Below are 45,760 nucleotides of genomic sequence, written 5' to 3' on the forward strand. Positions count from 1 at the left end.
CGACGAGGCGGCGCGGGCCGAGGCGGCGCCGGCGGCGGCCGCGCTGTGCAGGGCCCCGACCAGCTCCGGCTCGGCCTGCACGATCCGCAGCGCGGCCAGCGCCGCGCCGGCCGCCGCGGGGGCCAGCCCGGTGTCGAAGATGAAGGGGCGCGCGGTGTCGACGAGGTGCTCCACCACCGCCCGCGAGCCCAGGACCACCCCGCCCTGGCTGCCCAGCGACTTCGACAGCGTCGTGGTCAGGACGACGTCGGGCGCGCCGGCGAGGCCGTGCTCGGCGAGCGTCCCCGCTCCGCCCGGACCGCGGACCCCGAGCCCGTGGGCGTCGTCGACGAGCAGGACGGCGTCCCGGGCCCGGCAGACCGCGTGCAGCGCGGCGAGCGGGGCGAGGGCACCGTCGACGCTGTCGACGCCGTCGACCACCACCAGCGCCCGCGGCTCCTCGCGGGCCGCCAGCACGGCGTCGACCGCCGCCGGGTCCGCGCACCGCGCGACCGCCACCCGGGCCCGCGACAGGCGGGCGGCGTCGACGAGCGAGGCGTGGGCGGCGACGTCGGAGACGACCAGCGCGCCGCGGCCCGACAGCGCGGTGACCGCCCCGAGGTTGGCGGTGTAGCCCGAGGAGAAGACGAGGGCGGCCTCCCGGCCGGTGAACGCGGCGAGGGCCTCCTCGAGCTCGGCGTGCAGCCGCGTCGAGCCCGTGACCAGCCGCGACCCCGTGGACCCGGCGCCCCACGCCCGCAGCGCCGCGACCCCGGCCTCGACGACCCGCGGGTCGCGGGCGAGGCCGAGGTAGTCGTTGGACGCGAGGTCGACCACGGGCTCGGCCTCGGCGCGCGGGCGCAGCGTCCGCCGGAGCCCGGCCTCCGCGCGCGCGGCCGCCGTCTCCTCCAGCCACGGACCCAGCCAGCTCACGGCGGACACCCTACGGTCGCCGGGGTGCGCCTCGAGACGCTGCTGCCGCTGGGCAAGGTCGACCCCGGCCTCCGGACGCCGGACACGCCGCTGGACATCCGGACGGTCGCCGAGCAGGCGGCGTTCCTCGAGGAGATCGGGTACGGCGGGCTCGTCGTCGAGGAGACCAAGGACGACCCGTTCGCGGTCCTGACCCTCGCCGCGAGCGCCACGCGCACGCTGCGCCTGGGCACGGCGGTGACGATCGCCTTCCCCCGCAGCCCGACGGTGATGGCGCTGCAGGCCTGGACGCTGCAGAAGCTCTCGGGCGGGCGGTTCACGCTCGGGCTGGGCACGCAGGTGCGCGGGCACATCCGGCGGCGCTACGGCGTGCCGTGGTCGGCCCCGGCGCCGTGGATGCGCGAGTACGTGCAGGCCGTCCGCGCCGTGTGGCACACGTGGCAGACCGGCGCCCCGCTGGACCACCACGGCGAGCACTACGACCTCGACCTCATGGTCCCGCTGTTCGACGCGGGCCCGATCGAGCACCCCGACGTCCCGATCCACCTCGCCGCGGTCAACACCAACATGTGCGCCGTCGCCGGCGAGGTGGCCGACGGCCTGCGCCCGCACCCCGTGTGCACGCCGTCGTACATCGCCGAGGTGATGCTGCCTGCGGTCCGCCGGGGCGCCGCCCGCAGCGGGCGCGCGCTCGACGGGTTCCGGGTGGCGATGAAGCCGCTGGTGGCCTCGGCGCGCACGCCCGAGGAGCTGGCGGGCAAGGTCCGCGACGCCCGGGCCCGGATCGCCTTCTACGCCTCCACGCCGGGCTACCGGGCGGCGTTCGACCACCTCGGCCTCGGCGACCTCGCCGACGAGGCGAAGCAGCTGTCGAAGGCCCAGCGCTGGGAGGAGCTGCCGGCGATGATCGACGACGCGGTCCTCGACCGGTTCGCCGTCATCGGCACCCACGACGAGATCGGGGCGAAGCTGCTCGAGCGCTTCGCCGGCGTCGTCACGGACGTCGAGTTCTCGATCGCCGTCCGCGACGACACCGACCGCGCCCGCCTGCGCGACCTCGCCGTCACCGTCCAGGCCGCCGACGACACCCCGGCCCGGGCCACGATCACCGGTACGTGAGCAGTTGCGGCCCCTATAGGGGCCGCAACTGCTCACGTGGGGATCGGGAAGGCTGTGGTCGCGGGGTCGCCGGGGGTGGCGGCGGCGCCGGCGCCGAGGCGGTCGCGCGACGCCGGGACGAAGCGGTCGCCCTCGAGCACCGACATCCGCGCGGTCGCGATGTCGAAGTAGAGCCCGACCAGCCGCACCCGGCCCTCGTCCAGCGCGCGGGCGACGGCGGGGTGCCGGGCGAGCCGGTCGAGCTGGACCGCGACGTTGACCATCGCGAGCTGGTCGACGTCCGAGCCGCCGCGGGCGGCCGCGACCGTGGCCACCGGGTGGCCCGCCCGCCAGCGGGCGACGCTCTCCCCGGCGCCGTCGAGCCAGCGCCCGAGCGCGCCGTCGCCGCCGGTGCCGCGCAGCGCCGCCGTCATCGCCCCGCAGCCCGAGTGGCCGCAGACCACGAGCGTCGGCACCTCGAGGACGTCGAGCGCGTACTCCACCGACGCCCCGACCGACGAGTCGGCGTCGGTGCCCAGCGGCGCCAGGTTGCCGACGTTACGGACCGTGAAGAGGTCGCCCGGCCCGCTCGAGGTGAGCACGTTGGGCACGACGCGCGAGTCCGAGCACGTCAGGAACAGCGCGTAGGGCGACTGCCGCTCGGCCAGGTCGGACAGGTACGGCGCCACGAGCCCGGCCGCGCGACGGTGGTACTCGCGCAGCCCCGTCAGGATCGGGTCGTCGGCCGGCTCCGTCTCGCGCTGCGCGGCGGCCTGCCACGCCGACCACGGGGACAGGAACCGCGGCACCGGACCCGGCCGCCGGTCGCCCGGCCCGCCGCCCGACGCCGTCCGCCGGTCGAGCAGGCCCATCGACCCGACCTCGTCGACGCGGACCGTCCCGCCGCCGCGCCCGTGGCGCTCGACCCACTCCTGGAGGTGGTCGAACGCGGCGTGGTCGAGGTAGTCGGTGACCAGGTCGACGACCACGGGTGCCCCCGCGGGCACCTGCCCCAGGCGGCGGGCCAGTCGCGGGATCGACGGGAAGCACAGCGCGCCCTCGACGACCACGTGCCAGGGACCGTCCCCCGCGGGCTCCTGGACCTCGATCGACGCCCACACCACGCGGCGCAGCACCAGCAGCAGCGCGAGGACGAGCCCCGCCACGACGCCGGTGAGCAGGTCGGTGAGCACGACCCCGAGGATCGTGACGACGTACACCGGCAGCTCACCGTGGCGGTGCAGCTCGCGCATGTGGGCGAGCTTCACCAGTCGCGCGCCGATGACGACGAGCAGCCCGGCCAGCACCGCCATCGGGATCTGCTGCACGAGCCCGAGCAGGGCCACCGAGAACACCACGATCCACACGCCGTGCAGCACGGCCGAGGCACGGCTGCGGGCGCCGGCCGCGACGTTGGTCGAGCTGCGGACGATGACCCCGGTGATCGGCAGGCCGCCGAGCAGCCCGGAGAGCGTGTTGCCCGCCCCCTGGCCGATGAGCTCGCGGTCGAGGTCGGACCGCTGCTCGCCGTGCATCCGGTCGACGGCGACGGCCGAGAGCAGGCTCTCGACGCTGGCGATGATCGCGATGGTCAGGACGCCGACCGCGAACGCGGCCCACTGCCCGTCGGGCAGCACGGGCGGGGTGATCGCTTCGAGCACCGACCCGCCGATCTCGACCCGCTCGACGGGCAGGGCGAGCGCCACCGCGGCGACCGTCGCGAGGACGACGGCCAGCAGCGGGGCGGGGATGCCGCGCACCCAGCCGGGCACGCCCCGCGGCAACCGCGGCCAGAGCAGCAGGAGCGCGACGACCGCGAGTCCGAGCAGGGTCGCCGGACCGTGCAGCGCCAGGAGCTGGTGGGGCAGGGCGAGCACGTTGGCGATCGCGTCGTCCTGCTGCTCGCCGCCGAGGACGACGTGCAGCTGGCCCAGCACGATCGTCAGGCCGATGCCGGCGAGCATCCCGTGCACGACCGCCGGCGAGATCGCGAGCGCCGCCCGGCCGGTGCGGGTCAGGCCGAAGACGACCTGGAGCACGCCGGCCGCGACGGTGATCGCGCACGTGACGCCCCAGCCGAAGCGGCCGACGAGGTCGGCGACCACGACGGTGAGTCCGGCCGCGGGCCCGCTGACCTGCAACGGGGAGCCGCCCAGGGCGCCCGCGACGATGCCGCCGACCGCGGCGGCGATGAGGCCCGCGGTCAGCGGCGCGTCCGAGGCCACCGCGATGCCCAGCGAGAGCGGGACGGCGACGAGGAAGACGACGAGGGAGGCGGGGACGTCGGCACGCAGGCGCTCGCGCCAGGTCGGTGGGGTGGGCCCGTCCCGCTCGGGGACGGGCAGGGCGGTCGCTCCGGTGGTCATGGGTCCTCCGTCGGGGGCCGTGGACCGGCCCGGCGGGGGTGATCGGGGGCGATCACCGGCGGCTGCTGGGGCGCCTGCGCGCGCCGGGCGACCACCGCGGAGATCGGTCACCCGGCGTCACCGCACCGGCGTCGTCGCCGCGTGCCGGAGGCGCTGCGATCACTGTGCCCTACCGCCGGGGCACTCCGACCCGACCGACGAGTTGATCGTGACTCTCGGTTCCGATCGGACCGGGTCGAGCGGTCCCCGCCGTCCCTCGTCCGAGTGTGACGTGGCCTGGAGCAGGGCGTGTCCGGCGTGGTGAGTCCACCCGGCCCGCAGGGTCGTTCCCCCGTGCTGCTCCGCGCGGGTGAACCTCGATCATTCCGGCGAAACGGACGGACACGCCGAACCGGACGTTCGCGGCCTCATCGCTGCCTCACACGGTCGTCACGCAGTGTTCACCTCAGGGGTCAGCCGGCGGCGGCCGCGGCGACCATCGCCGCCCCGATCCGCAGGACGTCCTCGGCGGGCGTGACGTACGGCGGCATGGCGTAGACGAGGTCCCGGAACGGCCGCAGCCACACGCCGTGCGCCTCGGCCGCGGCCTGCGCGGCGGGCACGTCGACGGGGTGGTCGAGCTGCACCACCCCGATGCCGCCGAGCACGCGGACGTCCTGCACGCCGGCCACGTCGCGGGCCGGCGCGAGCCCCTCACGCAGCCCGTCCCCGAGCGCCGCGACCTCGGCCGCCCAGTCGCGGCGCAGCAGCTCGTCGATGCTGGCGGCGGCGACGGTCGCGGCCAGCGGGTTGGCCATGAACGTCGGGCCGTGCATCAGCCCGCCGGCCTCGCCCTCGCTGATCGCCGTGGCGACGGCGGGGGTGCACAGCGCGGCCGCCATCGTCAGGTAGCCGCCGGTCAGCGCCTTGCCCAGGCACATCACGTCCGGCGAGACCCCGGCCTGCTCGGCGGCGACGAGCGTGCCGGTGCGCCCGAAGCCGGTGGCGATCTCGTCGAACACGAGCACGAGGTCGTGCTCGTCGGCGATCGCGCGCAGGGTCCGCAGGTGGCGGGGGTCGTGGAAGCGCATGCCCCCGGCGCCCTGGACCACGGGCTCGACGATGATCCCGGCGATCTCGCCGGCGTGCGCGGCGGCCACCGACCGCAGGTGCTCGTCGTAGGCGGGGTCGAAGGCGCTCGGGGGCCGGTCGGCGAAGACCTGCTCGGGCAGGAACCCGGCCCACGCCGCGTGCATCCCGCCCTCGGGGTCGCAGACGCTCATCGCGCCGAAGGTGTCGCCGTGGTAGCCGCCCCGCCAGGTCATTATCCGCGTGCGGCCGGCCCGCCCGCGGGCCCGCTGGTACTGCAGGCACATCTTCAGCGCGACCTCGATCGACACCGACCCGGAGTCGGCGAGGAACACGTGCTGCAGCGGCTCCGGGGTCAGCGCCACCAGCCGCTCGGCCAGCGCCACCGCGGGGTCGTGGGTCAGGCCGCCGAACATCACGTGGCTCATGGCCCCGGTCGCGCGCACCACGGCCTCGTCGAGCGCGGGGTGCCGGTAGCCGTGCACCGCCGCCCACCACGACGACATCCCGTCGACGAGCTCGCGCCCGTCGTCCAGCGTGAGCCGCACGCCCTGCGCCGAGCGCACCACCAGCGGGTCGGTGCGCCCGGGCATCGGGCCGTAGGGGTGCCAGACGTGGGCGCGGTCGAGGTCGCGCAGCGCGGCACCCGGCGATCCCTGCGTCGTCACCCACGCACCCTAGAGTCCGGGACCCGGCCGCGCCCGGCCCCGAGGGCGCGTCTGCCGCCCGACGGACACTCGCGACAGTCTCGTAAGATCGACCTGGAGAGCACCTGCGCGTGCTCCCCGCGCCGCGACGCCCCGAACCGACGGCCCGCACCTGCGGCCGGGGACCTCTCCATCACGATCTCCCGGGAGTGTCACCAGGGCCGCCGGGCAGTCCGCCCGGTCGGCCGGGGAGCCGGGGCGCGGGTGGGCCCTAGGATCACGGGCGATGACCAGCGCCGACGAGCCGACCGCCGACGCGCGGCCGGACCCGTTCTCGCGACGGCGCGAGGTCGCGGCCACCAGCGCGCGCTCGCTGCTGGTGACGGTGCTCGGCGAGATCGTGCTGCCCCGGGGGACGCCGGTGTGGACCCAGACCGTCGTCGACGTCCTCGGCCTGGTCGGGGTGGAGGAGAAGTCGGCGCGCCAGGCGCTGGCCCGCACGGCCGCCGACGGCATGCTCGTCTCCGAACGCGTCGGGCGCCGGGTGCGCTGGGACCTGACGGCGTGGGGGCACGGCCTGCTCACCGAGGGCGCGGCGCGCATCTATGCCCACGGGCGCGCGCGGGAGGCGTGGGACGGGCGGTGGCTCGTCGTCGTCGCGAGCGTCCCCGAGCAGCAGCGGGCGCAGCGCCACCGGCTGCGCACCCGCCTGGCGTGGGCGGGCCTGGGCTCCCCCGCGACCGGCATGTGGGTCTCCCCCGACACCGCCCGCCTCGACGAGGTCCGCGACGTGCTCGGCGAGGTCGGCCCCGCCGACGCGCACGTCCTCACCGGCGAGTACCACGGCGGGCTCAGCGCCGAGGAGCTGGCGACCCGCGCGTGGGACCTCGCCGACCTCGCCGCGCGCTACGCGGGGTTCGTCGAGCGCTTCGCCGACCTCGCCCCCGCCGACGACGCCGCCACGCTCGCCGCGCAGATCCGCCTCGTCGACGCCTGGCGCCGCTTCCCGTTCCTCGACCCCGGCCTGCCCGACGCGCTGCTGCCCGGGGCGTGGGTGGGCCACCGCGCCGCCGAGGTGTTCCACGGCCGGCACGACGCGTGGGCCGCCGGCAGCCTGCGGGCCGCCGGCGACCTCGGCCTCTAACCCTTCGGCAGCCAGACCTCCCAGGCGATGCCGTCCGGGTCGCCGAAGGACACGAACTCCGCGTAGCCCGCGTCCCGCACGGGCGAGTGCTCCACCCCGTGCGCGTCGAGCCGCGCCGACCAGGCGTCGAGCTCCTCGCGCGAGGAGACCGTGACCGCGACGTGGTCGAGGCCGGTGCGCTGGGGGCTGAACAGGTCGTTCGAGCGCTCGTGGGGCTCGTGGATGCCGAGCACCACCCCGCTGGCGGGGTGGCGCATCAGCCGGCGCGGGTGACCCGCCTCGGGCGGGCCCTCCCGGACATCGCCCACCCGCTCGAACCCGAGCACCTGCTCGTAGAACGTCACGCTGGCGGTCATGTCGCGCACGACCAGCGCGAGGTGGGCGACGCCGGTGAAGGACGGTGGCGTGCTCACTCGGGGCTCATTCAGGGCTCACTCGGAGGTCGGCGTCTCGGCCGCCGCGCCGGCCTGCACCCAGATCGTCTTGGCGTTGACGAACGACTGCGGCCCGAAGCTCGCGAGCTCCCGGCCGTAGCCGGAGTTCTTCGCCCCGCCGAACGGCACCTCGGGCGTCGACTCGGTGATCTTGTTGATGTAGACCATGCCCGACTCGACCTCGTTCGCGAAGCGCCACATCTCGGCCTCGTCGGTCGTCCAGGCGCTGCCGCCCAGACCGAAGTCGGAGTCGTTGGCGATGCGGATCGCGTCGTCGACGTCGCGGGCGCAGAAGACGAGCGCCACCGGCCCGAACAGCTCCTCGCGGTAGGCGCGGGAGTCCTCGGGGATGTCGGTGAGCACCGTCGGCGGGTACCAGTTGCCCGGCCGGTCGATCCGCTCGCCGCCGGTGAGCAGGCGGGCGCCGGCCTTGATCGAGTCCTGGACCTGCTCGTCGAGGTCGTCGACGCCGTTGCCCTGCGACATCGGCCCGAGGTCGGTGTTCTCGTCCATGGGGTCGCCGACCGTCAGCGACTCCATCCGCTCGACCAGCTTCTGCGTGAAGTCGTCCGCGATCTGCTCGTGGACGATGAAGCGCTTGGCGTTGATGCAGGACTGGCCGTTGTTGAGCATGCGGCTCGACACCGCGGCGGTGACCGCGGCCTCGAGGTCCACCGACGGCATGACGATGAACGGGTCGCTGCCGCCCAGCTCGAGGACGCTGGTCTTGACGTTCTGCCCGGCGCGGGCGCCGACCTCGCGGCCCGCGGGCTCGCTGCCGGTGAGCGTGACGGCGCGGACGCGGTCGTCGTCGATGATCCCCTCGATCACCGAGGAGCCGACGAGCAGCGTCTGGAACGCGCCCTCGGGGAAGCCGGCCCGGGTGAGGACGTCCTCGATCGCCAGCGCGACCTGCGGCACGTTCGACGCGTGCTTGAGCAGCCCGACGTTGCCGGCCATCAGCGCGGGCGCGGCGAAGCGCAGCACCTGCCAGTAGGGGAAGTTCCAGGGCATGATCGCGAGGACTGGGCCGAGCGGCTGGTACCGCGTGAGGATCCGCGCGTCCTCCGGGGCGTTGGCCGGCTTCGGCCACTCGACGTCGGCGAGGTCCTCCGCGGCGTGGTCGGCGTACCAGCGGCAGCCGAGCGCGCACTTGGTGACCTCGGCCCTCGCCGCCACGAGGGTCTTGCCCATCTCCAGGGTGGCGAGCTCGGCCAGGCGCTCGTTCTCGGCGTCGAAGATGTCCGCCGCCGCGCGCAGCGACCCGGCGCGCTGCTCGAACGTGGTGTCCCGGTAGCTCTGGAAGGCGTCCCAGGCCCGCTGGAGCTTCTCCTCCAGCTGCGCCTCGGTGAGGGAGTCGAACTCCTGCACGGTCTCCCCGGTCGCGGGGTTCGTCGTCGCGATGGCCATGGTCTCCTTCTACCCGGCCCGCCCCGCCGGTGAATCCGCCACCGGCTCGGCGACGGTCGCCCGGTGTGCCGGTCGTGCCGGTCGCCGCTCCGCCCGGGCGAGCCCGACCGCGAGGACCGCGGCGACCACCCCGGCCGCCGCGAGCATCACCCAGCCGCCGCGCAGCAGCCCGAGCTCGTCGGGCCGGCCCGTGGTGTGGGTGCCGATCACCGAGACCAGCAGCGCGACCCCGAGCACCGACCCGACCTGCCGCGCCGTCGTGATCACCGACGAGCCCGTGCCCCACCGGTGCGCGGGCAGCGCGCTCCCCACCACCGACGAGAGCCCGGGCAGCACGAGACCGACGCCGAGCCCGGTCAGGAGCTGGCCGGGCAGCATGCCCGCGGCGTAGTCGGGCGCGGCGCCGAGGTGCAGCGCCCACCAGGTCGGGCCGGACGCGAACAGCAGCGCCCCGACCGCGACGACCGGGCCGATGCCGAATCGCCCGGTGAGGTGACCCGAGAGCCGCGAGACGCCCACGACGACGAGCGGGCCGACCGCCAGGGCGATCCCCGCGAGCGGCGGCGACCAGCCCCACGTGCCGGTCAGGTAGAGGACGTTCACCACGAGCATGCCGGCGAACCCGGTGGTGAACGCGACCATCGCCAGCGCCGCCAGCCCCACGACCGGGGTGCCGACGACGGCGAGGTCCAGCGCGGGGACCGGGTGGCGGCGCGCGCGCAGCACGACGCCGGCGACGCCCAGCACGGCGACGGCGAGCCCGGCCAGCACCGGTCCCGACGCCCACCCCAGGTCCGGCGCCCGGACCAGCGCGAAGGCCAGGGCCCCGACCCCGGCGACGAGGGCGACCGCGCCGAGCAGGTCGGGGCGGCCCGAGCCCTGCCCGGCGGTGCGCGGCAGCACCCGCAGGCCCGCCACCAGCGCGATGACGCCGACGGGCACGTTGACCAGGAACACCCAGTGCCACGACGCCTCGACCAGCAGCCCGCCCAGCGGGGGCCCGAGGGCCGCGGCCACGGCGCCGATCGAGGCCCAGGCGCCCACGGCGTGCGCGCGACGCTCGGCCGGGAACGCGGCGAGCAGCAGCGCCAGCGACGTCGGCGTCACCAGCGCGGCCCCGAGGGCCTGGACCGCGCGGGCGGCGACGAGCAGCCCGACCGACGGGGCCGCCGCGCACGCCGCCGAGGCGAGCGTGAACACCGCGAGCCCGACGAGGAACACCCGGCGGTGCCCGTAGCGGTCGCCCAGTCGTCCGGCCAGGGCGAGGAACGCGGCGAAGACCACCGTGTAGCCGTTGAGGACCCACGAGATCTGGCCGAGGTCGGTGCCCGGGAAGTCGGCGCGGATGTCGGGGAAGGCCAGGTTGACGATGAACAGGTCGAGGCTGGAGAGGAACGCGGCGGCCGAGGTGACGAGCAGGACGGCGCGGGGGCTCACGCCGCCGTCCCCGTCCGGGTGTCGACGAGCGTCCGGGCCAGCTCGACGGCCGTGTCGGCGGCGACGTCGCGGTCCGTGCGGTCGCGGTAGGCGGCCTGGAGGTAGAGCCCGTCGACCACGAGCACCAGCTCCTCGAGCAGGCGCTCGGGGTCGGCGACACCGAGGTCGGCGACCAGGCCGGCCAGCTCGTCGTGGGTCGCGCCCAAAAAGTCGCGCGCCACCCCGGCCGGTGTCGGCGGGCCGTCGGCGTCGCCGAGGTCGGCGTCGTCGGGGAACTCCGCGAGGTAGTTGCGGAAGGCGCAGCCCCGGAAGCGGGGGTGCGCGGTGGTGCGCGCGACCTCCTCGACCAGGGCGAGCAGCTGCTCGCGCGGGGTGTCGCCCGCCGCCTCCCGAGCGCGGCTCGTGGCCGCGGTCCGGATCTCGCGGGCCCGCTCGAGATAGGCCGCGACCAGGTCGGTCTTCGTCGGGAAGTGCGAGTAGAGCAGGTTCTTGCCGGTGCCGGCCTCGCTGATCACCTGGTTCATGCCGACGGCGCGCACGCCGTGCTCGTAGAACAGGCGCGACGCGGTGGTCAGGATGCGCTCCCGCGTTCCGGGGGCGGGCGTGCGAGCCACTCCGGGCTCCCTCCGTCTCGACGGACCAGGCGGTCCCGGACCGATCGGTCCCACAGGCACGCTACGCCTTCGGAGTCCCCGCCGCGAGCATCAGACGCGGGACGGCGGCTCGGCGAGGCCGGGGTAGACGCGCAGGGCGTTCCCGCCGAGCAGGGCGGCGGTGAGCTCGTCACCGAGGTCGAGGGCGCGGACCGCGGCGATGTTGCGGGCGGGGTCGGCGGACGGGGCGTCGGTGCCGAACACCGACTTCGCCGCGACCCGCGCGATGCCGAACCGCTCGTAGTAGGTGGGCAGCTTGTGCGGCGGGAGGCCGGCCAGGTCGAGCCAGACGTTCTCGCGCGTCAGCGCCATCGACGCCGCGGCCTCGTAGCTCCAGCCGCGGCCGCCGTGGGCGAGCACGAGCGTCAGCCCCGGGAAGTCGCGCAGGACGTCGTCGAGCAGGACGGGGTCGCCCTGCCGACCACTGGCGCCGGGGAACACCGACGGGCCGGTGTGCACGATGACCGGGACCCCGCGCTCGACGCAGCGGGCGTAGGCCGGGTAGAGCTCGCGGTCGTTGGGCGCGATGCCGGCGTGCACCGGATGGACCTTCAGCGCGACGGCCCCGAGGTCGAGCTGCCGGTCGAGCTCGGTGACCACCGGGTGGTGGACGTGCGGGTTGACGTTGGCCACGATCCGGAACCGGTCCGCGTCGGCGTCCACCAACGGCAGCATGTCCTCGATCGTCTGCCACCCGGTGGCCTTCGGCGAGTACTCGCAGAACAGCAACACCCGGTCGACCCCGGCGCCCGCGAACAGCGCCGAGACCCGCTCCGGGATCGCCGCGCCCTCGCCGTCGTAGCAGGCCGCCCACGCGTCGGCGGTGCCCGCGGGACCGATCCACTGGTCCCACGGCACCTTGAGCCGCGCGAGGTGGGCGACGTGGACGTGGGCGTCGACGATCACCCGGTCACTGTGGCATGCCTAATCGAAGAGGTCCGGATCGGTCCGGACGATCTCGTCCCACAGCGGCTGGAAGGCGAACCAGCCCATGTAAGGCGTGCCGGTCTGGTCGGCGGTGAACTTGGCGTTGGCGTGGTCGATCTGCGTCACGGTGCCGGCGGCCTCGGCCAGCAGCTGGGCCTGGCAGTTGCGCTCGGTGTTGACGAACCACCACGCGGCCTCGGCGACGGTGTCGCCGACGGTGAAGATCCCGTGGTTCTGGTGGAAGACCATCTTGCGGCCGGTCAGCCCGGTGGCCAGCGCGCGCCCCACCTCGGGGTCGAGCACGACGGCGCCGCGGCCCTCGGTGACCACCCCGTGGTTCTCGTAGAGCGTGCAGGCGTCCTGGGTGATCGGGTCGAGCGGGCGGCCCAGCGCCGACCACGCCTTGCCGTACACCGAGTGCGCGTGCGCCGCGGCGGTGACCTCGGGGTGCGCATGGTGCACCGCGGAGTGGATGACGAACCCGGCCTGGTTGACCGGCTTGTTGCCGTGCACCACCTCGCCGTCGTGGCTGACGGCGATGAGGTCGGAGACCCGGATGTGCCGGAAGCTCATGCCGAACGGGTTGACCCAGAACAGGTGCGGGTCCTCCGGGTCGCGCACCGTGATGTGGCCCGCGATCCCCTCGCCGAACCCGAACTTGCCGAAGATGCGGAACGCGCCGGCGAGCTGCTGCTTGCGGTGCAGCCGCTCCTCCGCGCTCGTCGCGAACGTCGGCGGCTGCGGCATCCGGATGCCCTCCTGGGTGGGGCGGAAGCCGGACGTCTCGTCCTGGGTGCTGCGGGTGTCCTGCGTGGGGGCGGCCATCCCTCGACCGTGCGCTGCGTCATCGGCCGGGGTCAAGGGGTGACGTCCTTGTCGGGAGGATGTCCGCGGAGCAGGCTCGGGACGGTGCGGGGCTCGGTCTACGACGCTGTCGGCGGCGACGAGGCGTTCCTCGCCCTCGCGCGGGCGCACCACGCGCGCTGCCTCGCCGACCCGGAGCTGGCCCACCCGTTCTCGGGGCCCGACCAGCACCCGCGGCACGTCGAGCGCCTCGCCGCGTACTGGGCCGAGGTGCTCGGCGGTCCCCCGCGCTACTCGCGGGGCTGCGCCGACCAGACGCACGTGCTGTGGCTGCACAGCGGCAACGGCGAGATCGACGACCTCGGCCGCCGCTTCCTCGCCTGCTTCCTGCTCGCGCTCGACGACGCGGGCGTGCCCGACGACCCCGAGCTGCGGGCCTGCCTGCGCGCCTACATGACGTGGGCCGTCGCCGACGTGCTCGTCTACTCGCCCGTCGACGCGGTCGTCCCGGCCGACGCCGCGATGCCCCGCTGGTCGTGGGACGGGCTCGTCAGCTGACGCCGATCCGCGCCGCGACCAGGTCGGCGACCGCCCGCATCCCGGCCGCCGTCGGGTGGAACGGCACCGCGCCGCCGAGCACCGGCACGCCGAGCGCCGTCCCGCCGATCCACGGCTCGGGCGAGCCGGCACCGTGCTCCGCGCTCGGGCCGGAGGCGACGACGAGGTCGGCGCCGGCGTCCGCGGCGGCGCCCGCGAATACCGCGTCCAGACCGGCGGCGATCTCCCGCCCGGCGGCGATCTGCTCGGCGGTCAGCGGCACGGTGGCCGGGGTGGCGTGGCGGCCGAGGACGGTGAGGTAGTCGACGAGCACGACGCGCGCGTCGGGGGCACGCCGCCGTACCTCCGCGACCAGGGCCGCCAGGGACGTCCGGACCTCGGCGAAGGCGCCGGGCGCGGGCACCGCGACGGTGGAGCGCAGCCGCCGGGCCAGGGCCTCGGGCAGGCGCCCGGCGAGCGTCCCGCGCAGCCCGGCCGAGGTGAGTGCGCCGAGGTACCCGAGATCGTTGCCGCCGGCGGTGATCGTCACCAGCGTCGTGTCGGCGGTGACGGCCTCGACCTGCGGCGGCACCCGGCCGGCCAGGGTCGGCTGGCGGGCGTGGCGCAGCTGCGCGGTGGTGGCCCCGGAGCAGGTGACGTCCACCAGCGGGAGCCCGAGCCGCTCCGCGAGCAGGTGCGGGTAGTTGCGTCCCGACCGCAGCGCGGCGCGGTCGACCAGGGGCGGGATGCCGGGTCCGGCGGCGAAGGAGCTGCCGAGGGCGACGTAGCGGCCGCCCGGGTCAGTCACCCGCGGACTCCCACAGCCCGACGACGTTGCCCTCGGTGTCGCGGAAGTAGGCGGCGAAGCCCATCTCCCCCACCGGCGCCTTCGGCGAGAGGACCGTGCCGCCGTAGGCGGTGACGTGCTCGAGCGTCTCGTCGATGTCGCCGACGTCCACCACGATCACCGGGCTGCGCGGCTCGTCCTCGCCGCGGCGGAACATGCCGCCGTTGATGTAGCCGGGCTCGGCCGGGGCGCCCTCCTCGGTGACCGGACCGCTCATGGCGAGCGTGTAGTCCATGCCCGGCATGTCCTGCAGCGTCCAGCGGAAGACCGCCCCGTAGAACGCCCGCGCACGGTCGCCGTCGTCGAACGGGACCTCGAAGTGGACCACCCGACCGCTCATGCTCGACTCCTCCGTCGCTGGATCAGCCCAGGCAGCGCGGACCGAGCAGGGCCTTGAGGTCGCCCATCAGCGCGCCCGAGTTCTGCACCTTGAGCCCGTCGTCGAGGCGCAGCACGTGGCTCGCGCCGTTGGCCGCGAGCAGCGTCAGGTGGACCTCGCTGGGGCCCGGGTGCGCCACCAGGACCTCCTTGAGCTTGCCCACCCGCTCCGGCGTGCACCGGGCGCTCTCGATGACGACCTTGACCGGCGCGCCGCCGACGCCGCCGGAGAGATCCGGCACCGCGAGGTCCTCGACGAACAGGCTGACGCGGTCGTCACGCTTGTTGACCTTGCCCTTGACCAGCACGATCGCGTCCTCGGCGACATCGATCGACACCGCGGCGTAGGTGCGCGGGAAGAACAGCACCTCGATGCCGCCGGCGAGGTCCTCGATCTGCGCCGACGCCCAGGGCTCGCCCTTCTTGTTCACCCGCCGGGTGACCGTGGCGAGGATGCCGCCGACCGTAACCGTCGCGCCCTCGGCGACGTCGCCCTCGAGGATCTTGGTGATCGCGGTGTCGGCGCGGCTGGCCAGCACCTGCTCGAGGCCGTTGAGCGGGTGGCCCGACACGTACAGACCGAGCATCTCGCGTTCGAGGGCGAGCCGGTGCTTGGGCTCCCACTCCCCCTCGGGCACCTTGACGTCGAACATGCCCGTCGTGTCGGCGGCCTCGGCGTCCGCGTCGTCGAAGCTCCCGAACAGGTCGAACTGCCCGTCGGCCTCGGCCTTCTTCGTGGTCATCACGGCGTCGACGGCCTCGGCGTGCACCAGCGCGAGGCCCTTGCGCGGGTGGCCCAGCGAGTCGAACGCGCCGGCCTTGATCAGCGACTCGACCGTCTTCTTGTTGCAGACCTGCTGGGGGACCTTGCGCAGGAAGTCGGAGAAGTCGGAGTAGTTCCCCTTCTCGCGACGGGCCTCGACGATCGCGTCGACGACGTTCGCACCCACGTTGCGGATGGCGCCGAGCCCGAACCGGATGTCGGTGCCGACCGGCGCGAAGTCGCGCACCGAGTCGTTGACGTCGGGCGGGAGGACCGTGATGCCCATGCGCCGGCACTCGGCGAGGTAGATCGCGGCCTTGTCCTTGTCGTCGCGGACGCTGGTGAGCACCGCGGCCATGTACTCGGCGGGGTAGTTCGCCTTGAGGTACGCCGTCCAGTAGGAGACGACGCCGTACGCGGCGGAGTGCGCGCGGTTGAACGCGTAGTCCGAGAACGGCAGCAGGATGTCCCACAGCGTCTTGATCGCCGCGGCCGAGTAGCCGTTGTCCTTCATGCCCTGGGCGAAACCCTCGTACTCCTTGTCGAGGATCTCCTTCTTCTTCTTGCCCATGGCGCGGCGCAGCAGGTCCGCCTTGCCCAGCGAGTAGCCCGCGAGCACCTGGGCGATCGCCATGACCTGTTCCTGGTAGACGATCAGCCCGTAGGTCTCGCCGAGGACCTCCTTGAGGGGCTCCTCGAGCTCCGGGTGGATCGGCGTGACCTCTTGCCGCTTGTTCTTCCGGTCGGCGTAGTCGTTGTGGGCGTTGGCGCCCATCGGGCCGGGCCGGTAGAGCGCGCCGACGGCCGAGATGTCGTCGAACTCGGTGGGCGCCATGCGGCGCAGCAGGTCGCGCATCGGGCCGCCGTCGAGCTGGAACACCCCGAGCGTCTCGCCGCGCGACAGGAGTTCGTAGGTGGCCTTGTCGTCCAGACCGAGGTGGTCGAGGTCGAGCGGCTCCTTGCCGTTGAGCGTGATGTTCTTCAGCGCATCGTCGATGATCGTGAGGTTGCGCAGGCCCAGGAAGTCCATCTTCAGCAGGCCGAGCGTCTCGCAGACGCCCATGTCGAACTGCGTGATGATGGCGCCGTCGGCCTCGCGCCGCTGGATCGGGATGACGTCGATCAGCGGTTCCTTGGACATGATCACGCCGGCGGCGTGCACGCCCCACTGCCGCTTGAGGCCCTCGAGGTCCCGGGCGGTGTCGACGATCTCCTTGACCTGCGCGTCCGACTCGTAGAGCGCGCGCATCTCGGCGGCCTCGGAGTAGCGCTTGTGGCTGGGGTCGAACACGCCCGAGAGCGGGATGTCCTTGCCCATGACCGCGGGCGGCATCGACTTGGTGATGCGGTCGGCCACCGCGTAGCCGGGCTGGCCGTAGAGCACGCGCGCGGAGTCCTTGATCGCGGCCTTCGCCTTGATCGTGGAGTACGTGATGATCTGCGCGATCTTCTCCTCGCCGTACTTCTCGGTGACGTAGCGGATCATCTCGCCGCGCCGGCGCTCGTCGAAGTCCATGTCGATGTCGGGCATGGAGACGCGCTCGGGGTTGAGGAACCGCTCGAAGATCAGCTTGTGGTGGATCGGGTCGAGGTCGGTGATGCCCAGGACGTAGGCGACGAGGCTGCCCGCGGCCGACCCGCGGCCCGGCCCGACGCGCAGGTTGACCGAGCGGGCGTAGTTCAGCAGGTCGGCCGTCACCAGGAAGTAGCCCGGGTAGCCCATCTGCATGATGACCGACACCTCGTAGTCGGCCTGCTTGCGGTACTTCTCGGAGAAGCCGTTCGGGAAGCGCCAGTGCAGCCCCCGCTCGACCTCCTTGACCAGCCAGCTGCCCTCGGTCTCGCCCTCGGGGACCGGCGCCACGGGCTGGAGGTCGCGGCCCTCGGTGAAGCTCACGTCGACCCGCTCGGCGATGGCCAGGGTGTTGTCGCAGGCCTCGGGGAACACGCCGTCCCACTGGGCGCGCATCTCCTGCGCGCTCTTGAGGTAGAAGTCCTGCGCGTCGAACCGGAAGCGGTTCGGGTCGTTCATCGTCTTGCCGGTCTGGACGCACAGCAGCACCTCGTGCGGCTTCGCGTCCTTCGCGTACGTGTAGTGCAGGTCGTTGGTGGCGAGGCCGGGCAGGTCGAGCTTCTTCTTGAGGTCGTAGAGGTCGTCGCGGACCCGGCGCTCGATCTCGATGCCGTGGTCCATCAGCTCGCAGAAGAAGTTGTCCGCGCCGAAGATGTCCCGGTAGTCGCTGGCGGCCTGGCAGGCGCCGTCGAAGTCGCCCTGCTGGAGGTAGCGCGCCACCTCGCCCGACGGGCAGCCGGTGGTGGCGATGATCCCCTTGCCGTACGTCTCCAGCAGCTCGCGGTCCATGCGCGGCTTGTAGTAGTACCCCTCGAGGCTGGCCAGGCTCGAGAGCCGGAAGAGGTTGTGCATCCCCTCCGTGTTCTCGGCCAGCAGCGTCATGTGGGTGTACATCTGGCCCGGGTTGTCGTCCGAGATGACCTGGCCGCCGAGCGTCGCGCGCTTGCGCTCGTGGCGGCTGCCGGGGGCGAGGTAGCCCTCCATGCCGATGATCGGCTTGACCCCGTGGGCCTTCGACTTCTTCCAGAACTCGTAGGCGCCGTAGGTGTTGCCGTGGTCGGTCATCGCCAGGGCCGGCATGCCCATGCGCGCGGCCTCGGCGAACAGGTCGTCCAGCCGCGCGGCACCGTCGAGCATCGAGAACTCGGTGTGCGTGTGCAGGTGGACGAACGAGTCGCCGGTCACGTCGCGGGACCTCCCTGGGAGCCGGTTCACCCTGTTCCGCCGACCTCCCCGCGCGCGGGGACGGGGGTCGGCGGGAGCGGGTCCAGCGTATCCGCGACCCCCGACAGCGCCGCCCCTCCCCGAGGGCCCCGGTCGTCGTCGCTGCTCACTCCGACCGGCCCGGCGTGTCGCCCGGATCCGGGCTCCACCCCACGCGTCACAGGCGCCCCACGCCGCCACCTCTCCGGTGATCAGCAGGACGAAAGGCACCGCGGAGGGGCCCTCAGAGGTGCCTTTCGGACTGGTGATCTTCTGTCGAGGGCGGGCGCGACGCGCTACAGCAGGCCGGCGCCGGCGAGGGCGGAGCGGACGACCTCGCGCTCGTGCTCGTCGGCGGAGACCATCGGCAGGCGCAGGCCGCCGACGGGGTGGCCCAGGAGCTCCAGGGCCGCCTTGACCGGGATGGGGTTGGTGGTGACGCCCAGGGCGTCGAACACCGGCTTGAGGGACGCCTCGATCTCGGCGCGCTGGTCGGGCTCGTCGACCATTCGGCGCATCGCGGGACCGACGACGTGGCTCGCGACGAGGATCCCGCCGCAGCCGCCCATCTCGAGCACCGAGCCGAAGAGGTCGTCGTTGCCGGCGTAGATGCCGAGGCCGTCGACGGGGGCGAGGCCCGCGTTGTTGGCCTGCTTGACGTAGTCGATCCGCTCGATCTGGGCCAGCTCGGCGAGCAGGTCGTTCGGCAGGTCGATGACCACGCGCGAGGGGATGTTGTAGAGCACCACGGGCTTGTCGGTGGCCCGCGCGACCTCGCCGAAGTGGGCGAGCACGCCCCGCCGGTTCGGCTTGTTGTAGTACGGCGTCACCGACAGGATCGCGTCGGCGCCGAGCGCGGTGGCCCGCTCGGTCATCTCGCAGGCGTGGCGGGTGTCGTTCGACCCCGTGGACGCGACGATCGACGCCCCCGCCGGGCGGTGCTCGACGGCGAGCTCGACGAGCCGCAGGTGCTCCTCGGTCGACAGCGTCGAGGCCTCGCCCGTCGTGCCGCACACCACCAGCCCGTCGGACCCGTTCGCGTACAGGTGGCCCATGAGGTCGACGAACGCCTTCTCGTCGACCGAGCCGTCGGGGGCGAACGGGGTCACGATGGCGGTGAGGACGGCACCCAGGGTCATGCCTCCCAGGTTGCCCCACCGGCCGTGCGCAGGTCTACGCCGGGTCGGGGCCGTCCACGTTGATCGTGGGCGGGCCCTGGCCCGCGCGGCCGATGACCGCGGTCGAGCGGTCGTCGGTGGGGTTCGACTCCCGGTGCACCGTGTGCGGCGGCACCCGCAGGAAGTCGCCGGGGCCGGCCTCGACGGCGTCGCCGCCGCCGGGGCCGAACTCCAGCTTCATCGCCCCGCGCACCACGTACAGGCTGGTCTCGTGCTCGCCGTGGTGGTGCCAACCGGAGGAGGCGCCGGGCTCGGTGTGCACGAGCCCGGCCCACAGCCCGCCGCCGTCGAAGGCCACCTGACGCCGCATCCCGGGCGTCGGGTCGCCCTCGGCCAGCTCGTCGCCGCGGAAGACCTCGACCGGTTCGCTGCTCACGAGGAGCAGGGTGTCAGACCAGGCCCAGCTTCTGCACCGCGTCGCGCTCCTCGGCCAGCTCGTTCACCGACGCGTCGATGCGCTCGCGGGAGAAGTCGCTGATCTCCAGGCCCTGGACGATCTCGAACTCCCCGTTCGACGCCGTCACGGGGAACGACGACACGAGGCCCTCGGGCACGCCGTACGAGCCGTCGGAGACGATCGCCGCCGACGTCCAGTCGTTCTCGCGGGTGCCGTTGACCCAGGTGTGGACGTGGTCGATCGCCGCCGCGGCCGCCGACGCCGCCGACGACGCGCCGCGCACCTCGATGATCTCGGCGCCGCGCTTGGCGACGCGCGGGATGAACTCGTCGGTCAGCCAGGAGCGGTCGACCTCGTCGCCGATCGGCTTGCCGTCGATCTCGGTGTAGGTGACGTCGGGGTACTGGCTGGCCGAGTGGTTGCCCCAGATCGTGACCTTGGAGACCGCGCCGACCCGCACGCCGTACCTGGTGGCGAGCTGGCCCAGGGCGCGGTTGTGGTCGAGGCGGGTCATCGCGGTGAAGCGGTCGGCCGGCACGTCGGAGTTCGACCGCGCGATGAGGGCGTTGGTGTTGGCCGGGTTGCCGACGACCAGCACCTTGACGTCGTCCGCCGCGCCGTTGAGCGCCTGGCCCTGCGGCTTGAAGATGCCGCCGTTGGCCTCGAGCAGGTCGGCGCGCTCCATCCCCTTGGTGCGGGGCCGGGCGCCCACGAGCAGCGCGACGTTGGTGCCGTCGAAGGCCTGGTTCGCGTCGTCGTAGACGTCGATGCCGTCGAGCAGCTCGAACGCCGAGTCGTTGAGCTCGAGCGCCGTGCCCTCGGCCGCCTTCACCGCGTCCGGGATCTCCAGCAGCTTGAGCCGGACCGGCACGCCCTCGCCGAGCAGGTCGCCGGCGGCGATGCGGAAGAGCAGCGCGTAGCCGATCTGTCCGGCCGCGCCGGTGACGGTGACGTTGACGGGGGTGGGCGCCATGCCGTAGCTCCTGCCTCTCGGATCAAGGTCGGTCGAGGCCGGAGCCTCGCACGTCGGCTCCGGCCGCGCGCACTCAGCCCGGGTCGTCGCCGACGACGATCTGCCCACGTCGCTGGGCGAGGTAACGGAAGGCGAGCCCGAGCGTGACGAACACGCGGTTGCGGTTGCCCAGCAGGGCGAAGATGTGCACCAGCATCCAGGTCAGCCAGGCGAGCACGCCGACGAGCTTCGGCCCGTGGGCGATGTCGGCGACGGCCGAGCCGCGCCCGATCGTCGCCATCGTGCCCTTGTCCTTGTAGCGGAACCGCGTCGTCGGCTCCCCGGCGACGACCGCCGCGATCGTGCGGGCGGCGTGCTGGCCCATCTGGATCGCGGGCTGCGCGAGCTGGGGCAGCGGGTCGTCGTCGATCACGCCGATGTCGCCGGCGACGAGGATCTCCGGGTGCTCGGGCACGCGCAGGTCGCCGCCGACGACGATGCGCCCGCCGCGGCCCTGCGGCAGGCCCCAGCTCTTCACCCGCTCGTGGGCGGCGACGCCGGTGGCCCAGATGGTCATCTGCGCCGAGAGCTCGGTGCCGTCGGCGAGCAGGACCGAGTCCGGCCGGACCTCCTTCACCGCCGACTCGAGGCGCAGCTCGACGCCGCGGCGCCGCAGCTGCTGCGCGGCGTACTCGCGCAGCTTGGGCGCGAACGGCGGGAGGATCTTGTCGGTCATCTCGACCAGCACCACGTTGACCTCGGCCGGGTCGAGCTCCGGGTACCGGTCGGGCAGGACGGTGTTGCGCAGCTCGGCCAGCGTGCCGGCCATCTCGACGCCGGTGGCGCCGCCGCCGACGATGACGACCGACGCGCCGCGGGCCTCGCCGGTGGCCGCGATGTGGTCGAGGTAGCTGGTCATGCGGTCGCGCACGGCCAGCGCCTCGGCGCGGGTGTAGATGGGGAAGGCGTGCTCGGCGGCGCCCGGGACGCCGAAGTAGTTCGTGGTCACGCCGTTGGCGATGACCAGGTAGTCGTAGTGCAGGTCCGGGCCGACGTCGAGCGAGACCGTGCGGGCCTCGGGGTCGATCGTCGTGACCTCGCCCTTGCGGAACGACGCCCCGGTGTGCGCCGCGAAGCCGCGGGCGCCGTAGGTGATGTCGCCGGGGTTCAGCGCGCCCGTCGCCACCTGGTAGAGCAGGGGCTGGAACGTGCTGTAGCTGTGCCGGTCGACGAGCGTGACGCGGACGTCGGTGCCGCGCAGGGAACGGACGGCGGCGAGACCGGCGAACCCCGCGCCGAGCACGACGACGTGCGGCCGCGGATCAGCGTTCGTGATCGACGTCCCCGAGGCCTGCGGCCGGGGTGACGGATCGGCGGTCATGGGTCCCGCTCTCCTCTCACGACGTGCCCGTCGGTGCTGGCCGTGACGATTCAGCCGCGCCGCCGGGAGGTCCCTCGGGGACCTACCCGCCATGGTCCTCCGCCACGCGACGACGGGGGCTCCGCCGGACGGCGTCACCCTGTCGACCGGCTCACAGCCGCCCCACCGCCCGCTAGGGGGGCGGCACCGGCCCGTCGTCGGGGACGGGGCCGACCGTCCCGTCCTGCTCGGGCAGCAGCGGCGACACCGCCAGCGCCCGGGTCCCGGGCGGGGCGACCTCCACGGCGCGGACGCCCGGGCGGGCCCGCAGGGCGTCCAGCGTGCCGGGGGCGGCCGGGTCGACGTCGACGACGAGGGCCACGACGCACGCGCAGCCCGCCGACAGGCGCGCCGACTCGGTGGTCGCGACCGCCGCCGCGCGCCCGGTCGAGGTCCGGGCCTGCTCCCCCGCCCGGTTCGCGGCCTGCGCCTCGGCGAGGCGCAGCGACGCCGGGACGTCGACGGTGGGGTCGAGGGTCACCTCGCGCAGCGCCGTCTGCACCCGCGGCAGGGGCACCCGGAACACCGCCTCCCGCGCCGTCACCCCCGGGGTGGCCAGCAGCGCGGCCGCGCCGCCGACGTCGAGCTCGCCGGCCAGCTCCACGAGCGCCGGCCGGGGGCCGGGCGGCCCGGGCGGGACGGCGCGCGCCCGGTCCAGGTAACCCGCGACGGTCTCCCCCGGCGCGGGGCCGAGCCGTGTGGCGTCGGTGCCTCCCGGCACGCCCGACCCGCCGCCCGGGGCGCTCGCGGACCCGGCCGCCCACGCCGTCACCAGCACGACGACGAGGACGACGGCCAGGACGATCGCCGCGGTCGGCCACCGCGGGCGGGGCTCGTCGTCCGGCTCCTCGTCGGGCGTGCTCAGCTCGCCGCCCGCAGCGTCTCCAGCGCCCGGGCCAGGTCGGGCGGGGGTTCGCTGGTGAACTCGACCCAGCGGCCGTCGGCGGGGTGGTGGAAGCCCAGCCGGTGGGCGTGCAGCCACTGCCGGGTCAGGCCGAGGCTGCGGGCGAGCACCGGGTCGGCGCCGTAGGTCAGGTCGCCGACGCAGGGGTGGCGGACCGCGGAGAAGTGCACGCGGATCTGGTGGGTGCGTCCGGTCTCCAGCTCCACCTCGAGCAGCGACGCCGCCCGGAACGCCTCGAGCGTGCGGTAGTGGGTGACGCTGGGCCGGCCGTCGCGCATCACCGCGAAGCGCCAGTCGTGCTTGGGGTGGCGGTCGATCGGGGCGTCGATCGTGCCCTCGCTCGGGTCCGGGTGGCCCTGCACGGTCGCGAGGTAGACCTTCGAGACCGTCCGCTCGCGGAAGGCGTCCTTGAGCACCGAGTACGCCCGCTCGGACTTGGCCACCACCATCACCCCGGTGGTGCCCGCGTCGAGCCGGTGCACGATCCCCTGGCGCTCGGCGGCACCGCTGGTGGCGATGCCGATGCCCAGCGCCGCGAGCCCGGCGACGACGGTCGGGCCGCTCCAGCCGGGGCTGGGGTGCACGGCGACCCCGACGGGCTTGTCGACGACGACGATCTCGTCGTCCTCGTACAGCACGACCAGTCCCTCGACGGCCTCGGCGGTGACCACCGGCGTCGCCTCGGCGGGCTCGGGCAGCTCGACCTCGAGCCAGGCGCCCGCGACCAGACGGTCGGACTTGCCCGCCGGCGCGCCGTCGAGGCGCACCGCGCCGTCGGCGGCGAGGTCGGCGACGGCGGTGCGCGAGAGCCCGAGCATCCGCGACAGGCCGGCGTCGAGCCGCATGCCGTCGAGCCCGTCGGGCACCGGGAGCGTGCGGAGGCTCACTGCCCCTCCCCTCCGGTCCGGCTGCCGTCGAGGTCGCGGCCGAGCAGCGCGAGCAGCACGAGCAGCACGCCGCCGACCGTGATCGCGGAGTCGGCCACGTTGAACACCGGGAACCAGCCGACGGACACGAAGTCGACGACGTGGCCCTGCAGCGGCCCGGGGCCGCGGAAGAAGCGGTCGACGAGGTTGCCCAGCGCTCCCCCGAGCACCAGCCCGAGGGCGACCGCCCAACCGCGCGAGCGGAGCCGCCGCGCGAACCGCGCGATGCCGATCACCACCGCCAGCGCGACCAGCGTCAGCACCCACGTCATGCCCGTGGCCAGCGAGAACGCCGCGCCGGGGTTGCGGATCAGGGTGAACGAGACGAGGTCGCCCACGAGCGGCACCCGCTCGCCGTCCCGCAGCCACGACACCATGACGATCTTCGTGACGAGGTCGAGGGCGACCACCGCGAGCGTGAGGACGACCAGCGTGGTGACCCGTCGGGGCGGGGGGTCCGCGGGCGGCGCCTCGGGGGTGCCCGCGGCGTCGGGTGCGCTGCTCACGTCCCCATCGTCCCAGGACCCGTGCCGTCGCCCGGTGGGCGGCGCACCCGCGGCGGGTCGGTGGCGCGCGACCCGCCGTCCGCGGTGCGCCGGGAGCCGTCGCGCAGGCCCGGCGCGCCGCCCGTGTCGCCGCGCCAGCGCGCCAGGCGACCGGAGCGGTCGACCGAGCGCAGCCGCTCCTCGGCGGCGGCGCGGGCGGTCTCGGTGGTGACGACGAGCAGCTGGTCGCCCTCCTGGATACGGCTCTCGCCCTGCGGGGTGAAGCTCGCACCGTTGCGGACCACGAGGCTCAGGCCGGCCCCGTCGGGCAGGCGCAGCTCGCGGACGTAGACGCCGTGCAGGCGGGAGCCCTCCGGCACGGTCATCTGCAGCAGGTCGGCGCGCAGGGTGTCGAGCGGGGCGGCGTCGACCTGGATCTCCTCGACCCGTGAGTCCCCGGCGAGCCCGAGCGCGCGGGCCACGAACGGCAGCGTCGTGCCCTGCACGAGCACCAGCACCACCACCAGCACGAAGACGGCGTCGACGAGGGCCTGGGCGCCGGGCACGCCCTCGGTGAGCGGGATCAGGGCCAGCACGATCGGCACCGCCCCGCGCAGCCCCGCCCAGGACAGGAACACCTGCTCGCGCCACGGCACCCGGAAGCCGACGGTCGCGGCGACCACCGACAGCGGGCGCGCGGCGAGCACCAGCACCGCACCGGCGATGAGGGCGGGCACGATCGCCAGGGCCAGGCGGTCCGGGGACACGAACAGCCCGAGCAGCACGAACAGCCCGATCTGGGAGAGCCAGCCCAGGCCCTCGGCGAACGAGCGGGTGCCTTCGCGGTGCGGCAGCGTCGAGTTCCCGAGCACGAGGGCCGCGGTGTAGGTGGCGAGCAGGCCCGACGCGTGCAGGAGCTGGGCGGACGCGAAGGCGAGCACGCAGACCGCGAGCGTCGCGAGGGGGTAGAGGCCGGTCGCGGGCAGCGCGGCCCGCCGGAGCCCGTACGCCCCGAGGCGTCCGAGCGCGGCGCCGAGGAGCCCGCCGAGGACGAGCTCGTAGACCACGAGCAGCGGGTCGAGCCAGGTCAGGGTGGCCGCCGAGGAGAGCAGCACCACGGCGAGGAACACCGGCGCGTCGTTGAGGCCGGACTCGAGCTCCAGCGAGCCCACGAGGCGGCCACCGAGGCCCAGGTTGCGCAGCACGCTGAACACCGCCGCCGCGTCGGTCGAGGAGAGCACCGCACCCCAGAGGAACGCGATCCGCAGGTCGAGGCCCAGCAGCGCCCACAGAGCGAGCCCGGTGACGCCGATGCTCACCGCGACCGCCACCGTCGAGAGCGCGACCCCGATGCCCAGGGCGGGGCGGACGGTGCTCCACCGCGTCGAGAGACCGCCGTCGGCGAGGATCAGCACGAGGGCGGCGACGCCGAGGGCCTGGGTGAGGGCGACGTCGTCGAAGCGGATGCCGAGCCCGGACTCCCCCAGCGCCACGCCGATCCCGAGGTAGATCAGCAGCGATGGGAGCCCGACGCGCGTCGACACGCGCACGGCCAGCACCGCGACGAGCACGACGCCCGCGCCCACCCCGAGCAGGAGCGGGAGCCGGTCCACGCGTCGCACCCCCTCACCTCACGGAGGCACGACCCTAGCGAGCGGACACCGTCGGGGACGGGCGGGATCTCCCGGCCGGACGGCTCAGCGGCGGCTGTCGGCGCTGCGGGCCCCGGTGAGCGCCGTGACCGGCGTGCACCACGAGCAGCCCGTGAACCCGAGGTCGACCGCCTCGCCGACCGGCAGCGGGATGACCTCGCGGCCGTAGAGGTAGCTGCAGCGTCCCAGGTGGAACAGCGGCTCCTCGTCGATCACCAGGACCTCGTCGTCCAGGCCGGCGACCGCCTGGCGGACGGCGTCGTCGACGACCTCCTCCTCCGGCGAGGCGGCCGGCGGCGGGGGCGGGGGCGGCGGGGGCGAGCCGGGAGGCGGACCGGCGGGCGGGCGGCCGGGGCCCTGACCGGCGGGCGGGCCGCCCGGGACCCCGGGCGGCGGGCCCGCGGGCGCCCCCGGTGGGGGTCCCGCGGGACGTCCGGGCGGGCCGCCGTTGGCGGCCGGGGCGCCGGCTCCGTCGGCGGGGACCTGGCGCATTCGCGCGAGGTCGCTCATGTCCAAGCGCGTGGTGGCCGTGTCGTCGCCGCCCGGAGCGGCGCGGCCGGGCGAGCCCGGCTCGGCGGCCGCGCTGGCGGACCCGGGGCCGGACGGCGGGCCGGACGCGACCCGGGCCCCGCCGAGCCGGGCCTCCGCGGGCGTGCCCGGCATGGGCAGCATGCCCAGCAGCAGCGCGCCCCGGGGGGCGCCGGCCACGCGGGAGGGATCGGTGCCGGGACGCGACGTGGTGGTCGCCCAGCGCGAGGCGGCCGCCGGCACCGGGGGCGCCGACGGGGTGGACGGGCGCGAGGGCCCCGACGGCGCCGACGGCGCCGAGGAGGTGCCCGCCGGCCGTGCCGGAGCGCCGTCCTCGGTCGGTGGGGCGCCCTGCGGCGGCGCGGACGGCCCCGGCGAGCTCCCCGACGACGCCGCGGCAGCGCCCGCGGCGAGGCCCGCCGCGCCGGCGACACCGGCGGCGCCCACCGCGCCCGCCGTGTAGCGGCCGTCGCGCTGGTCGCCCTCGACGCGCAGGTCACGCTGATCGGGCTCGCCGCGGTCGTCGTGCCCGTCGTGTCCGGCGGAGCCGTCCGGTCCGCGGCGCGGGTCACGGCCGTCGCGGCCGTCGCGCGCGTCCTGGCCGCGCTCGCCGTCGGGACCCGACCGACCCGGCCCCGACGCACCGACGGCGGCCGTCGCGGCCTCGGGGGGCGGACCAGGCGGACCGGGCGGACGGCCCGGCGCACCCTGCGGGGGTCCCTGGTGCGCGCCCTGCTGGGCGCCCGGTGGGGGTCCGCCCGGCGGCCGACCGCCGGTGGTCGGCGCGGCGGCCTCCGGGGAGCCCTGCCCGGGGGCCGAGGAGTGCGGCACCGGGGCGAACCCGGAGGACGGGGCGCCGGACCCTGCCGACGGAGGTGCCGACGGAGGTGCGGACGGGGGAACGGCCGTCGGACCGGAGGAGCCGGCCGGCGCGGCGGCGGCGTCACGCCGCCGGTCGCGCTCCCGCCGGCGTCGACGCAGGACGTCGGCCACGAGGAGGACGGCCGCGAGCACGCTGGCGACCACGGACCCCCAGGCCCAGGTCGCCACCGAGGTGACGACCGCGACCACGAGGAGCCCGAAGGCGATCAGTACACAGAGCAGGACGAGCAGCAGCACGATCGGACCCCCGAACCCCGGGCCACGGGCCCGCGCGCCGGGTGGCGCGCGGGCCGGCGGCGTCCGTCAGCTGCCGGCTTCGGCTCGCGAGCCGTAGCCGCTGGTGGCGTACCCGCCGCTGCCGTTGCGCCCGTTGTCCGGCGCCGCGGAGCCCCGACCGTCGAGGTCGCGCAGCTGCGACTCGAGGTAGGTCTTCAGGCGGGTGCGGTACTCGCGCTCGAAGGTGCGCAGCTCGTCGATCTTCTTCTCGAGCCCGCCCTTCTGCTGCTCGATGAGGCTGATCGTCTCGTTGTGCTTGCGCTGCGCGTCGCGCTCGAGCGTCGACGCCTTGTCGCGCGCCTGGCGCTCCAGCGTCTCGGCGCGGGTGCGCGCGTCGTTCAGCATCGTCTCGGCGCGGGTGCGGGCCTCGTTGACCATGCTGTCCGACTTGGTGCGCGCCTCGGAGAGCAGCTGCTCGGACTTGGTGCGCGCGTCGGCGAGCATCCCGTCGGCCTCGGACTTGGCCTCGGCGGTGAGCCGGTCGGCCATCTCCTGGGCGAGCCCGAGGACCTTGGCGGCCTGGACGTGGTGGTCACCGCCACCGCCGCCGCCCTGCTGCTCCGACATCCCGAACGGGGGCGGGGCGACCGCCTGCGTCACGGGCTGCGGCTGCTGCTGCGGCTGCTGCGGCGGCATCGGCTGCTGCACGGTGCGGGGGGCGTCCTCCACGGGACGCGCCGGCGGCGGGGCCGAGACCTGCGTGGCCGGCCCGGAGCTCTGGCTCGGGGCGGACGCGGCCTTGCTGCGGGCGTCGTCGAGGTCCGCGTGCGCGGACGAGAGCTGCTGCTCGAGCTGCTCGACCTGCTCGCGGAGATCGTTGTTCTCCTCCAGCAGGCGACCGAGCTCGGCCTCGACGAGGTCGAGGAACGCGTCGACCTCGTCCTCGTTGTAGCCCCTTTTCCCGATCGGCGGCTTGCTGAACGCGACGTTGTGAACGTCGGCAGGGGTCAGCGGCATCGGATCTCCTCAAGCACTCCTCGGCTGCGGAACCCCAGGTACCTCGGGCTCTTCGAGCTCCGCCACCCGCAGAGTACGACCTCTGCGAGCGACAGAACCATAATGGACGGGTCCAGTGACGCGCTGCCCTCGATGCCCGGATGGTGACGCAGCGCCACGAGCGGGGCCTCGTGAACCCACAGACCTACCGGTGACCGGGACGAGCGGCGATCCGCCGACCGGGTCGTGACGTTCCGTGCCCCTCTACGTGCGGTGACAGGGGTGTCTCCCGGGCCTGCCGGGGCGCGCGCCCTTCTCCGGGCGCGCTCGGCGCACGCAGGACACCATCCGGCGCGCCACGGGTGTCATCGCCCGTTCGGCCGCGTGGCGCGGGGCCGTGACCGGCTCGAGATCGGGCCGAGATAGGGATGTCGGCGCGCCGCGAGCGACACACGGAATCCGCACACCGGGGCGCGACACGTGATCGAGATCGCGTCGGCCACCGATCGGAAGGCAAGCTTGCCATATCCGCCGACTCATCCGTTCGGCAGGGTCCGTTGGGCCGAACCGGTCCTCAGGACGTCTTCGCGTAGTTGGTCTCCGCGAGCTTGCGGCGGTCCGACGCCGAGACCTCGACGTTCGGCGGTGAGAGCAGGAACACCCGGTTGGTCACCTTCTCGATGGAGCCGCGCAGGGCGAAGGCCAGGCCGGCGGCGAAGTCGACGAGGCGCTTGGCCCCGGCGTCGTCCATCTCGGTCAGGTTCATGATCACCGGAATGCCGTCGCGGTAGCGCTCGCCGATGAGCCGCGCCTCGTTGTAGCTCGTGGGCTGGAGCGAGGTGATCTCGGCCGGCCCGGTCTGCGGGTCCGGCTCCGCCGCCGCCGCGACGGGCTTGGCCGCCTTGGCCGGAGCCGCCGCCGGGGCCGCCGGGGCAGGGGCGGCGGGCGCGGCGGCCGTCGCCGACGACGAGCCCGCGAGGGCGGCCGACGACGCGGAGGAGAGCGACGGCGGGGTGCGGTGGGTGGTCGGGCGCACCGACGTGTGGCTCGGGCCGGTGTTCGCCGCCCACGTCCGCCCCCGGCCGGCGCGCGACACGCTCTCGGTCGGCGCCTCGTCCTCGCGCCGGATCTCGGTGACCTCCGGGTCGCGCGGCCGCGGCGTGCGGCGCTCGCGGGAGTCCTCGTACCGGTCGTAGCGGTCGTACCGGTCCGCGCGCTCCGAGCGGTCCGAGCGGTCGTCGTCGTGGCGCCCACCGGCGTAGCGGTCGTACCCGCGGTCCGACTCGTAGGATTCGTAGCGGTCGTCGTAGCGGTCGTAGCGGTGGCGGTCGCCGGAGTGACGGTCGACGGGGTGCCGGTCGTAGCGGTCGTCGTCGTAGCCGTCGTAGGAGTCCAGCTCGTCGGCGGGGACCATGCCGAAGTACGCCTTCACCCGGTGCAGAGTGGTCATGGCTCTCCCTGTCCGACGGGACACCGTGCTCTCGCGTCCCGTGAGTCACATCAGTGTCGTTCACTCACACGGAACGCTAGCTACCGTCGGCCGAGCAGTGCCGTTCCGACACGCACGCACGTCGACCCGTACGCGACCGCGTCCTCGAGATCCCCCGACATCCCCGCCGACAGCGTCACCGCGCGGGGGTGCGCCGCGCGTACCCGCTGCGCCACCTCCCACACCGTGGCGAAGGCCTCGCGGGGTGCGATGCCCTGGGGCGCCACGGTCATCACCCCGCCCAGGGACAGGTGCGCGCAGCCCCCGACGCGGTCGGCCAGCGCCGGCACCTCGTCGACGGGCGCGCCGCCGCGGTCCGGGTCGGCGTCCACCGAGACCTGGACGAGCACCTCGAGGGGCTCCTGCCGCTCCCCCGCGTCGAGGGCCTTGGCGGCGGCGTTCTCCAGCGCGTCGACGAGACGCGCGGAGTCGACCGAGTCGACGGCGTGGGCCCACCGCACGAGGCTGCGGGCCTTGTTGCGCTGCAGGCGCCCGACGACGTGCCAGCGGGCCGCGACCCCGGGGCGCAACGACGCGAGCTCGGCGGCCTTGGCCGCGCCCTCCTGCTCCTTGTTCTCCCCGAAGGCGCTCAGGCCGAGGTCGGTGAGCAGGGCGACGTCCTGCGCGGGCCACGTCTTGGTCACCGCGAGCAGCCCGACCTCGTCGGGGTCGCGCCCCGCCGCGCGGGCGGCGTCGGCCACCCGCGCCCGCACGGCCGCGAGGGCCTCGGCGAGCTCGTCGCGGCGGCCGTCCTCGGGCGTCGCCGTCACGGGCGGGCGTACTCCCACCACGTCACGCCGGCCAGGCGTCCCGTGGGCTGCGCGCGGCGGTGGCTGAAGAGCTGGTCGTCCTCGAAGGTGCAGCGGCCGTCCGTGTCGACGCGGGTGACGCCGAGCTCGGCCAGGCGGCGGCGCAGGCCGGCGCGCAGGTCGAGCCCCGGGGTGCCGACGCGCGTGGTCGACGCGCTGCCGGGCAGCGCCGCTTCCACCTCGTCGCGCATGGCGGCGGGCACCTCGTAGCACTCGCCGCAGACCGCCGGCCCGAGGAGCGCCTCGACGCGCCCGGTGTCGGCGCCCAGCGCGGCCATCGCCTCCAGGGTGCGGTCGAGCACGCCGTCGGCCGCGCCGCGACGGCCCGCGTGGGCGGCCGCGACCACGCCGGCACCCGGGTCGGCGAGCAGCACGGGCACGCAGTCGGCCACGACGACGGCGAGGGCCAGCCGGGGCCGGTCGGTGACCAGGGCGTCCGCGGTGGGCGTCCCGCCGCCGGGCTCGGTCACGGTGGCGACGTCGGTGCCGTGCACCTGGTGCATCCACGCGACCCGCTCCGGGCCGAGGCCGATGCCCTCGCCGAGCCGCCGGCGGTTGGCCGCGACGGCGGCCGGGTCGTCGCCGACGTGGTCGCCGAGGTTGAACGACGCGTACGGGGCGGCCGAGCGCCCGCCGGCCCGCGTGGTGAACACGCGCCGGACGCGGACGGGCGGGGAGCTCGTCGCGGACGGGGTTCCGGAGGGCGCGGCCACGTCCTCAGCGTCTCATGAACGACGGCACGTCCACGTCGTCCTCGTCCGCGGTGCGCGCGGCCGGCGTCTCGGGGGCGGTCGGGTTCGCCGGCGTCGTGGCGGCCGGCGGGGTCACCGGCGGCGCGGACGCGGCCGCCTCCCCCGCGGGGTCGCTGGGCGCGGGACCCGACGAGCCGGCGCCGTTGGTCGCGGGGACCGCCGGGGCGGGACGGTCGACCGAGGCACGGTCGACGGCGGGCGTCGCGGGGATCGTCGGCGCGGCCGAGACCGCGGGCGAGGGGCCGCCGTTCGCGTGGGTGGGCGCCGCCGGGCGCTGGACCTGCCCGGCCTGGGCCGAGACGGTCGCGCCGGACGAGCCGGTCGCCGCGCCGAGCGCGTGGGGCTCGAGCTTCTTGTGGGTCGGCGCGCCGGAGTCGAAGCCCGCGGCGATGACGGTGACCCGCACCTCGTCGCCCAGCGAGTCGTCGATGACCGTCCCGAAGATGATGTTGGCCTCGGGGTGTGCCGCCTCCTGGACGAGCGACGCCGCCTCGTTGATCTCGAACAGGCCGAGGTCCGAGCCGCCCGCGATCGAGAGCAGCACCCCGTAGGCGCCGTCCATGCTCGCCTCGAGCAGCGGGGAGTTGATGGCCTTGCCCGCCGCCTCCACCGAGCGGTTCTCGCCCCGCGCGGCGCCGATGCCCATCAGCGCGCTGCCCGCCCCGGACATGACGCTCTTGACGTCGGCGAAGTCCAGGTTGATGAGGCCCGGCGTGGTGATGAGGTCGGTGATGCCCTGGACGCCGGACAGGAGCACCTCGTCCGCGCTGCGGAAGGCGTCCATCAGGCTCAGGCCCACGTCGCCGAGCTGCAGCAGGCGGTCGTTGGGGATGACGATGAGCGTGTCGCACTCGTTGCGCAGCTCGGTGATGCCGTTCTCGGCCTGGGTGGCGCGGCGCTTGCCCTCGAAGTTGAAGGGCCGCGTCACGACGCCGATCGTCAGGGCGCCGAGCTTGCGGGCGATGCTCGCGACGACGGGCGCGCCGCCGGTGCCGGTGCCGCCGCCCTCCCCCGCGGTCACGAAGACCATGTCGGCCCCCTTGAGGACCTCCTCGATCTCCTCGCGGTGGTCCTCCGCGGCCCGCCGGCCCACGTCGGGCGCCGCCCCGGCACCGAGCCCGCGCGTCAGCTCGCGGCCGACGTCGAGCTTCACGTCGGCGTCCGACATCAGCAGGGCCTGGGCGTCGGTGTTCACGGCGATGAACTCGACGCCCTTGAGGCCGACCTCGATCATGCGGTTGACGGCGTTGACGCCGCCACCACCGATGCCGACCACCTTGATCACGGCCAGGTAGTTGTGCGGGGGCGTCATGCGATCCGCCTTTCGGGGCTGGGTCGGGCGTCCGGCGTGTCGCAACCCTCGACCTCTGGTGGAGGTCTACGGTGAGGGTCCTCATCGGCGACGTGCGCACGGTAGGCAGGCGTCCACCGGCATTTCCACGAGGCGCGCCGGGCGTGTCCGCACCTCATGGCACCCGCTCGCCGGGCGGTCGCGAACCCTCGACCCGTGCTCGAGACTTCTCGTCGAGCGAGGGGCACCCTCGGTCGGATAGATGAGCGAGGGGCGCCCCTGGGCGGAACGGGTCGGGTGGCGAACGTTCCGGTGAGGGGGACCGTTCGGCGGCTAGATCGAGGGAGGGTGCCCCTCGCTCGGAACGGGGGGCCGCGGCGCGACGTCAGCGGACGACGGCGAGGTCCGGGGTGGAGACGTCGTAGACCGAGCCCGGGCGGGTCAGCAGCGCGTTCAGCACCGCCGCCTTGCGGTCGTTGTCCGCGTCGGCGCCCCAGCGCACCTCGCGGTTGTTGGTCAGCACGAAGGCGACGTCGTACGGGCCCTCCGCGCGGACCTCGACCAGGTCGGCGCGCAGCGACGCCGGCAGGGCGACCACGACGTCGGCGGCGGCGCGGGTGCCGGGCTCGTCCGGGGACGGCAGGACCCCCGGGGGCAGCGTCAGCGTGGGGACGCCCGCCGGGCGCTGCGGGATGACGCGGTAGCCGAACCCGGTGGCGTCGACGAGCAGGAACCCGCCGCCCGGGGCCGTCGCGGCGAGCACCGGCTCGCGCTCGGAGACGCTGACGACGAGCGTGCCGGGCCAGTCGCGCGCCACGTCGACCGACGCGATGCGGGGCAGCGTGCGGACCCGCTCGGCGACGTCGTCGCCGTCCAGCCAGAGCAGGGACGTCGACGGCGCCACGGCCGCCGCGGAGCGCACCGCCTCCACCTGGTCGGGCGCGGCCCCCACCACGTGCACGTCGCGCACGTCGAGCAGCGGCGACCAGACCGTCACGTAGACCAGCGCGGCGAGGACGACCAGCGCGGCCGCCAGCCCGATCCACAGCCCGCGCCGTCGCCGGCCGGTGCTCGGCAACGCGGGCCGGACCCGCTGCGCCCGGCCCGGCGAGCCCGACGCGGCCCCGGAGGGACGCGCGCCGGCGCCCCCCGAGCGGCGGTCACCCGCCCGCCCCGACCGGCCACCCCGCGCGGGGCGGCCGGTGGGCCGGGCGGACCCGCTCACCGCGGTGGGGTCCCGGCCGTGTCGTGGGTGCCGTCGACGGGTTCGTGCCCGGCCCGGCGCTCCAGCTCGGAGAGCACCTCGGGCCCGAGGACGGTGATGTCGCCCGCGCCCATCGTCACGACGAGGTCGCCGGGCCGGGCGAGGTCGGCGAGCAGCGCCGGCACCTGGCCCCACGACGGCTCGTAGTGCACGTGCTCGGGCGGCAGCGTGAGCTGGCGGGCGATGAGCTCGCCGTTGATGCCGGGCTCGGGCTGCTCGCGGGCGCCGTAGACGTCGAGCACCACGACCTCGTCGGCCAGCGAGAGCGCCGCGCCGAACTCGGCGGCGAAGTCGCGGGTGCGGGAGTAGAGGTGCGGCTGGAACGCGACGATGAGCCGCCCCGACCCGCCGAGCACCGGGCGCGCGGCGCGCAGCTGGGCGGCGACCTTGGTGGGTGCGTGGGCGTAGTCGTCGTAGACGCGGACGCCGTCGGCGGTGCCGCGGTACTCGAAGCGCCGGCGCACCCCGTCGAACCCGGCCAGGCCGCCGAGCAGCCCGTCGAGCGGGGCGCCGAGGTCGAGGCCCGCGAGCAGGGCGGCGCAGGCGTTGAGCGCCTGGTGCTCGCCGGGGACGCCGAGGCGCAGCTCGGTCTCCCGCCCGGCGACCTCGAGGCGCAGGACGCCGGTCGAGCCCTCGGCGCGGTAGTCGAGCACGCGCGCGTCCTGGGGGCCGGCGGCCGCGCGGCCGTAGCGGCGCACCCGCACCCCGGCCTGCTCGGCGCGCTCGCCCAGGGCCGCCGCGCCCGGGTCGTCGGCGCAGACCACGAGGGCGCCGCCCGGCTCGATCCGGGCCGCGAACGCGTCGAACACGGCCACGTAGGCCTCGACGGTGCCGTGGTGGTCGAGGTGGTCGGGCTCGATGTTGGTCACGATCGCCACGGCCGGCGAGTAGGCGAGGAACGAGCCGTCGCTCTCGTCGGCCTCGGCGACGAACACGTCGCCGAGCCCGTGGTGGGCGCTCGAGCCGGAGGCGAGCAGGTCGCCACCGATCATGAACGAGGGGTCGGTGCCGCACGCCTGCAGCGCGACGACCAGCATCGACGTCGTCGACGTCTTGCCCGCGCTGCCCGAGACGCAGGCCGCGCGGTGGTCGGCCATGAGCTCGGCGAGCACCGCGGAGCGGTGCAGCACCGGGACGCCGCGGGCGGCCGCCTCGAGGAGCTCGGGGTTGTCCGGGTCGGCCTGGTGCACGGCCTTGGTGGTGACGAGGACGGTCGGGCCGCCGGGCAGCAGGTCCAGGTTGTGCGCGTCGTGGCCGACGGCGACCTCGGCGCCGAGCGTGCGCAGCGCGAGCACCGCCCGGGAGTCCTTGGCGTCCGAGCCGGACACCATCGCGCCGCGCGCGAGCAGGATGCGCGCGATCCCGCTCATCGCCGCGCCGCCCGCGCCGATGAAGTGCACCCGCGACAGCAGGGGCGGCAACGGGGGCACGCCCGCGTCCGCACCGACGTGCTGCTCGGTCTCGGTCGGGCTCATGTCCGGCCCCTCTCGCTCACGAGCGTGCCCGCCACCTCGAGCACCACCCGCGCCAGTGTCTCGTCCGCTCCCGCGTGCCCCGAACGCCGGGCCGCCGCGGCGGTGGCGGCGAGCCGCCGGGGGTCGGCGACGAGGTCCGTCACCAGGGACGTCACGACGTCGCCGGTCAGCTCGGCGTCCGCGACGAGCTCCCCGCCCCCGGCGTCGACGACGGGCCGGGCGTTGAGCGCCTGCTCGCCGTTGCCGTGCGGCAGGGGCACGTAGATCGCGGGGAGCCCGACCGTCGAGACCTCGGCGACGGTCATCGCGCCCGCCCGGCACAGCGCGACGTCGGCGGCGGCGTAGGCCAGGTCCATGCGCTCGAGGTAGGGCACCGGGACGTAGCCGGGCGCGGAGACGGTGGGCTCGTTCTTCGGCCCGTGCGCGTGCAGCACCCACACCCCCGCGGCCGTCAGGGCGGGCACGGCCGCGGAGACGGCCTCGTTGAGCGAGCGGGCGCCCTGCGAGCCGCCGAAGACCAGCAGCACCGGCGCCTCGGGGTCGAGCCCGAAGTGCTCGCGGGCCTGCGCCCGCAGCCCGGCGCGGTCGAGCTCGGTGATCGCCGTCCGCAGCGGGATGCCGACGACCCGCGCGCCGGCGAGCCCGCTGCCCGGCACGGCGGCGAGGACGTCGCGGGCGAACCGGGCCCCGACCTTGTTGGCGACGCCGGCGCGCGCGTTGGCCTCGTGCACGACGATCGGCAGGCGCAGCGACGCCGCCGCGAGGTAGGCGGGCAGCGCGACGTAGCCGCCGAACCCGACGACGACGTCCGCGCCGACGTCGCGCAGCACCCGGCGGGTGCGGTGCACCGAGCGCACGACCCGGTAGGGCAGCCGGGCCAGGTCCGCGTTGGGCTTGCGGGGCAGCGGGACCGGCGGGATGAGCTCCAGCGGGTAGCCGCGCGCGGGGATGAGCCGGGTGTCCAGGCCCCGCTCGGTGCCCAGCGCGGTGACGCGGGCGTCGGGCTCGAGGCGGCGCACCGCGTCGGCGGTGGCCAGGGCGGGCTCGACGTGCCCGGCGCTGCCGCCGCCGGCCACGACCACCGAGACTGTCATGCCCCCATCGTCCGGGTCGGCGCCGGAGCGCCTCACCGGCCCCCTCCCCGGCCGCGCCGGCCCGTGGGCCGGTCGCTCGGCCGGTCCGTCGCCGCCTGGCGCGGGAGGCTCGGTTCGGGCAGGCGCAGGGCCCGTGCCAGGCGTCCCTGCCCGTGGGCGCGCAGCGCGGCCGCGGCCTCCGGTTCGTGCCGGGCGAAGTTCGCCAGCAGGCCGCCCGAGAGCAGCGCCAGGGCCAGCGACGTGCCGCCCGACGACACCAGCGGCAGCGGGATGCCGGTGACCGGCAGCAGGCCGACGACGTAGCCGATGTTGATGCAGGCCTGCGCGACCAGCCACACCGTCAGCGTCGCCGCCACCACGCGGATCCACGGGTCGGCGCTGCGCACCGCGATCCGCAGCCCGGTGTAGGCGAGCGTCGCGAACAGGGCGATCACCGCGCCGGCACCGACGAACCCGAGCTCCTCACCGATGATCGCGAAGATGAAGTCGTTGTCGGCGTTGGGCAGGTAGTCCCACTTCGCCCGCCCCTGCCCGAGGCCCGCGCCGAACAGCCCGCCGTCGGCGAGCGAGAACAGCGCCTGCCGGGCCTGGTAGGCGGGGCCGAGGGGGTCGGCGAGGTCGGGGTTGAGGAACGCGGTGATGCGGCTCTGCCGGTAGGTGGCGACGACCCCGAGCACGACCGCGCCGACGACGCCGCTCGACACGATGAACGCCATCAGGCCCAGCGGCGAGCACGCGAACCAGAGCAGCGCGAAGACGATGATCATCAGCGAGACCGTGGTGCCGAGGTCCGGCTGCGCGAGCACCAGCGCGAGCACCAGCAGAGACACCGGCAGCAGCGGCAGTAGCGCCGCCCGCCAGGTCCTCGGGTGCGGGCGGTGGCGCACGAGGACGTGTGCGCCCCACAGCGCCAGCGCGATCTTGGTCAGCTCCGAGGGCTGCACCGACAGCCCGGCCACGCGGAACCAGCTGCGCGACCCGTTGACCACCGCGCCCAGGCCCGGCACCAGCACGAGCACCAGCAGGGCGAGGCAGCCGGCGAGCAGCCAGGGGCTCGCCGCTCGGATGCGCCGCGGCGGCACGCGCAGGCCGATCCAGAACAGGACCAGGCCGATGACGGCGAACAGCGCCTGGCGGAAGAACACGCCGTAGGACGACCCGCCCGCCGCGTAGGCCGAGACCGCCGACGCCGACAGGACCATGACCAGCCCGAGCGCGGTGAGCAGGCCGAACACCGCGAGCACCAGGTGCAGCGACGTCAGCGGCCGCTCGAGCCACTGGTGCAGCGCCGAGCGGGCCGAGGCGACCACCCCGGGGCGGGCCGGTCGGGAACGGGGTCCCCGGGCCGGCGCGCTCACGCCGCGCCGCTGCCGTCGGTGCGCTCGGGGTCCGGCGGTGTCACGGCCCCGTCGGGCCCCACCCCGCCGGCCACCGCGCGCGCGGCCGCCGCGAAGGCGTCCCCGCGGGCGGCGTAGTCGCGGAACATGTCCATCGACGCCGCGGCCGGGGCGAGCAGGACGGTGTCGCCGGGGTGGGCCAGGGAGGCGGCCGCCCGCGCCGCCCGCACCATGCCGTCGCCGCCGTCGTCGCTGGAGGTCACCGCGTCATCGTCGCCCCCGCCCACGTCCCGGACGGGGACCTCGGGGGCGTGTCGCGCGAGCGCGGCCGCCACCTGCGCCCGGTCGCGGCCCAGGACGACCGCGCCGGCCAGCCGGTCGCGGTGGGCGGTGACGAGCCCGGCGACGTCGGCGCCCTTGAGCAGCCCGCCCGCGACCCACACCACGCGCGGGTGCGCCGCCAGCGAGGCGGCCGCCGCGTGCGGGTTGGTGGCCTTGGAGTCGTCGACCCAGCGCACCCCGCCGGCCTCGGCGACCACGGCGCCGCGGTGCGCGCCCGGCGACACCGCGCGCAGACCGGCGTCCACCGCCCCGGTCCCGACGCCGACGCGACGGGCCAGCACGGCCGCGGCCAGCAGGTTCGCCTCCCCCGGCGGCCCGGGCGGGGCGACGTCGGCGACCGTCGCGAGCGCGACACCGTCCCCGAAGGCCCGGTCGACCAGCCGACCGTCGACGATCCCCAGCTGGCCGGCCTGCGGCTCACCTCGGGTGAAGCCGACGTGCCGGGGCGCGGGCGCGGCGACGAGCAGCGCGGACGCCTCGCGGTCGTCGAGCCCGGCGACGGCGACCTCGCCGCGCAGCACGCGCGCCTTCGCCGCGCCGTAGGCGGCCATCGAGCCGTGCCAGTCGAGGTGGTCCTCGGCGAGGTTGAGCACCGCGCCCGCGTAGGGGCGCACCGACGGCGACCACTCCAGCTGGAAGCTCGAGAGCTCGACGGCGAGCACGCGGTGCCCGGCGCGCAGCGCGTCGACCACCGGCAGGCCGATGTTGCCGCAGGCGACGGTGTCCTCCCCTGCCGCGCGCAGGATCGCCTCGAGCATCGTCGTCGTGGTGGTCTTGCCGTTGGTGCCGGTGACGGCGAGCCAGCGCGGCGGGCCGTCCGGGCAGACCGCCGGCTCGTCGCCGAGCCACCAGGCCAGCTCCGGCTCCCCCACCATCGGGACCGACGCCGACCGCGCGGCCAGCGCCAGCGGCGAGTCGGTGCGGAAGCCGGGGCTGGTCACCACGAGGTCGCAGCCGTCGGGGAGCGTCGCGAGCTCCCGGGTCCGCGCCACGGGACGGTCGCCGAGCCCGTCGAGCTGGGCCTGGTCGCCGTCGGCGACCGTCACCCGCGCGCCCAGGAACAGCAGCACGTCGACGACGGAGACGCCGGTGCGGCGGGCCCCGGCAACGAGCACGTGGCGGTCACGCCACTCAGCCACCCGAGGCCGCCAGCCACTCGCTGTAGAACAGCCCCAGCCCCAGCGCGCAGCAGATCGCCGCGAGCAGCCAGAACCGGATGATCACCGTGGTCTCCGCCCACCCGGCGAGCTCGAAGTGGTGGTGGAACGGCGCCATCCGGAACGGTCGTCGTCGGGTGGTGCGGAAGACCGCGACCTGCAGCACCACCGACAGCGCCTCGACGACGAACACGCCGCCGAGCACCACGAGCAGCAGCTCGGTGCGGGTCACCATGCTCAGCCCGGCGAACAGCCCGCCCAGCGCGAGCGACCCGGTGTCGCCCATGAAGATCCTCGCGGGCGCCGCGTTCCACCACAGGAACCCGATACAGGCACCCATCGCCGCCGCGGCCACGAGCGTGATGTCCAAGGGGTCGCGCACCTGGTAGCAGCCCGCCTCGATCTGCATGCCGCAGGCGTTGCGGAACTGCCAGAACGAGACGATCAGGTACGTCGCCAGCACCATCGCCGACGTCCCCGCGGCAAGGCCGTCGAGCCCGTCGGTGAGGTTCACGGCGTTCGACCACGCCGTCACCACGAGGTAGCAGAAGACGACGAACCCGACCGCGCCGAGACTGACCACGGCGATGTCGCGGACGAACGAGAGGTTGGGCGACGCCGGTCGGAGGCCCTGCTCGTCGGGGAACTGCAGCGCGAGCACCCCGAACAGCACGGCCGTCACCAGCTGGCCGACGAGCTTGGCGGTCTTGTTCAGCCCGAGGTTGCGCTGGCGCCGGATCTTGATGAAGTCGTCGAGGAACCCGACGACCCCCAGCGAGGTCATCAGCATCAGCACCAGCAGGCCCGACGCCGAGATCGCGACGTCGCCCACCAGGTGCGCGACGAGGTAGCCGATCCACACCGCGGCGAGGATCGCGACGCCGCCCATCGTCGGCGTCCCGCGCTTGCCGCGGTGGCTCTGCGGCCCCTCCTCGCGGATCTCCTGGCCGAACCCCTGCTTGATGAACAGCCGGATCACGTACGGGGTCAGGAGGATCGACACGGCCAGCGCGACCCCCGCCGCGACCAGCACGCCCCTCATCGGGCTCCTCCCGGGTTCGTGGTGAGCGCCGCCGCGACCCGCTCCAGCCCGGCCGAGCGCGACGCCTTCACCAGCACGACGTCGCCCGGCGCCACGCCGGCGCTCACCAGCTCGGCGGCCGCGTCGGCGTCCGGCACCAGCCGCGAGTCGACCCCGGCCTGCGCCGCCGCCTCGTGCAGCGGCCGCGCCGCGTCGCCGACGACGACGAGGCGCGCCACACCGGTGCGCGCGACCTCGCGGCCGATCTCGGTGTGCGCGCGGGTGGTGTCGTCGCCGAGCTCGGCCATGACGCCCAGGACGGCGGTGTGCCGCCCGCCCATGGCGCCGAGCGTCGCCAGCGCGGCGCGCATCGACTCGGGGTTGGCGTTGTAGGCGTCGTTGAGCACCCGGACGCCGTCGGCGCGCTCGGTGAGCTCCATGCGCCAGCGCGAGCGCGCCGACGCGGTGCCGAGGCGCTCGGCGATCGTCGCCACGTCCAGCCCGGCCTCGAGGGCCACGGCGGCCGCGGCGAGGGCGTTGTCGACGTGGTGGGCGCCGTGCAGTGCCAGGCGCACCGGGGCCTCCCCCGTGGCCGTGACCAGCCGGAACGTCGCGCGGCCGGCGTCGTCGAGGACGACGTCGGCGGCGCGGACGTCGGCCTCGGGCGCCCGGCCGGCGTGCACGACGCGGGCCACGGTGCGCTCCCGCATGGCCGCGACGACCGGATCGTCGGCGCCGAGCACGGCGACGCCGGTCTCCGGCAGCGCCTCCACCAGCTCGCCCTTGGCCTGCGCGATCGCCTCCCGGGAACCGAACTCCCCGAGGTGCGCCGAGCCGACGTTGAGCACGACCCCGATCCGCGGCGGCGCGACCCGGCACAGCGCGGCGACGTGGCCGCGGTTGCGGGCGGAGAGCTCGAGGACGAGGTGGCGCGTGGACGGCGTCGCCCGCAGCGCGGTCCACGGGTGGCCCAGCTCGTTGTTGAACGACCCGGGCGGGGCGACGGTCTCCCCAGCCCCCTCGAGCAGGTGCGCGGTGAGGTCCTTGGTCGAGGTCTTGCCCGACGACCCGGTGATGCCGACGACGAGCAGCCCACTGCCGGTCCGGGGGTCGGTGAGGACGTCGACGACGTGGCGCGCGAGCAGGGCCAGGGCGGCCAGCACCCCGGCCCCGGCGCCGCCGGCGTCCGCGGCGAGGACGTACGAGCCCGGCTGGGTCTCCACCGAGGGCACGATCACCGCCGGCGCGTCGACCTCGCGGGCGGCGAGCACCCCGGCGGCGCCCGCCGCCACGGCGGCGCCGACGAAGTCGTGCCCGTCGACGCGCTCGCCGGGCAGCGCCACGAACAGCCCGCCCGGGCCGACCGCGCGGCTGTCGAACTCCACGCTGCCCGTGACGCGCTCGTCCCCCGTCGCGCCGTGCAGCCGCCCGCCGGTGATGCGGGCGACGTCGGCGAGGGTCAGCTCGATCACCAGGGACCACCGGCGCGCAGGGCGCGCTCGAGCTCCTCGACGTCGGAGAACGGGAGCGTCTCGGTGCCCACCTGCTGACCGGTCTCGTGGCCCTTGCCGGCCACCACCACGACGTCGCCAGGGCGGGCCTCGGCCACGGCGGCGCCGATGGCCGCGCGCCGATCGCCGATCTCGTCCACGGTCGCGCCCTCGACCTCGCGCGCGCCCTCGAGCACCGCGGCGCGGATGGCCGCCGGGTCCTCGGTGCGCGGGTTGTCGTCGGTGACCCACAGGTGGTCGGACAGCTGGGCGCCCAGGCGGCCCATCACGGGGCGCTTGGCGCGGTCGCGGTCGCCGCCGCAGCCGAGGACCGTGAGGATGCGGCCCTCGGACTGACCCCGGAGCGTCTCCAGCAGGGCCGCGATGGCCGCGGGCTTGTGGGCGTAGTCGACGACGGCGAGGAACGGCTGGCCGGCCTCCACCCGCTGCATGCGCCCGGGCACGCGGACCTCGGCGAACCCGCGGGCCAGCACGGCCGGGTCGTGGCCCGTCGCGGCGCCGCAAGCCAGCGCGAGCAGCGCGTTGGTGACGTTGAACGCGCCGGGCAGGCGGACGGACACGGGCAGCACGAGGCCGTCGGGCCCGTGCACGGTGAAGCGCTGGGTGCCGTCGGGCAGCGCGACGACGTCCTCGGCGCGCCAGTCCGCGTCGGGGGTGCCGACGGTGACCGTGCGTTCGCCGACGAGGCGGCGGCCCCAGGACGTCTCGGTGCAGACGACCTCGACCGCCGAGCGCCCGTCGAACAGCTTCGCCTTCGCGGCGAAGTAGTCCTCCATGTCGGCGTGGAAGTCGAGGTGCTCGGCGGAGAGGTTGGTGAACGCCCCGACGGCGAAGCGGGTGCCGGCGACGCGGCCGAGCGCGAGGGCGTGGCTGGAGACCTCCATGGCCACGTGCGTCGCGCCGTCGTCGGCCATCCGGGCCAGCAGGGCCTGGAGGTCCGGCGCCTCGGGCGTCGTGAACGCGCTGGGCAGGCGGCGGCCGCCCAGGCGGGTCTCCACGGTGCCGATGAGCCCGGTCGACGCGCCGGCGGCCGCGAGGGCGGCCTCGAGCAGGTAGACCGTCGTGGTCTTGCCGCTCGTGCCGGTGACGCCGAGGACGTCGAGGCGGGTGGACGGGTCGCCGTAGACGAGGGCCGAGGCGTGCCCGACCGCGGCGCGCGGCTCGGGGTGGACGAGCACCGGGACGCCGGCCCCGCGCAGGGCCGCCCGGCCGGCGCCGTCGGCGTCGGTGAGCACGGCCGCGGCCCCGCGGGCGAGGGCGTCGGCGGCGAAGTCGGCGCCGTGCGCGCGGGCGCCCGGCAGGGCCGCGAACAGGTCGCCGGGACGCACCTCGTGGGCCCGCAGCGTGGCCCCGGTGACGCGCGCAGCGGCGTCACCCGTGATCGTCACGGGACCGGCGTCGGGCAGGGCCGCGCGGATGCGGTCGGCCACCGCGGTGATCACCACGGGCGCCGTGTGCCGGGGTCGCAGCGGGGCGTCGTCGGCCCCGTCGGCGGACCGCTCGGGAGCGGGTCCGGCGGCGTCGTCGACGGTCCTCGGCGGTGCGGCGGGCACGGTCGCGAAGGCTACTCACCGTCCCCGTGCGGCTCCGCAGCCCCTGTGGCCTGCGGTGCGGGTGTCACGGGGGTGTCGCGGCCCCGTCACGGCAGGGTCAGCGGCACGTGGCGCGGCGGCGCGGTCGAGACCGGGACGTTGCCGTGCTGGGCCAGGTAGGCGCCGATGTCGTGGAAGAGCGGGGCCGCGGAGTCGCCGCCCGGCGGGCGGTCGAGCATCAGCGCGACGACGTACCGCGGGTCCTGCGCGGGGAACATCCCGGCGAAGGTGATCCAGTAGTTCGACTGCGAGTAGCAGCCGCACCCGGGGTCGACCTGCTGCGCCGTCCCCGTCTTGCCGGCCACCGGGTAGCCGGGCATGGCCGCGGCCGGGCCGGTGCCCCGGTCGCCGCCGTGGCCGTCCTGGGTCACCGACTGGAGCATGTCGCGCATCGTGGCCGCGGTCTGCGGGCTCATCGCCCGCACGCCCTCGGGCGCCGGCGAGGGCATGCGGACGCCGTCGGCACCCACCTCGGCCTCGACGATGCGCGGCGGCACGCGCACGCCGTCGTTGGCGACGGCCTGGTACATGCTCGCCATCTGCAGGGTCGTCATCGACAGGCCCTGACCGATGGGCAGGTTGCCGAACGTCGAGCCCGACCAGTCGGCGCGCGCGGGCACCGAGCCGGAGCTCTCGCCCGGCAGCTCGATGCCGGTGCGGGTGCCGATGCCCAGCGCGGCGAGCATCGCGCCGAAGCGGTCCGGCCCGACGCGCTGCGCCGTCATCAGCGTGCCGACGTTCGACGAGCGCCCGAGGACGCCGTTGAGCGTGAGCTGGATCGGGCCGTGCGACCAGGCGTCGGAGATCGTGCGGTCGGCGACGCGGATGCTGCCCGGCACCGTCAGCACGTCCTCGGGACGGGCCACCCCGGCCTCGACGGCCGCGGCCATCGTGACGATCTTGTTGACCGACCCGGGCTCGAACGGGCTCGTCACCGACGGGTTGGACAGCTGCGCGCCGGGCGCGCCCGGGGACGCCGGGTTGAACGAGCCCGAGTTGGCCATCGAGAGCACCTGGCCGGTGTGGGCGTCGAGCACGACGGCGCTGCCGCTGCGGGCGCCGACGCGCGCCGTGTAGTCGCGCAGGCGCTGCTCGACGGCGTACTGCAGGTCGGTGTCGAGCGTGAGGACGACGTCGCGGCCGGCCTGGGCGGGCTGCTCGGCGCGGGTGGTGCCGGGGATGACGGCGTCGCTGCCCTCGGCCGTGTCGACGACGCGGAACCCGTCCTGACCGGCGAGCGTGGTGTCGAGCGCGCTCTCCAGACCGATCGAGCCGCGGATCTTCTGGCGGTCCATGTTCCAGGAGGCGCTGCCGACGACCGTCGCGGCGACGTCGCCGGCGGGGTACTGCCGCGACTCGCGGTCCTCCTCGGCGATCTCGGGGAAGGCCTCGCGGACCTGCCGCGCGGCGCCCGGGTCGACCAGCGGCGCCAGCACCACGTAGCTGCGGTCGCTCATCAGCGACGCGAAGATCGGGCCGGGGTCGAGCCCGAGGATGCGGCCCATCCCCAGCGCGATCGCGGACTTGCGCTGGTCCGGCGTCGGCGAGCCGGGCTGGGAGCGGACGTTCGGGGCGTTCCAGTCCTCGGTGATCCGCCGCGGGTTGGCCACCAACGCCTTGGCCTCGACGCTGAACGCGAGCGGGGTGCCGTAGCGGTCGAGGATGGAGCCGCGCTCGGCCGGCACGACCAGCCGCGTCGTGCGCTGGCGGGCCGCGTCGGCCGAGAGGTCCCCGGCGCGCAGGCCCTGGACCTCGATGAGCTTGAGCGTGCAGAGCAGCAGCACGGCCACGAGCAGCACGCGGCCGATCCGCAGCCGGCGGCGCGGGTCCGGCGGCCGGGACGCGGGGCGGCGCGCGGGGCGCCGCGGCGGGGGCGGCGGCGGGCCCGG

Annotated in this window: 38 protein-coding genes; 3 read left to right on the plus strand and 35 right to left on the minus strand. The window is 75.3% G+C overall.

The annotated features are described in order from the left end of the window. Window positions 1-903 (minus strand): aminotransferase class I/II-fold pyridoxal phosphate-dependent enzyme (locus ABD994_RS25185; protein ID WP_345422182.1); only part of this gene is annotated, 903 nt, incomplete at its 3' end. A 33-nt stretch (window positions 904-936) separates the two neighbouring features. Between ABD994_RS25185 and ABD994_RS25190 the strand changes: the two genes are divergently transcribed. Further along, window positions 937-2,031: a TIGR03617 family F420-dependent LLM class oxidoreductase gene (locus tag ABD994_RS25190; RefSeq protein WP_345422065.1), complete on the plus strand. Its 1,095-nt coding sequence runs from the start codon at window positions 937-939 to the stop codon at window positions 2,029-2,031. A gap of 32 nt (window positions 2,032-2,063) precedes the next feature. Here the strand turns inward: ABD994_RS25190 and ABD994_RS25195 are convergent, their stop codons facing one another. Next, a complete protein-coding gene (locus tag ABD994_RS25195) occupies window positions 2,064-4,376 on the minus strand; it encodes a SulP family inorganic anion transporter (RefSeq protein ID WP_345422068.1) in 2,313 nt (770 codons plus the stop codon). A gap of 452 nt (window positions 4,377-4,828) precedes the next feature. Then, window positions 4,829-6,112: an adenosylmethionine--8-amino-7-oxononanoate transaminase gene (locus ABD994_RS25200; protein WP_345422071.1), complete on the minus strand. Its 1,284-nt coding sequence runs from the start codon at window positions 6,110-6,112 to the stop codon at window positions 4,829-4,831. Window positions 6,113-6,377: 265 nt separating this feature from the next. Between ABD994_RS25200 and ABD994_RS25205 the strand changes: the two genes are divergently transcribed. Next, a complete protein-coding gene (locus tag ABD994_RS25205) occupies window positions 6,378-7,235 on the plus strand; it encodes a PaaX family transcriptional regulator (protein WP_345422074.1) in 858 nt (285 codons plus the stop codon). Here the strand turns inward: ABD994_RS25205 and ABD994_RS25210 are convergent. The 6 genes from ABD994_RS25210 to ABD994_RS25235 all read right to left on the minus strand — a co-directional run bounded on the left by ABD994_RS25210 (window position 7,232) and on the right by ABD994_RS25235 (window position 12,921). Then, window positions 7,232-7,648, minus strand: coding sequence for a VOC family protein (locus ABD994_RS25210; protein ID WP_345422076.1), 417 nt, complete (start codon window positions 7,646-7,648; stop codon window positions 7,232-7,234). The genes ABD994_RS25205 and ABD994_RS25210 overlap by 4 nt on opposite strands. A gap of 18 nt (window positions 7,649-7,666) precedes the next feature. After that, a complete protein-coding gene (locus ABD994_RS25215) occupies window positions 7,667-9,079 on the minus strand; it encodes an NAD-dependent succinate-semialdehyde dehydrogenase (RefSeq protein ID WP_345422079.1) in 1,413 nt (470 codons plus the stop codon). A 9-nt stretch (window positions 9,080-9,088) separates the two neighbouring features. Next, window positions 9,089-10,516, minus strand: coding sequence for an MFS transporter (locus tag ABD994_RS25220; protein WP_345422083.1), 1,428 nt, complete (start codon window positions 10,514-10,516; stop codon window positions 9,089-9,091). Further along, the gene (locus tag ABD994_RS25225) at window positions 10,513-11,130 is read right to left on the minus strand and encodes a TetR/AcrR family transcriptional regulator (protein WP_345422086.1); all 618 of its coding nucleotides are present in this window, start codon (window positions 11,128-11,130) and stop codon (window positions 10,513-10,515) included. The genes ABD994_RS25220 and ABD994_RS25225 overlap by 4 nt, the downstream gene beginning before the upstream one ends. A gap of 90 nt (window positions 11,131-11,220) precedes the next feature. Beyond that, window positions 11,221-12,075: an amidohydrolase family protein gene (locus ABD994_RS25230; protein WP_345422089.1), complete on the minus strand. Its 855-nt coding sequence runs from the start codon at window positions 12,073-12,075 to the stop codon at window positions 11,221-11,223. An 18-nt stretch (window positions 12,076-12,093) separates the two neighbouring features. Further along, window positions 12,094-12,921 (minus strand): class II aldolase/adducin family protein, encoded by an 828-nt coding sequence (locus ABD994_RS25235; protein ID WP_345422092.1) that lies wholly within the window; start codon window positions 12,919-12,921, stop codon window positions 12,094-12,096. An 84-nt stretch (window positions 12,922-13,005) separates the two neighbouring features. Between ABD994_RS25235 and ABD994_RS25240 the strand changes: the two genes are divergently transcribed. After that, a complete protein-coding gene (locus tag ABD994_RS25240) occupies window positions 13,006-13,458 on the plus strand; it encodes a group II truncated hemoglobin (RefSeq protein ID WP_345422095.1) in 453 nt (150 codons plus the stop codon). On the opposite strand, the gene ABD994_RS25245 is transcribed toward ABD994_RS25240, so the two are convergent. The 26 genes from ABD994_RS25245 to ABD994_RS25370 all read right to left on the minus strand — a co-directional run. After that, a complete protein-coding gene (locus ABD994_RS25245) occupies window positions 13,451-14,245 on the minus strand; it encodes an SGNH/GDSL hydrolase family protein (RefSeq protein ID WP_345422098.1) in 795 nt (264 codons plus the stop codon). The two genes, ABD994_RS25240 and ABD994_RS25245, sit on opposite strands and share 8 nt — an antisense overlap. Beyond that, window positions 14,238-14,624 (minus strand): VOC family protein, encoded by a 387-nt coding sequence (locus ABD994_RS25250; protein ID WP_345422101.1) that lies wholly within the window; start codon window positions 14,622-14,624, stop codon window positions 14,238-14,240. The genes ABD994_RS25245 and ABD994_RS25250 overlap by 8 nt, the downstream gene beginning before the upstream one ends. Window positions 14,625-14,646: 22 nt before the next feature. Continuing rightward, a complete protein-coding gene (gene dnaE / locus ABD994_RS25255) occupies window positions 14,647-18,183 on the minus strand; it encodes a DNA polymerase III subunit alpha (RefSeq protein WP_345422104.1) in 3,537 nt (1,178 codons plus the stop codon). Between the two features lie 314 nt (window positions 18,184-18,497). Beyond that, window positions 18,498-19,340 (minus strand): 4-hydroxy-tetrahydrodipicolinate synthase, encoded by an 843-nt coding sequence (dapA, locus tag ABD994_RS25260; protein WP_345422107.1) that lies wholly within the window; start codon window positions 19,338-19,340, stop codon window positions 18,498-18,500. Between the two features lie 34 nt (window positions 19,341-19,374). Further along, window positions 19,375-19,755, minus strand: coding sequence for a cupin domain-containing protein (locus ABD994_RS25265; RefSeq protein ID WP_345422112.1), 381 nt, complete (start codon window positions 19,753-19,755; stop codon window positions 19,375-19,377). A 13-nt stretch (window positions 19,756-19,768) separates the two neighbouring features. Next, window positions 19,769-20,749 (minus strand): malate dehydrogenase, encoded by a 981-nt coding sequence (locus ABD994_RS25270; RefSeq protein ID WP_345422117.1) that lies wholly within the window; start codon window positions 20,747-20,749, stop codon window positions 19,769-19,771. Window positions 20,750-20,822: 73 nt separating this feature from the next. Next, on the minus strand, window positions 20,823-22,109 hold the full coding sequence (locus ABD994_RS25275) for an NAD(P)/FAD-dependent oxidoreductase (protein WP_345422124.1): 1,287 nt from the start codon (window positions 22,107-22,109) through the stop codon (window positions 20,823-20,825). 172 nt (window positions 22,110-22,281) lie between these two features. Next, a complete protein-coding gene (locus ABD994_RS25280) occupies window positions 22,282-22,926 on the minus strand; it encodes a hypothetical protein (RefSeq protein WP_345422127.1) in 645 nt (214 codons plus the stop codon). An 83-nt stretch (window positions 22,927-23,009) separates the two neighbouring features. Further along, window positions 23,010-23,939: an RluA family pseudouridine synthase gene (locus tag ABD994_RS25285; RefSeq protein ID WP_345422130.1), complete on the minus strand. Its 930-nt coding sequence runs from the start codon at window positions 23,937-23,939 to the stop codon at window positions 23,010-23,012. Further along, a complete protein-coding gene (gene lspA / locus ABD994_RS25290) occupies window positions 23,936-24,484 on the minus strand; it encodes a signal peptidase II (protein ID WP_345422133.1) in 549 nt (182 codons plus the stop codon). The genes ABD994_RS25285 and lspA overlap by 4 nt, the downstream gene beginning before the upstream one ends. After that, window positions 24,481-26,076: a potassium/proton antiporter gene (locus ABD994_RS25295; RefSeq protein ID WP_345422136.1), complete on the minus strand. Its 1,596-nt coding sequence runs from the start codon at window positions 26,074-26,076 to the stop codon at window positions 24,481-24,483. The genes lspA and ABD994_RS25295 overlap by 4 nt, the downstream gene beginning before the upstream one ends. Window positions 26,077-26,160: 84 nt before the next feature. Then, window positions 26,161-27,762, minus strand: coding sequence for a hypothetical protein (locus ABD994_RS25300; protein WP_345422139.1), 1,602 nt, complete (start codon window positions 27,760-27,762; stop codon window positions 26,161-26,163). A 66-nt stretch (window positions 27,763-27,828) separates the two neighbouring features. After that, window positions 27,829-28,758 (minus strand): DivIVA-like cell division protein Wag31, encoded by a 930-nt coding sequence (gene wag31 / locus ABD994_RS25305; protein WP_345422142.1) that lies wholly within the window; start codon window positions 28,756-28,758, stop codon window positions 27,829-27,831. A 553-nt stretch (window positions 28,759-29,311) separates the two neighbouring features. Continuing rightward, complete coding sequence (locus ABD994_RS31725) at window positions 29,312-30,187, minus strand: cell division protein SepF (protein WP_425550125.1); 876 nt, start codon at window positions 30,185-30,187, stop codon at window positions 29,312-29,314. An 80-nt stretch (window positions 30,188-30,267) separates the two neighbouring features. Further along, window positions 30,268-30,996: a YggS family pyridoxal phosphate-dependent enzyme gene (locus ABD994_RS25315; protein WP_345422145.1), complete on the minus strand. Its 729-nt coding sequence runs from the start codon at window positions 30,994-30,996 to the stop codon at window positions 30,268-30,270. Continuing rightward, the gene (pgeF, locus tag ABD994_RS25320; protein WP_345422148.1) at window positions 30,993-31,748 is read right to left on the minus strand and encodes a peptidoglycan editing factor PgeF; all 756 of its coding nucleotides are present in this window, start codon (window positions 31,746-31,748) and stop codon (window positions 30,993-30,995) included. The genes ABD994_RS25315 and pgeF overlap by 4 nt, the downstream gene beginning before the upstream one ends. A gap of 4 nt (window positions 31,749-31,752) precedes the next feature. Further along, on the minus strand, window positions 31,753-33,099 hold the full coding sequence (gene ftsZ, locus ABD994_RS25325; protein ID WP_345422150.1) for a cell division protein FtsZ: 1,347 nt from the start codon (window positions 33,097-33,099) through the stop codon (window positions 31,753-31,755). Window positions 33,100-33,463: 364 nt separating this feature from the next. Then, window positions 33,464-34,303, minus strand: a complete 840-nt coding sequence (locus tag ABD994_RS25330; RefSeq protein WP_345422152.1) for a cell division protein FtsQ/DivIB — start codon at window positions 34,301-34,303, stop codon at window positions 33,464-33,466. After that, the gene (murC, locus tag ABD994_RS25335) at window positions 34,300-35,817 is read right to left on the minus strand and encodes a UDP-N-acetylmuramate--L-alanine ligase (RefSeq protein WP_345422155.1); all 1,518 of its coding nucleotides are present in this window, start codon (window positions 35,815-35,817) and stop codon (window positions 34,300-34,302) included. Before murC ends, ABD994_RS25330 begins: the two co-directional genes overlap by 4 nt. After that, window positions 35,814-36,911, minus strand: coding sequence for an undecaprenyldiphospho-muramoylpentapeptide beta-N-acetylglucosaminyltransferase (gene murG / locus ABD994_RS25340; RefSeq protein WP_345422158.1), 1,098 nt, complete (start codon window positions 36,909-36,911; stop codon window positions 35,814-35,816). Before murG ends, murC begins: the two co-directional genes overlap by 4 nt. 32 nt (window positions 36,912-36,943) lie before the next feature. Beyond that, complete coding sequence (ftsW, locus tag ABD994_RS25345) at window positions 36,944-38,269, minus strand: putative lipid II flippase FtsW (protein ID WP_345422161.1); 1,326 nt, start codon at window positions 38,267-38,269, stop codon at window positions 36,944-36,946. Then, window positions 38,266-39,729: a UDP-N-acetylmuramoyl-L-alanine--D-glutamate ligase gene (murD, locus tag ABD994_RS25350; RefSeq protein WP_345422164.1), complete on the minus strand. Its 1,464-nt coding sequence runs from the start codon at window positions 39,727-39,729 to the stop codon at window positions 38,266-38,268. Before murD ends, ftsW begins: the two co-directional genes overlap by 4 nt. Further along, complete coding sequence (mraY, locus tag ABD994_RS25355) at window positions 39,722-40,789, minus strand: phospho-N-acetylmuramoyl-pentapeptide-transferase (RefSeq protein ID WP_345422167.1); 1,068 nt, start codon at window positions 40,787-40,789, stop codon at window positions 39,722-39,724. Before mraY ends, murD begins: the two co-directional genes overlap by 8 nt. After that, window positions 40,786-42,240 carry a UDP-N-acetylmuramoyl-tripeptide--D-alanyl-D-alanine ligase gene (locus ABD994_RS25360; protein WP_345422172.1) on the minus strand — a complete coding sequence of 485 codons (1,455 nt, stop codon included), beginning with the start codon at window positions 42,238-42,240 and terminating at the stop codon, window positions 40,786-40,788. Before ABD994_RS25360 ends, mraY begins: the two co-directional genes overlap by 4 nt. Next, the gene (locus ABD994_RS25365; RefSeq protein WP_425550126.1) at window positions 42,237-43,748 is read right to left on the minus strand and encodes a UDP-N-acetylmuramoyl-L-alanyl-D-glutamate--2,6-diaminopimelate ligase; all 1,512 of its coding nucleotides are present in this window, start codon (window positions 43,746-43,748) and stop codon (window positions 42,237-42,239) included. Before ABD994_RS25365 ends, ABD994_RS25360 begins: the two co-directional genes overlap by 4 nt. Window positions 43,749-43,918: 170 nt before the next feature. After that, window positions 43,919-45,760, minus strand: a 1,842-nt coding sequence (locus ABD994_RS25370; RefSeq protein ID WP_345422177.1) for a peptidoglycan D,D-transpeptidase FtsI family protein, incomplete at its 5' end; no start/stop codon positions are given.

Source organism: Actinomycetospora chlora (genome assembly GCF_039542135.1).
Classification (GTDB): Bacteria; Actinomycetota; Actinomycetes; order Mycobacteriales; family Pseudonocardiaceae; genus Actinomycetospora; species Actinomycetospora chlora.

Bases quoted from the DNA above. Each gene is read 5' to 3' on its own strand.
- ABD994_RS25195 (WP_345422068.1), bottom strand. From the start codon at position 4,376: ATGACCACCGGAGCGACCGCCCTGCCCGTCCCCGAGCGGGACGGGCCC.
- ABD994_RS25205 (WP_345422074.1), top strand. From the start codon at position 6,378: ATGACCAGCGCCGACGAGCCGACCGCCGACGCGCGGCCGGACCCGTTC.
- ABD994_RS25215 (WP_345422079.1), bottom strand. From the start codon at position 9,079: ATGGCCATCGCGACGACGAACCCCGCGACCGGGGAGACCGTGCAGGAG.
- ABD994_RS25235 (WP_345422092.1), bottom strand. From the start codon at position 12,921: ATGGCCGCCCCCACGCAGGACACCCGCAGCACCCAGGACGAGACGTCC.
- ABD994_RS25250 (WP_345422101.1), bottom strand. From the start codon at position 14,624: ATGAGCGGTCGGGTGGTCCACTTCGAGGTCCCGTTCGACGACGGCGAC.
- dapA (WP_345422107.1), bottom strand. From the start codon at position 19,340: ATGACCCTGGGTGCCGTCCTCACCGCCATCGTGACCCCGTTCGCCCCC.
- ABD994_RS25270 (WP_345422117.1), bottom strand. From the start codon at position 20,749: ATGGCGCCCACCCCCGTCAACGTCACCGTCACCGGCGCGGCCGGACAG.
- ABD994_RS25275 (WP_345422124.1), bottom strand. From the start codon at position 22,109: ATGACCGCCGATCCGTCACCCCGGCCGCAGGCCTCGGGGACGTCGATC.
- wag31 (WP_345422142.1), bottom strand. From the start codon at position 28,758: ATGCCGCTGACCCCTGCCGACGTTCACAACGTCGCGTTCAGCAAGCCG.
- ABD994_RS31725 (WP_425550125.1), bottom strand. From the start codon at position 30,187: ATGACCACTCTGCACCGGGTGAAGGCGTACTTCGGCATGGTCCCCGCC.
- ftsZ (WP_345422150.1), bottom strand. From the start codon at position 33,099: ATGACGCCCCCGCACAACTACCTGGCCGTGATCAAGGTGGTCGGCATC.
- murC (WP_345422155.1), bottom strand. From the start codon at position 35,817: ATGAGCCCGACCGAGACCGAGCAGCACGTCGGTGCGGACGCGGGCGTG.
- murG (WP_345422158.1), bottom strand. From the start codon at position 36,911: ATGACAGTCTCGGTGGTCGTGGCCGGCGGCGGCAGCGCCGGGCACGTC.
- mraY (WP_345422167.1), bottom strand. From the start codon at position 40,789: ATGAGGGGCGTGCTGGTCGCGGCGGGGGTCGCGCTGGCCGTGTCGATC.